Annotated in this window: 49 protein-coding genes and 2 pseudogenes (2 of these 51 cut by a window edge); 26 read left to right on the forward strand and 25 right to left on the reverse strand. The window is 64.7% G+C overall.

Annotation, left to right across the window (positions count from 1 at the left end; translation table 11 throughout):
* Positions 1–497, forward strand: partial view of a hypothetical protein gene (locus tag BRAD285_RS12770; RefSeq protein WP_035646904.1) — the 3' portion only. The gene continues 718 nt to the left of window position 1, outside the view; only the last 497 of its 1,215 coding nucleotides appear in the window; its start codon lies off the left edge, out of view; the stop codon is at positions 495–497.
* Complete coding sequence (locus BRAD285_RS12775; protein WP_006612637.1) at positions 497–2,470, forward strand: glycosyltransferase; 1,974 nt, start codon at positions 497–499, stop codon at positions 2,468–2,470. The genes BRAD285_RS12770 and BRAD285_RS12775 overlap by 1 nt, the downstream gene beginning before the upstream one ends.
* 307 nt (positions 2,471–2,777) lie before the next feature.
* Here BRAD285_RS12775 and BRAD285_RS12780 read toward each other — a convergent pair whose 3' ends face one another.
* A complete protein-coding gene (locus tag BRAD285_RS12780) occupies positions 2,778–3,245 on the reverse strand; it encodes a DUF1003 domain-containing protein (RefSeq protein ID WP_371507703.1) in 468 nt (155 codons plus the stop codon).
* Here BRAD285_RS12780 and BRAD285_RS12785 point away from each other — a divergent pair.
* Complete coding sequence (locus BRAD285_RS12785; RefSeq protein ID WP_371507743.1) at positions 3,132–4,784, forward strand: hypothetical protein; 1,653 nt, start codon at positions 3,132–3,134, stop codon at positions 4,782–4,784. The genes BRAD285_RS12780 and BRAD285_RS12785 overlap by 114 nt on opposite strands.
* Before the next feature lie 113 nt (positions 4,785–4,897).
* Here the strand turns inward: BRAD285_RS12785 and BRAD285_RS12790 are convergent, their stop codons facing one another.
* Positions 4,898–6,382, reverse strand: a complete 1,485-nt coding sequence (locus BRAD285_RS12790; protein ID WP_006612634.1) for a DHA2 family efflux MFS transporter permease subunit — start codon at positions 6,380–6,382, stop codon at positions 4,898–4,900.
* A gap of 136 nt (positions 6,383–6,518) precedes the next feature.
* Here BRAD285_RS12790 and BRAD285_RS12795 point away from each other — a divergent pair, with 136 nt between their 5' ends.
* The 7 genes from BRAD285_RS12795 (at position 6,519) to BRAD285_RS12825 (ending at position 15,136) form a co-directional block, all read left to right on the forward strand.
* Positions 6,519–6,767, forward strand: coding sequence for a hypothetical protein (locus BRAD285_RS12795; protein WP_006612633.1), 249 nt, complete (start codon positions 6,519–6,521; stop codon positions 6,765–6,767).
* Between the two features lie 254 nt (positions 6,768–7,021).
* Positions 7,022–8,509: an IMP dehydrogenase gene (gene guaB / locus BRAD285_RS12800; RefSeq protein ID WP_006612632.1), complete on the forward strand. Its 1,488-nt coding sequence runs from the start codon at positions 7,022–7,024 to the stop codon at positions 8,507–8,509.
* 152 nt (positions 8,510–8,661) lie between these two features.
* The gene (locus BRAD285_RS12805) at positions 8,662–9,684 is read left to right on the forward strand and encodes an NADP-dependent oxidoreductase (RefSeq protein WP_006612631.1); all 1,023 of its coding nucleotides are present in this window, start codon (positions 8,662–8,664) and stop codon (positions 9,682–9,684) included.
* A 147-nt stretch (positions 9,685–9,831) separates the two neighbouring features.
* The gene (locus BRAD285_RS12810; protein ID WP_006612630.1) at positions 9,832–10,164 is read left to right on the forward strand and encodes an MAPEG family protein; all 333 of its coding nucleotides are present in this window, start codon (positions 9,832–9,834) and stop codon (positions 10,162–10,164) included.
* A 13-nt stretch (positions 10,165–10,177) separates the two neighbouring features.
* Positions 10,178–11,479, forward strand: a complete 1,302-nt coding sequence (locus tag BRAD285_RS12815; protein ID WP_006612629.1) for an RsmB/NOP family class I SAM-dependent RNA methyltransferase — start codon at positions 10,178–10,180, stop codon at positions 11,477–11,479.
* Positions 11,480–11,982: 503 nt separating this feature from the next.
* Entirely contained in the window at positions 11,983–13,587 is a 1,605-nt protein-coding gene (gene guaA / locus BRAD285_RS12820) for a glutamine-hydrolyzing GMP synthase (RefSeq protein ID WP_006612628.1), read from the forward strand.
* Between the two features lie 292 nt (positions 13,588–13,879).
* On the forward strand, positions 13,880–15,136 hold the full coding sequence (locus tag BRAD285_RS12825) for a tyrosine-type recombinase/integrase (protein ID WP_035646902.1): 1,257 nt from the start codon (positions 13,880–13,882) through the stop codon (positions 15,134–15,136).
* Here the strand turns inward: BRAD285_RS12825 and BRAD285_RS12830 are convergent.
* From BRAD285_RS12830 to traA, 3 genes and pseudogenes are all read right to left on the reverse strand, one after another.
* The gene (locus BRAD285_RS12830; RefSeq protein WP_083846410.1) at positions 15,090–15,386 is read right to left on the reverse strand and encodes an AlpA family transcriptional regulator; all 297 of its coding nucleotides are present in this window, start codon (positions 15,384–15,386) and stop codon (positions 15,090–15,092) included. The genes BRAD285_RS12825 and BRAD285_RS12830 overlap by 47 nt on opposite strands.
* 144 nt (positions 15,387–15,530) lie before the next feature.
* Positions 15,531–15,796, reverse strand: a pseudogene (locus BRAD285_RS12835) (helix-turn-helix transcriptional regulator).
* A 74-nt stretch (positions 15,797–15,870) separates the two neighbouring features.
* Positions 15,871–18,882: a Ti-type conjugative transfer relaxase TraA gene (gene traA, locus BRAD285_RS12840; RefSeq protein ID WP_006612624.1), complete on the reverse strand. Its 3,012-nt coding sequence runs from the start codon at positions 18,880–18,882 to the stop codon at positions 15,871–15,873.
* Between the two features lie 171 nt (positions 18,883–19,053).
* Here traA and BRAD285_RS12845 point away from each other — a divergent pair.
* Positions 19,054–19,299, forward strand: a pseudogene (locus tag BRAD285_RS12845) (conjugal transfer protein TraD).
* A 683-nt stretch (positions 19,300–19,982) separates the two neighbouring features.
* On the opposite strand, the gene BRAD285_RS12850 reads toward BRAD285_RS12845, so the two are convergent.
* The 4 genes from BRAD285_RS12850 to BRAD285_RS12865 all read right to left on the reverse strand — a co-directional run bounded on the left by BRAD285_RS12850 (position 19,983) and on the right by BRAD285_RS12865 (position 24,349).
* Positions 19,983–20,717, reverse strand: a complete 735-nt coding sequence (locus BRAD285_RS12850) for a DUF4396 domain-containing protein (RefSeq protein WP_006612622.1) — start codon at positions 20,715–20,717, stop codon at positions 19,983–19,985.
* A gap of 19 nt (positions 20,718–20,736) precedes the next feature.
* Positions 20,737–22,191, reverse strand: a complete 1,455-nt coding sequence (locus BRAD285_RS12855) for an aldehyde dehydrogenase family protein (protein ID WP_050886887.1) — start codon at positions 22,189–22,191, stop codon at positions 20,737–20,739.
* A 73-nt stretch (positions 22,192–22,264) separates the two neighbouring features.
* Positions 22,265–23,143, reverse strand: a complete 879-nt coding sequence (locus tag BRAD285_RS12860) for an NADP-dependent oxidoreductase (protein ID WP_244422245.1) — start codon at positions 23,141–23,143, stop codon at positions 22,265–22,267.
* A gap of 273 nt (positions 23,144–23,416) precedes the next feature.
* Positions 23,417–24,349 (reverse strand): FUSC family protein, encoded by a 933-nt coding sequence (locus tag BRAD285_RS12865; RefSeq protein ID WP_244422243.1) that lies wholly within the window; start codon positions 24,347–24,349, stop codon positions 23,417–23,419.
* Positions 24,350–24,775: 426 nt separating this feature from the next.
* On the opposite strand from BRAD285_RS12865, the gene BRAD285_RS36680 reads away from it, so the two are divergent.
* The 5 genes from BRAD285_RS36680 to BRAD285_RS12890 all read left to right on the forward strand — a co-directional run bounded on the left by BRAD285_RS36680 (position 24,776) and on the right by BRAD285_RS12890 (position 30,055).
* A complete protein-coding gene (locus BRAD285_RS36680; RefSeq protein WP_083846409.1) occupies positions 24,776–24,931 on the forward strand; it encodes an alpha helical protein in 156 nt (51 codons plus the stop codon).
* Positions 24,888–25,469 carry a (2Fe-2S)-binding protein gene (locus BRAD285_RS12875; RefSeq protein WP_006612618.1) on the forward strand — a complete coding sequence of 194 codons (582 nt, stop codon included), beginning with the start codon at positions 24,888–24,890 and terminating at the stop codon, positions 25,467–25,469. The genes BRAD285_RS36680 and BRAD285_RS12875 overlap by 44 nt, the downstream gene beginning before the upstream one ends.
* Before the next feature lie 10 nt (positions 25,470–25,479).
* A complete protein-coding gene (locus BRAD285_RS12880) occupies positions 25,480–26,499 on the forward strand; it encodes a xanthine dehydrogenase family protein subunit M (RefSeq protein WP_006612617.1) in 1,020 nt (339 codons plus the stop codon).
* Complete coding sequence (locus tag BRAD285_RS12885) at positions 26,496–28,766, forward strand: xanthine dehydrogenase family protein molybdopterin-binding subunit (RefSeq protein WP_006612616.1); 2,271 nt, start codon at positions 26,496–26,498, stop codon at positions 28,764–28,766. The genes BRAD285_RS12880 and BRAD285_RS12885 overlap by 4 nt, the downstream gene beginning before the upstream one ends.
* Before the next feature lie 71 nt (positions 28,767–28,837).
* A complete protein-coding gene (locus tag BRAD285_RS12890; RefSeq protein ID WP_006612615.1) occupies positions 28,838–30,055 on the forward strand; it encodes a zinc-dependent alcohol dehydrogenase in 1,218 nt (405 codons plus the stop codon).
* Between the two features lie 94 nt (positions 30,056–30,149).
* On the opposite strand, the gene BRAD285_RS12895 is transcribed toward BRAD285_RS12890, so the two are convergent.
* Positions 30,150–31,028, reverse strand: a complete 879-nt coding sequence (locus tag BRAD285_RS12895) for a LysR family transcriptional regulator (RefSeq protein WP_371507570.1) — start codon at positions 31,026–31,028, stop codon at positions 30,150–30,152.
* A gap of 217 nt (positions 31,029–31,245) precedes the next feature.
* Here BRAD285_RS12895 and BRAD285_RS12900 point away from each other — a divergent pair, with 217 nt between their 5' ends.
* Genes BRAD285_RS12900 through BRAD285_RS12910 form a run of 3 tightly spaced genes read left to right on the forward strand, consistent with a single transcriptional unit; the run spans position 31,246 to position 33,341 of the window.
* Positions 31,246–31,866: a glutathione S-transferase family protein gene (locus BRAD285_RS12900; protein ID WP_006612613.1), complete on the forward strand. Its 621-nt coding sequence runs from the start codon at positions 31,246–31,248 to the stop codon at positions 31,864–31,866.
* Positions 31,867–31,901: 35 nt separating this feature from the next.
* Positions 31,902–32,576, forward strand: coding sequence for a peroxiredoxin-like family protein (locus tag BRAD285_RS12905; protein WP_006612612.1), 675 nt, complete (start codon positions 31,902–31,904; stop codon positions 32,574–32,576).
* A 48-nt stretch (positions 32,577–32,624) separates the two neighbouring features.
* Complete coding sequence (locus tag BRAD285_RS12910) at positions 32,625–33,341, forward strand: SDR family oxidoreductase (protein WP_006612611.1); 717 nt, start codon at positions 32,625–32,627, stop codon at positions 33,339–33,341.
* Between the two features lie 299 nt (positions 33,342–33,640).
* On the opposite strand, the gene BRAD285_RS12920 is transcribed toward BRAD285_RS12910, so the two are convergent.
* From BRAD285_RS12920 to BRAD285_RS12970, 10 genes are all read right to left on the reverse strand, one after another.
* On the reverse strand, positions 33,641–34,498 hold the full coding sequence (locus BRAD285_RS12920) for a cytochrome c oxidase assembly protein (RefSeq protein ID WP_244422241.1): 858 nt from the start codon (positions 34,496–34,498) through the stop codon (positions 33,641–33,643).
* A 92-nt stretch (positions 34,499–34,590) separates the two neighbouring features.
* Positions 34,591–35,031, reverse strand: a complete 441-nt coding sequence (locus tag BRAD285_RS12925; protein WP_006612609.1) for a hypothetical protein — start codon at positions 35,029–35,031, stop codon at positions 34,591–34,593.
* Positions 35,024–35,635, reverse strand: a complete 612-nt coding sequence (locus BRAD285_RS12930) for a cytochrome c oxidase subunit 3 (protein WP_035646899.1) — start codon at positions 35,633–35,635, stop codon at positions 35,024–35,026. Before BRAD285_RS12930 ends, BRAD285_RS12925 begins: the two co-directional genes overlap by 8 nt.
* Before the next feature lies 1 nt (position 35,636).
* Positions 35,637–37,574: a cbb3-type cytochrome c oxidase subunit I gene (locus BRAD285_RS12935; RefSeq protein ID WP_006612607.1), complete on the reverse strand. Its 1,938-nt coding sequence runs from the start codon at positions 37,572–37,574 to the stop codon at positions 35,637–35,639.
* A gap of 11 nt (positions 37,575–37,585) precedes the next feature.
* A complete protein-coding gene (gene coxB / locus BRAD285_RS12940; RefSeq protein WP_244422239.1) occupies positions 37,586–38,581 on the reverse strand; it encodes a cytochrome c oxidase subunit II in 996 nt (331 codons plus the stop codon).
* 77 nt (positions 38,582–38,658) lie between these two features.
* On the reverse strand, positions 38,659–39,264 hold the full coding sequence (locus BRAD285_RS12945) for a c-type cytochrome (RefSeq protein ID WP_006612605.1): 606 nt from the start codon (positions 39,262–39,264) through the stop codon (positions 38,659–38,661).
* A complete protein-coding gene (locus BRAD285_RS12950) occupies positions 39,264–40,100 on the reverse strand; it encodes a substrate-binding domain-containing protein (protein ID WP_035646897.1) in 837 nt (278 codons plus the stop codon). Before BRAD285_RS12950 ends, BRAD285_RS12945 begins: the two co-directional genes overlap by 1 nt.
* Positions 40,084–41,979: a PQQ-dependent dehydrogenase, methanol/ethanol family gene (locus tag BRAD285_RS12955; protein WP_006612603.1), complete on the reverse strand. Its 1,896-nt coding sequence runs from the start codon at positions 41,977–41,979 to the stop codon at positions 40,084–40,086. The genes BRAD285_RS12950 and BRAD285_RS12955 overlap by 17 nt, the downstream gene beginning before the upstream one ends.
* Positions 41,980–42,297: 318 nt before the next feature.
* The gene (locus tag BRAD285_RS12960) at positions 42,298–43,563 is read right to left on the reverse strand and encodes a sodium:proton antiporter (protein WP_035646895.1); all 1,266 of its coding nucleotides are present in this window, start codon (positions 43,561–43,563) and stop codon (positions 42,298–42,300) included.
* A 431-nt stretch (positions 43,564–43,994) separates the two neighbouring features.
* Entirely contained in the window at positions 43,995–46,016 is a 2,022-nt protein-coding gene (locus BRAD285_RS12970) for an adenylate/guanylate cyclase domain-containing protein (RefSeq protein ID WP_006612599.1), read from the reverse strand.
* A 390-nt stretch (positions 46,017–46,406) separates the two neighbouring features.
* Here BRAD285_RS12970 and BRAD285_RS12975 point away from each other — a divergent pair, with 390 nt between their 5' ends.
* The 4 genes from BRAD285_RS12975 to BRAD285_RS12990 are packed head-to-tail and all read left to right on the forward strand — an operon-like array spanning position 46,407 to position 48,926.
* Positions 46,407–46,712 (forward strand): DUF2282 domain-containing protein, encoded by a 306-nt coding sequence (locus tag BRAD285_RS12975; protein ID WP_006612598.1) that lies wholly within the window; start codon positions 46,407–46,409, stop codon positions 46,710–46,712.
* A gap of 33 nt (positions 46,713–46,745) precedes the next feature.
* Positions 46,746–47,651, forward strand: a complete 906-nt coding sequence (locus tag BRAD285_RS12980) for a DUF692 domain-containing protein (protein WP_172889766.1) — start codon at positions 46,746–46,748, stop codon at positions 47,649–47,651.
* Positions 47,641–48,423, forward strand: coding sequence for a DNA-binding domain-containing protein (locus tag BRAD285_RS12985; protein ID WP_006612596.1), 783 nt, complete (start codon positions 47,641–47,643; stop codon positions 48,421–48,423). Before BRAD285_RS12980 ends, BRAD285_RS12985 begins: the two co-directional genes overlap by 11 nt.
* Entirely contained in the window at positions 48,420–48,926 is a 507-nt protein-coding gene (locus tag BRAD285_RS12990; protein WP_006612595.1) for a DoxX family protein, read from the forward strand. Before BRAD285_RS12985 ends, BRAD285_RS12990 begins: the two co-directional genes overlap by 4 nt.
* A 95-nt stretch (positions 48,927–49,021) precedes the next feature.
* Here the strand turns inward: BRAD285_RS12990 and BRAD285_RS12995 are convergent, their stop codons facing one another.
* Positions 49,022–50,164, reverse strand: a complete 1,143-nt coding sequence (locus tag BRAD285_RS12995) for a patatin-like phospholipase family protein (protein WP_006612594.1) — start codon at positions 50,162–50,164, stop codon at positions 49,022–49,024.
* Between the two features lie 51 nt (positions 50,165–50,215).
* Positions 50,216–51,040: a 3-hydroxybutyrate dehydrogenase gene (locus BRAD285_RS13000; RefSeq protein WP_006612593.1), complete on the reverse strand. Its 825-nt coding sequence runs from the start codon at positions 51,038–51,040 to the stop codon at positions 50,216–50,218.
* Between the two features lie 214 nt (positions 51,041–51,254).
* Here BRAD285_RS13000 and BRAD285_RS13005 point away from each other — a divergent pair, with 214 nt between their 5' ends.
* The gene (locus BRAD285_RS13005; protein ID WP_006612592.1) at positions 51,255–52,142 is read left to right on the forward strand and encodes a LysR family transcriptional regulator; all 888 of its coding nucleotides are present in this window, start codon (positions 51,255–51,257) and stop codon (positions 52,140–52,142) included.
* Between the two features lie 9 nt (positions 52,143–52,151).
* On the opposite strand, the gene BRAD285_RS13010 is transcribed toward BRAD285_RS13005, so the two are convergent.
* Complete coding sequence (locus BRAD285_RS13010) at positions 52,152–52,859, reverse strand: peroxiredoxin-like family protein (protein WP_006612591.1); 708 nt, start codon at positions 52,857–52,859, stop codon at positions 52,152–52,154.
* 309 nt (positions 52,860–53,168) lie between these two features.
* On the opposite strand from BRAD285_RS13010, the gene BRAD285_RS13015 reads away from it, so the two are divergent.
* Positions 53,169–53,648, forward strand: coding sequence for a cupin domain-containing protein (locus BRAD285_RS13015; RefSeq protein ID WP_006612590.1), 480 nt, complete (start codon positions 53,169–53,171; stop codon positions 53,646–53,648).
* Between the two features lie 118 nt (positions 53,649–53,766).
* Positions 53,767–54,975, forward strand: a complete 1,209-nt coding sequence (locus BRAD285_RS13020) for an MFS transporter (RefSeq protein ID WP_006612589.1) — start codon at positions 53,767–53,769, stop codon at positions 54,973–54,975.
* A gap of 59 nt (positions 54,976–55,034) precedes the next feature.
* On the opposite strand, the gene BRAD285_RS13025 is transcribed toward BRAD285_RS13020, so the two are convergent.
* Positions 55,035–55,499 (reverse strand): alpha/beta fold hydrolase, encoded by a 465-nt coding sequence (locus BRAD285_RS13025; RefSeq protein ID WP_244422237.1) that lies wholly within the window; start codon positions 55,497–55,499, stop codon positions 55,035–55,037.
* A gap of 1,245 nt (positions 55,500–56,744) precedes the next feature.
* Positions 56,745–56,964 carry the final stretch of a YeeE/YedE family protein gene (locus tag BRAD285_RS13030; RefSeq protein WP_006614313.1) on the reverse strand. 866 nt of this gene lie beyond the right edge of the window, so the window shows 220 of its 1,086 coding nt (coding positions 867–1,086); the start codon falls outside the window, past its right edge — the gene reads right to left on this strand; it ends in the stop codon at positions 56,745–56,747.

Genomic DNA, 56,964 nt, shown 5'->3' on the forward strand with positions numbered 1-56,964 from the left:
GGCTGCTCGATCGCAGCTTCCGCGGCGATCACTTCCTGCTCGGCACCAAGCCGGACGGCAGCGACGCCGACAGCAATCTGCTGGCGCTCGATGTGCAGCTGTGGCCGTGGATGGCGGTGCCGGATGCGCCGGACTGGCGCAAGGCGCTCGGCTTTGCGCAAGCCCATCTCGCCGTCGACAATGGCTTCGACTTCAACGGCGACCGCGACGGCGTCTGGGTGGAGGGCACGGCGCAGGCTGCGCTGGCCTCTCGCATGGCCGGCGACGCCGCCGCCAGCCAGCGGCTGCTGGCGGGCCTGCGCGATGATCGCACGTCCTCGGGGCTCCTCAACGCGACGCGCAGCGCGCGCGTGAGCACTGGCCTCTCGATTGATCCGAGCGGGGCCGGCACGATCCCTGACTTCTTCTACTACAAGCGGCCGCATCTCGGCGCCACCGCCTGGGCCGTGCTCGCCGAGACCGGCTGGAACCCATTCACCGGCGCGAGGGTGCCCTGATGTTTCCATCCGCCAGCAATGCTCCGTCGGTGCTGTCCACCGATCTCGGCGTCCTGCTCGGGCTCCTCGTCATGGCCCGGCTGCTCGATCCCATCAGGCTGCGCGATCGGCTGCTGTTCGGCGCCACCGCCGCGTCGTTCCTGCTGATCTACACGCTGTGGCGCTGGAACGACACGCTGCCGAGCTTCGATCTGAGCTTGCAGGCGCTGTGGCCGCGGCTGTTCATCACGCTCGAGATCGTCGCGATCTCCTACACGCTGATGTCGATCCTGATCCTGTCCCGCAGCGTCGACCGTTCGGGACAGGCCGACGCCGCGCAGCGCGCGCTGGCCGAGCGCGGTGAGCAGCCGGCCGTCGACATCTTCATCTGCACCTATGACGAGCCGAAGGAAATCGTGGAGCGCTCGATCCTCGCCGCGCTCGCGCTCGACTACGCCAACAAGGCGGTCTGGGTGCTCGATGACACCCGCCGCGACTGGCTGCGCGCGTTCTGCGACGACGTCGGTGCGCGCCATCTGACACGGCCAGACAACAAGGGCGCCAAGGCCGGCAATCTCAACAACGCGCTCGCCGCGACCGCGAAGCTCTCCAACGCGCCGGTCATCCTGGTGCTCGACGCCGATTTCGCGCCGCGCCGCGACTTCCTGCAGCGCACGGTCGGCCTGTTGCTGTCCGAGCCGGACATCGCGGTCGTGCAGACCCCGCAGTTCTACTACAACCCCGATCCGATCCAGCACAATCTGCTGGCATCAGGCCATTGGGTCGACGACCAGCGCTTCTTCTTCGATGTGTTCCAGCCGGCCAAGGACGCCTGGGGCTGCGCCTTCTGCGTCGGCACCTCGTTCGTCGTGCGGCGCGAGCGGCTGGTGGAGATCGGCGGCTTCCCGCATGCGGCGATCTCCGAGGATCTCAACCTCACCTATACGCTGCTCAAGCGTGGCTTCCGCACCGTCTGGCTCAACGAGCCGCTCAGCTTCGGCCTCTCAGCCGAAGGCGTGCCGGAATACATCACCCAGCGCGCGCGCTGGTGCCTGGGGACTATCCAGGTCGCGCTGCTGCGTGACGGCCCGATGCGCAGCCGTGGCTACAGCTTCACGCAACGCTGGCACTTCCTGCACGGCGTGCTCAACTGGGCCTGCAAGCCGTTCATGGTGCTGCTGCTGATCGCGCCGCCGATCTACTGGTTCGCCGGTCTGCCGGCGTTCGAGGCCGACTACCTGTCGTTCCTGCGCTACGGCGTTCCCGCGCTGCTCGGCACCATCATCTACATGGCCTGGATCTCGCGGTCCAAGACGCTGCCGCTGTTCATGGAGGCGACCCATGCGGTGACGTGCTTTGCCGTCACCGCCACCCTGATCAGCGCGATGATCCGACCGTTCGGCCGTCCCTTCAAGGTGACGGACAAGGGCGGCGATCGCTCGCAGCCGCGGGTCCACGGCAAGCTCGCCGCGATCTTCGGCCTGATCGCCGCGAGCTCGGCCGCGGCCATCGTGTGGGCCTTCGTATCGCCGAACGCGGCGAGCGAGATCTCGTCGATCGATTACTTCAACCTGCTATGGGCCGGCATCGCGATGCTGATCGCCTTCATCGCATTCCTGGTCTGCTTCGAGCTGCCGCGGACGGAGGATCTGTTTCCGAGCGACGAGCCTGGATGGCTGGCCCATCAGGGGGAGGTGGTGCCGTGCCGCATCGAGGCGCTGTCGCTATCGTCGGCACGCGTCGCGGGCCTGCGCCGCGGCATGACGCGTCCGGGAAGCGCAATGCCGATTCATCTCGACGGTCTCGGCTGGGTCGAAGCCTCTGTCGAGACGGTCTCGAACAAGGCCATGCATTTGCGCCTCCAGCCGACCGAAGCGCAGCGACGTCAGCTCGTGGTCCGCCTGTTCAGCTCCTCCTGCGGCGTCATCACCGGCCGCGCCCGCCTGCGCGGCGCCCTCGCAGGCCTCGCGCGCCGCGGCTTCGTCGGGCGGTGATACGCGAGCGCGTAGCTCCGGCGAGCGAACCCGGGTTCTCCGACGCAGTCGCGTGACCCCTCACCAACTATCATCTTGGGACCCGCTGGCTATGGGTAAGCTGACGCGGTGCCTATGAATGTGCCCTCTCCCCTTGCGGGAGAGGGCATGTACGGCACGTCCACGCATACAGTTGGGTGAGGGGTATCTCTCCGCAGTCACTACTCGCGGAGGCATACCCTCACCATACCCCACAAGGGGAGAGGGCGCTGTATTGCACAGCGGCGATCGCTGCGATCAAAATGCAGCTTCAGCGAGGCCGCACTCGTCACCTCCGCGCTTCCTCGATCTTGTCGAGCACCTTCTCCGGTGCGATGTCCTTTGATGCGTCGCGCAGCTCGGGCTTGGCGTCGGGCTCGATGCCCATCTGCTTCGCCATCTGGTTCAGGAGCGTCACGACCTGCGTCAGTTCGTGCTCCGTCAGCAGGCTGATTTGCAGATCCAGGTCGGCGCGCTTGTCGGCTTCGCCGGCCATCCGGTTCTGCGAGATCAGCACGAAGGTCGACAGGAAGATCGCCTCGACCGAGGCGATCATCGCCAGCACCACGAAGCTCTCGTCCCAGGCCGGCACGCCCGGGATGAGGTGCAGATTGGCCATGATCCAGAAGCCGAACACGGCGAGGTGCAGATAGACGAAGGTCATCGACCCCGTGAACTGGGTGATCACGTCGGCGACCTTCTGCTGCGTGGTCGCTTCGCTCTGCTCACGTTTGCGGCGGTCCACAAGCGCCTGGATGTTGCGTTCGAGGGCGGGCGTGAGCCCCGGGCTCGGGGTGGGATGCGGTGCCAGCTCTTCGGTCATGAGATCAGAACGAAACCTTGCGGCCAAGTGTTCCATCGTTCGCCCGCAAACCGGCGCCACCCGCAGCTGTGGCCGCGAGGCCACGCAGGCCCAATCTTGGTTGGTCTCCATCATTTGGCGGAGGCGTCGGGCGTTCGCGATTGGCAAGCAGCAATCTCGCTATTTTTTCGATTGCAGATGGGAATGGCCATGAGCACCGCGCTTTGCCGTAACGTGTCGATCCTCAGCCTCATGCTTGCATCGGCGAGCGCGTCGGCTACCGAGGTCGAGGACCTCAATGCCCGGCTGACAAGGCTGGAACGCGAGAATGCAGCCATCCGGATGGAGAACGCGGCGCTGCGCGAGAACAAGCGGCTGCGCGACGAAAACGGCAGGCTGCGCTCGGCGCAAGATGCCGACCCGGTGCGATCCGCCACGCCCGGAGGCTTTGGCCGACCTGCCGCCGATCGAAGCGCGGCCTCCGCCTCGCCGCGCCTCGGACTGGAGAACAGGGATCCCTATCGCAGCTTTGCCTCGGCAGATGGTCCCGGCGTGTACAAGGCTCCGGCTCGGTTCGCCGGGGGCGTGCTGAAGATCTGGGGTGAGGGCGGCGCCATCTGGAGCGGTGGCGATCGGTTCTTTCAGGATGCGAGCACGCCGCTCGCCGGATTTTCCAACACGCCGGTGTCGTCGCCGCTCGATCTGACGCCCAAGGTTGGTTGGGAGGCCGCCACCGGCTTCGACTATCTGATCGCCGGCTCACCATGGCACGTCAGCGGCCAGCTCCGCTACGGGCAGAGCGGTCAGGCCAGCGCACAGATCCTGTCATCCGGACGGCTTGACCTCGGACAGGGCCGCGTCATCACTGCGTCCGACACGTTCGGCGCAACCTATCAGGAATCGCGTTGGCTGGCCGATGTCGCCATCGGGCGCGACGTGTTTGGATCGGGGCCGGCAGCGCTTCAGGTCAAGGGCGGACTGCGGCTGCTCGACTTCGAGACCCGTGCGACCAACTCCGATCTGCTGCGGCAGAATGCGAGCATTGTGAATTTGGGCAACGCGGTCTTCACCAACGTCGACGCTGTGCAGTTGAACGACGGCGAGACTCGCAACAGCTTTCTTGGAGCCGGCCCGCGTGTCGGCGTGGAAGGCTCGATTCCCTTCGCCGGCCGCTGGTCGCTGGACTATCTGAGCGACATTGCCGTGCTGTTCGGCGTTCAGCGCAACACTGTCAACAGCAGGTCCCAGGCATCCGCCAGCGTGCCCGGGCTGGCGCCACCCGGCAGCAGCAACACCTTCTCCACGGAGCGCAACACCGCGCTGTTCAATGCGGACCTGCAGTTCGGCCTGTCGTATTGGATCACCGAAAACGTGAAGCTCGGCGGAAGCTATCGGGTCGACGCCTTGATCAACACGCAGGATACGGCATTCACGCCGAACCGTTATACGCATGGGCCGCGATTGACCGTGACCGGACAATTCGATGCGCGGTGATGAGCCGTTGGCGTCTTGTAAGCCGAGAGCTCAGTTCTGAAGCGAAACCAGGCACGCGAGACGTCTTTCGCTCGCGTGCCGATGCATGACGACGTGCGTCGGCTGCGCAGCTATCACAGCTTCTGATCCCGCGCGTCGTGCGTGGTCTCGCTGGCCTGTTTCGTCGCGGCTTTCTCGGCGCCTTTCTCGGCGCCCTTGCGGCTCGCGATCGCGGCGACCTTGCGGCCCGAGATCTCGCTGCCGGCATCGTCGGGCATCTGCCAGAAGAAGAACGACGACAGCGCCGAGGTGATGGCGACGACGATGAAGGCCGGCGCGAAGGAGGTGGCGGTCAGCTCGCTCGCGCCATGCGCCCACATCGTGGTCTCGACCGAGAACGCGCCGACGGCGACGCCGGCGGAGATCGCGAGCTGCTGATTGACGCTGGTGAGCGTGGTGGCGCGGCTCATCTGCGCGGTCTCGACCTCGGCATAGGCCACCGTGTTGATCGCGGTGAACTGCAGCGAGCGGAAGAAGCCGCCGACGAACAGGATGATCACGATCAGCAACAGCGGCGTCGCCGGCGTGAACAGCGCGCAGGCGGCGAGGAAGACCGAGCTGACGACCGCGTTGACCGTCATCAGATGACGGAAGCCGAAGGTCTTGATCAGCCGCGCCGCCAGCGCCTTCATGCCCATCGCACCGGCCGAGGAGCCGAAGGTGACGAGGCCGGACTGGAACGGCGACAGGCCGAAGCCGAGCTGCATCAAGAGCGGCAGCAGGAAGGGCAGGGCGCCGATGCCGAGCCGGAACATGAAGCCGCCGACGATCGAGGCGCGCAAGGTCGGCAGCCGCAGCAGCGAGAAGTCGAGCACCGGCGAATTGGTACGCCAGGAATGGCGGACATACAGCGTCATCGAGATCGCGCCGATCGCGACCAGGCTGCCGACCACCGACCATGGCAGCAGATTGAGGCCGGCGACCGACAGGCCGAAGGCCAGTCCAGCCAGGCCAATGCCGGCGAGCACCATCCCATACAGATCGAACGGCTCGGGATTGTCGCTCTTGATCGGATCGATGAAGCGCAGCGCCATGATGATGCCGACGATGCCGATCGGGATGTTGATCAGGAAGATCCAGTGCCAGGAGAAATAGGTGGTGATGAAGCCGCCGACCGGCGGCCCGATCACAGGACCGATCAGCGCAGGGATCGTCACCCAGGCCATGGCGCCGACCAGCGCGCTCTTGTCGACGGAGCGCAGCAGCACGAGCCGGCCGACCGGCGTCATCATCGCGCCGCCCATGCCCTGCAGGATGCGCGCGAACACGAAATTCTCGACGGAGTTGGCGAGCGCGCAGCCGATCGAGCCGATCATGAACACCGCGACCGCGCTGGAGAACACCCGTCGCGCGCCGAAGCGGTCGGCGGTCCAGCCGCTCGCCGGGATGAACACCGCGAGCGACAGCAGGTAGGACGTGATCGCGAGCTTCAAGGTCAGCGGGCTGGTGCCGATATCCTTGGCGATGGCCGGCAGCGAGGTCGCGATGACCGTGGAGTCCATGTTCTCCATGAACAGCGCGGTGGCGACGATCAGCGGAATGATTCGTTGCTTGTTCATCGAATCCTGGGGGGAGCGAAGGGGGCAGGCCGGCGGCGCGGCTTTAACACCCTGCGACGAATGAGGCCATTGCGCAGCCAGCATGGCCCCCCAAATGCAACGCGACGCTGTCGCGTCGCTGATTGGAGATGTGCCGATGATCTACCTGCTCGCCGCTTTGGTGCCGCCGCTGGGTCTGCTGCTCAACGGGCAGCCGTTCGCGGCCATCTTCAACCTGCTGCTGTGTGTGGTGTGCCTGGTGCTCGGCCTGTTCTTCCACGTGCTGCTGCTGGTGCCTTCCGCCCACGCCTTGGTCGCCGTGCACATGCGGCGGGAGGACCGGCGCCACCGCGAGGTGGTCGACGCCATCCGCCGCTACGGTCCGCCGCCGGGCGCCTGGCGCTAGAGGCTGCGGAACTTCTGCCCCGAAATCGGGGTTTGGACGACGTTTTGTTGCGCATCAGGGGCCGATCCGGGCCGTCATTCGCATTCGCGAGAGGACGGCGGATCGGCTCTTTGATTCGTCACAGGCCCATGCTATCGACCCGCGTCAACCCCACCGATGGGCTCCGATTCGACGGCGAGGCATGGTCTCGACGGCGGCGCCGCTCATCCGTATTCCCATCGCGGCCGTATCATGCCGCAGACAAGGAGTTGACGATGGCGACCGTGCAGACACTTCGCGAAGCCTTCACCTTCGACGACGTGCTCTTGAAGCCGGGCCTCTCCGATGTGCTTCCCTCCGAGGTCGACATCCGCTCGCGCGTGACGCGCGAGATCCCGCTGAATATTCCGATCATGGCATCTGCCATGGATACCGTCACCGAAGCCAAGATGGCGATCGCCATGGCGCAGGCCGGCGGTGTCGGGGTGATCCACCGCAATTTCGATCCCGAGGGCCAGGCTGCGCAGGTGCGCCAGGTCAAGAAGTTCGAATCCGGCATGGTGGTGAACCCGCTGACCATCTCCCCGGACGCGACGCTGGCCGACGCGCTGGCGCTGATGAAGGATTACGGCTTCTCCGGCATTCCCGTGGTGACCGGCGGCGCCAAAGGCATCCCCGGCAAGCTGGTCGGCATCCTCACCAACCGCGACGTCCGCTTCGCCACCGATCCGCGGCAGAAGATCTCCGAGCTGATGACGCATGAGAACCTCGTCACCGTGCGCGAGGGCGTCGGCCAGGACGAGGCCAAGAAGATCCTGCACAAGCACCGCATCGAGAAGCTGCTCGTGGTCGACGATCAGTACCGCTGCGTCGGCCTGATCACCGTCAAGGACATGGAGAAGGCCGTCGCGCATCCGCTCGCCTGCAAGGACGCGCAGGGACGGCTCCGCGTCGCCGCCGCAACGACGGTGGGCGAGGGCGGCTTCGAGCGGACCGAGAAGCTGATCGAGGCCGGCGTCGACCTCGTCGTGGTCGACACCGCGCATGGCCATTCCTCACGCGTGCTGGAGGCGGTCAACCGCATCAAGCGCATCTCCAACGCGGTGCAGGTCATCGCCGGCAACATCGCCACCCGCGACGGCGCGCAGGCGCTGATCGACGCCGGCGCCGACGCCGTCAAGGTCGGCATCGGCCCGGGCTCGATCTGCACCACCCGCATCGTCGCCGGCGTCGGCGTGCCGCAGCTCACCGCGATCATGGATGCGGTCGAGGCGGCCAAGAAGGCCGACGTGCCGGTCATCGCCGACGGCGGCATCAAGTTCTCCGGCGACCTCGCCAAGGCGCTCGCCGCCGGCGCCGATGTCGCGATGGTTGGCTCGCTGCTCGCCGGCACCGACGAGACCCCCGGCGAAGTGTTCCTGTGGCAGGGCCGCTCCTACAAGGCCTATCGCGGCATGGGCTCGGTCGGCGCAATGGCCCGCGGCTCGGCCGACCGCTACTTCCAGCAGGACATCAAGGACACCTTGAAGCTCGTGCCCGAGGGCATCGAGGGCCAGGTGCCGTACAAGGGCCCGGTCGGCAACGTCATGCACCAGCTCGCCGGCGGCCTGCGCGCGGCGATGGGCTATGTCGGCGCCAAGACGCTGGAAGACTTCCACGCCAAGGCCGAGTTCGTCCGCATCACCGGCGCCGGCCTGCGCGAAAGCCACGTCCACGACGTGACCATCACGCGGGAAAGCCCGAACTATCCGGGCGGGGCGTAAGCTTTCCCCGCTCTCTCCGTCATTGCGAGCGAAGCGAAGCAATCCAGGGGCGGCGCACGCAGCCCTGGATTGCTTCGTCGCTTCGCTCCTCGCAATGACGGTGCCCTGGGGCACGTATAAGCTGTCACGACCAACAAAGAAGAGGAAACACCATGTCCCAAGCCAAGCGCATCGTGCTCGCCGCGCGTCCCGTCGGCGAGCCCAAGCCCAGCGATTTTCGCCTCGAGGATTACGCCGTGCCGACGCCCGGCGCCGGCGAGGTGCTGCTGCGCACGATCTGGCTGTCGCTCGATCCCTATATGCGCGGACGCATGAGCGACGGGCCGTCCTATGCCCAGCCGGTGCCGGTCGGCGGCGTGATGGAGGCGGGGACCGTGTGCGAGGTGGCGGCCTCGAACAATCCCGGCTTCAAGCCCGGCGACATCGTGCTGGCCCGCGCCGGCTGGCAGACTCATGCGATCTCCGACGGCAAGGGCCTGTCGAAGGTCGACCCGAGCCTGGCCCCGATCTCGACCGCCGTCGGCGTGCTCGGCATGCCCGGCATGACCGCCTATACCGGACTGCTCGACATCGGCCAGCCCAAGGCCGGCGAGACCGTCGTGGTCGCCGCCGCGTCCGGTGCGGTCGGCTCGGCTGTAGGCCAGATCGCCAAGATCAAGGGCGCGCGCGCCATCGGCATCGCCGGCGGCAAGGACAAATGCGACTACGTTCGATCCGAATTCGGCTTCGACGACTGCCTCGACCATCGCGATCCCGACCTCGCCGCCAAGCTGAAAGAGGCGTGCCCGAAGGGCATCGACGTCTATTTCGAGAACGTCGGCGGCCCGGTGTTCGAGGCGGTGTTCCCGCTGTTCAACGCCTTCGCCCGCATGCCCGTCTGCGGCCTGATCGCGCATTACAACGACACCCAGTCGGCGTCGCCGAAATGGGCTGGCGCGCTGATGCGCAACGTGCTGACCAAGCGGCTCCTGATCCGCGGCTTCATCGTCTCCGACTTCGCCTCCCGCCATGGCGACTTCCTCAAGGACATGTCGGCCTGGGTCCGCGACGGCAAGGTCAAGTACAAGGAGCACGTCACCGAGGGCCTGGAGAACGCGCCCGACGCGTTCATGGGCCTGCTCAAGGGCGCCAATTTCGGCAAGCAGCTGGTGCGGGTCGGGCCGGACAAAGCCTGAGGCCTGAGCCACACTTGATGTGAAAGTTCAGCGCGGCCGTAAAATCACGGGAACCACAGCCCCTTATCGGGAGTCCTGAGGGAACCGGTTCATCCAGGAGGGCCCGGCACCACGCCGGGCCTTCGTCATTCCAAAGGGGGATTTTCGATGTCGCTGCCCATGGTGCTGCTGCCCGTCTTCGTCGAGGTTGCGCTGACCTTTGCGCTGTTGTTCTGGAATAAGAGGCGCGGCCAAGCCACGGACGCCGCCGACGAATTCGGCCTGCCGACCTTGTTCTACGCCCTGATCGCGATTGCGCTGCCGCTGCGCCATGCCGATCTGGTCATCGTGCTGCTGTCCTGGGTGTTCGTCGTCACCCGCTTCGTCAATGCCGGCTTCGTCCGTGGGGCGGACAAGCGCGGGCTCGCCTGGACCGCCTCGGCCCTGGTGCTGCTGGCGATGTGGCTGTATTTCGCCCTGAAGATGCTTCTCCTGATCTAGAACGGAATACCTGATGACCCCCGCCGCCCGGCTGTCCGCCGCCATCGACATCATCGAGTCCATCGAAGCCCAGCGGGCGCCGGCGGCCAAGGCGCTGAAGGATTGGGGCACCAGCCACCGCTTCGCCGGCTCCGGCGACCGCGCCGCCATCGCAGGCCTCGTCTGGGACGTGCTCCGCCGCCGCGCCTCCAGCGCCTGGGTAATGGAGGACGACACCGCGCGGGCGCGGGTGCTCGGCATGCTCAAGCTCGAGCGCGGCCTGGATGTGCCGACCATCGCCGCGATGTGCGACGGCAGCCGCTTCGCCCCGCCGCCGCTGTCGCCGGCCGAGGAGAAGGCGCTGGCCTCGCGCACCACCGAAGGCGCGCCGCCGCCGGTCGCCGGCGACTATCCCGACTGGCTCGACCCGTGTCTTTCGGCGGTGTTCGGTGACGACCGCGTCGCCGAAGCCATGGCAATGGCCAGCCGCGCGCCGCTCGACCTCCGCGTCAACTCGCTGAAGGCCAAGCGCGAGAAGGTGCAGGCCTCGCTGAAGCATCTCGGCGCCCAGCCGACGCCCTGGTCGCCGCTCGGCCTGCGCATCACCCTCGGGGCTGACGCGCGCAATCCGGGCGTCCATGCCGAGGAGGACTTCATCAAGGGCGCCATCGAGGTCCAGGACGAGGGCTCGCAGCTCGCGGCTTTGTTCACCGCCGCCAAACCCGGCGAGCAGGTCATCGACCTCTGCGCCGGCGCCGGCGGCAAGACGCTGGCTTTGGCCGCGATGATGGGCGGCAAGGGCCGCCTGATCGCCACCGACGCCGACAAGCGCCAGCTCGCGCCCATCCACGAGCGGCTGTCCCGCGCCGGCGTCCACAACGCTGAGATCCGCGCGCCCAAAGGCGACGCCGACCCGCTTGCCGACATCAAGGCCTCGGCTGACCTTGTGGTGATCGACGCCCCGTGCACGGGCACCGGCACCTGGCGCCGCAACCCCGACGCCAAATGGCGCATGCGCCCCGGCGCTTTGGAGATCCGGTTGAAGGACCAGGCCGAGGTGCTCGACCGCGCCGCAGGCCTCGTCAAACCCGGCGGCCGCATCGCCTACATCACCTGCTCGGTGCTGCAGCCGGAAAACGGTGACCAGGTGCGGGCGTTCGTGGCGCGCCACCCCGAATTCACCATCCAGCCCCCCGACCAGACCGCCACCGTCCTCTGGGACAAGGCCGAAGCTTTCGCCGAGGCCGCCCTGCAGACCCCCGAAGGCTGGCTGATGACCCCCCGCCGGACGGGCACGGATGGGTTTTTCGTGTCGGTCTTGAAGAAGCAGGCCTAGCCCCGCCAAGACTGCCGTAGGGTGGGCAAAGGCGCTGCCGTGCCGTCTCCGTGCACGACACGGGTCATGGCGCCGTGCCCACCATCTCACCGCAGCGACCGCCGCCCAACGGTGGGCACGGCGCGCGCCAGCGTGCCCCAAACAACCGTCGTGCCCCGCGCCTTTGCCCACCCTACGCCCCCGCTTCCTCCGGAGCTGCCTATGACTGCGCCCTCTCCCCTTGCGGGAGAGGGCATGTAGGACGGTTCAGCAAGCTCGGTTGGGTGAGGGGTATGCTTCCACGCGCGTCGCTCGCCGAGAGAAACCCCTCACCTAACCGCATGCGCGGATCGGCCGTACATGCCCTCTCCCACCCTGGCGAAGCTTTGCTTCGCCTTGGGGGAGAGGGCACTGCATCGAACAGTGCGACGGCCTACCGCGCGTTCGCATCTCATTCCACACGCCGGTGCATGACATCAACCCAAAGGGTTGCGAGTCCCCCCGCAGCGGCGTAATTCCTTGCCATGACAGCCCCAGCCAACACCCCGACCGCCGCCGCCACCGACACCTCCGTGGCCGCGCTCCACGACAAGATCCTGATCGTCGATTTCGGCAGCCAGGTCACGCAGCTGATCGCGCGCCGGGTGCGCGAGGACGGCGTGTATTGCGAGATCGTGCCGTTCCAGAAGGCGGAGGCCGCCTTCCGGCAGATGAACCCGAAGGCCGTGATCCTATCCGGCGGCCCCGAATCCGTCCATGAGGCCGGCTCGCCGCGCGCCCCGCAGCTGATCTTCGAGTCCGGCGTCCCGGTGATGGGCATCTGCTACGGCCAGATGACGATGGCCGCCCAGCTCGGCGGCACCGTCGAGGGCGGCCACCACCGCGAGTTCGGCCGCGCCGACGTCGAGGTGAAAACCAACAGCCTGCTGTTCGACGGCGTCTGGCAGCCGGGCGAGCAGCACCAGGTGTGGATGAGCCATGGCGACCGCATCACCCAGATGCCGCCGGGCTTCTCGGTCGCCGGCGTCTCGCCGAACGCGCCCTTCGCCGTGATCCAGGATGAGACGCGCAAATATTACGGCCTGATGTTCCACCCCGAAGTGGTGCACACGCCCGACGGCGCCAAGCTGATCCGCAACTTCGTCCGCAACATCGCCGGCCTCGGCGGCGACTGGACCATGCACGCCTTCCGCGACGAGGAGATCAAGAAGATCCGCGCGCAGGTCGGCAAGGGCAAGGTGATCTGCGGCCTCTCCGGCGGCGTCGATTCCGCTGTTGCCGCCGTGCTGATCCACGAGGCGATCGGCGACCAGCTCACCTGTGTGTTCGTCGACCACGGCCTGCTCCGGCTCAACGAGGCCGAGACCGTCGTCGATCTCTTCAGGCACCACTACAACATCCCCCTGGTGCATGTGGACGCCTCGAAGCTGTTCCTCGGCGAGCTCGCAGGGGTCACCGACCCGGAAGCGAAGCGCAAGACCATCGGACGACTCTTCATCGACGTGTTCGAGGCGGAAGCAAAGAAGATCGGCGGCGCCGATTTCCTGGCGCAAGGCACGCTCTATCCCGACGTGATCGAGAGCGTCTCCTTCACCGGCGGCCCCTCGGTGACGATCAAGTCGCACCACAATGTCGGCGGCCTCCCGGCGCGTATGAATATGAAGCTGGTCGAGCCGTTGCGCGAATTGTTCAAGGACGAGGTCCGCGTGCTCGGCCGCGAGCTCGGCCTTCCCGACGTGTTCGTCGGCCGCCACCCGTTCCCGGGCCCCGGCCTCGCCATCCGCTGCCCCGGCGAGATCACGACAGACAAGCTCGACATCCTGCGCAAGGCCGACGCCATCTACATCGACGAGATCCGCAAAGCCGGCCTCTACGACACCATCTGGCAAGCCTTCGCCGTGCTGCTCCCCGTCAAGACCGTCGGCGTCATGGGCGACGGCCGCACCTACGACTACGTGGTGGGCCTGCGCGCCGTCACCTCGACGGACGGCATGACGGCGGACTTCTATCCATTCGATATGAAGTTTTTGGGGAACACGGCGACGCGCATCATCAACGAGGTGAAGGGCGTGAATAGGGTGGTGTACGACGTGACGAGCAAGCCGCCGGGGACGATTGAGTGGGAATAATTCGCGGCTAGCCAGAGCTAGCCGGATCTACTCAAATCTACGCTCTAACTGCCTGAAACGAAAAATAAAATTTGCCGGCACCTATCGCGGACTATCGGTGGACCAAGGTCTCCGGTGCCGGACTGTTTGACGGCATGGGCTACCTTATTCTCATCCCGTTTTGATCAATACCGTCAGCTCGAAATGAGCCCTGACGGTATTTTTTTTGGTCCAACCGATTGAAATAGCGTCGCTTTCCTTCAGATCCGCGGCCGAAAACGGCATGACGGTATCGAACCCAGAAGGCGGACAAATGCTGACCGATGCTGCGCTTAAGCACCTGAGACCAAAAGAGAAGTCCTACAAGGTGACGGATCGGGACGGCATGTACGTCCTCGTCAGTACGAAGGGCTCGATCTCCTTCCGGCTCGACTACCGTATGAACGGACGCAGGGAAACCATCACCTTCGGCAAATACGGTCCGGCCGACCTGTCGCTTGCGCGAGCAAGAGAGCTCTGCATCGACGCCAGGCGCGCCATCAAGGAGGGGCGGTCGCCAGCCATCGAGAAGCAGCGCGCCAAACGGCGCCTGATGGAAGCCAAGGCGTTCGGCGAGTTCGGTGAGAAGTGGCTTACGGCGGCTCCGATGGCGGACAGCACGCGGGCGATGCGTCGTTCAATCTTCGAGCGCGAGCTGTTGCCACCTTGGCGCAAGCGGCTTTTATCGGAAATCACGCCAGACGATTTGCGAAAGCACTGTGCGGCCATCGTTGAGCGGGGCGCGCCGGCAACTGCGATTCACGTCCGCGACATCGTCAAGCAGATCTACGGCTTTGCCATTCTGCACGGCGAGAAGGTCGCCAATCCTGCAGACGACGTTGGACCATCTTCGATCGCGCAGTTCGTCCCTCGCGATCGCTCGCTGTCGCCGTCAGAGATCCGCATCATGCTCAAGCAGCTGGAGCACGTTGCGACGCTCCCGACCATCCGGCTAGGCGTCAGGCTCTATCTTCTCTCCATGGTGCGGAAAAGCGAATTGCAGGATGCGACGTGGGACGAGGTCGACTTCGAGAATGCCGTTTGGACCATCCCAAAGGAGCGGATGAAGCGGTCGAAGGCGCACAACGTGTACCTCTCGCGACAAATGCTCGATATCTTCATCGCGCTTAAGACCTGCGCCGGCAATTCGCGATATGTGTTTCCGTCCCGGTATGATGCCGACAGCACGATGTCACGGGCGACCTTCAATCGCGTCACCACCGCGGTCGTCGAGCGCGCTCGGACAGAGGGGCTGCCGCTCGAACATTTCACGGTCCACGACCTCAGGCGGACAGCGTCGACGCTGCTCAATGAGCTTGGGTTCAACAGCGATTGGATCGAGAAGTGCCTGGCGCACGAGGATGGTCGTTCGTCACGTGGGGTCTACAACAAGGCGGAGTACGAGCTGCAGCGCCGGCATATGATGCAGGAGTGGTCGAACATCATCGACGCATGGGTCGGAGGTCAAAAGTACTCGCCAACCCTCAGTCCGCCTTCGATGCCGATCTTCGAGCCCGATCCTGCCCTTTGACGGGACGGTTTCGTCGCAGTTTTACGTCTGGATGCGGAGCGCGGGTGAGGGGCGCGCTCCGGCGCTGCAGAAGCCAAGCTTCCACTTCGCTCAGGTCCCACACGACGCAGCGAGGAGAGAGGGCGAAGCGTCGCGGAAATTCGCCGCGCTGCTCCATCTCGTAGATGGTGCTGTCGGCGAGAGGGACCATTTCGCGGAGCTGATGCCGCCGGATTGTTCGTCTTAGTACCGTGCCTTCCTGGTGAGCCATGAGCGATCCCCCTGTCTGCCAAACGCAGCAACTGAATTCGATTCAACTCGAATGAACAGCGATACCTTTATCGGTGCAGCAATCGGAAGTGCCTGCCAACGAATGAAAGCAATCGGCTGCTCTAGCGGGTTCGAGGCGGAAGAATCACCGGACTTTATCGAACTCGGCCATTGGACGGCATCCGATCGGATCTGCGATCCATCGGTTGATTTCGGATTCATGCAATAGGCCGCGTTGGTGCTGACCTTGAGCCGGGCCGGGAACGTGCCCTCGGCGATCTCGCGGTATATCGTCGACCGGGACAGCCCGGTCCTAGCCAGGACGCTCTTTATCCGGATAATGCGGTCTGGTTCGCGTCTGGTCTCGCTGCCTCTTGCTGGCTGTTCCTGACGCCTACTGAGAGTAGACAGGCCAACAGTTGCAGGTGGACAAGAGGATCTAGCGCGTCGCCAAGCGAGCGCAGAGGCGGCGGCAAACAGGTGAGTCACAATCCGAGCCCTCGGCCTCGACCGATGTCGATGCCATGAGCGAAGGCCAATTGCTGGCCGAGCCGGCGGCCCGATTCGAACGGGATGCCAAGGTCGTTCTTGCGGCTCGCAAGGATAGATTCCAGTTGCGGATCGCGTTCGAGGCTTTTGGCCATGTCGCCCATTGCAGAGCGTGTGGTTCTGTAGCCGGCCATGTCGCCAGCCTGGTACTGGCGCCGGCTGGCCTGATCGAGCTTCTGCCAGCGTTCCACGAAACGGTCGGCGCGGCGGCTCGGATACATGCGCAGTTCGCTTTCCAGCTGGAGCGCGCGCACAGCCCGGCTGACCTGACCACCGGCCGCCTCACGAGCGAGCTCCGGGTTTCTCCTGTAGGCGGCTTCGGCGTCGTGCGAGCCAAAGGGCCGCACGTCCTCGAAAGCTCGGCGGGCCTCCTGCAGCTCCTTCATTTGCGCAGGGTTGGCTGCGTCACCCATCTCCTGCGCCGTGAAGATGGCGTCCACAGCGCGGGCATGGCGCACGAGCGCTCGGGTGCGCAACCGGCGTATGTCCTTTTCCGGGTCCGCCGCGACCTTGCGTTCCGGCCTGCCGATATCGCGCCCGGTGGCTGCCCTACCGCTGCTTTCCCGTTCCGGCGTGTCCCGCCCTGGCCGCCGTCCGTCATCCGCTCCGAGAGTATCTGCAGGTGAGCGCAGGCCGTCGAGCATGTCGCGCAGCTTCTCGGGCACGAGATTGCGCACAATCTCGGCCACGCGCTCGCCGAACGTGATCCCGCGCCGCTCGGCGTAGCTCTGGACCGGATCGGCAAGATCGTAATCCGAGGCCATGTCTTTGACGCGGTCGCGCGACAGGACGCGGCTGAGCCGGTCCGCATTGGCAAAATCATCGCGACCATAATGCATGTCCACCCCGTCGCGGTGCCGCGAAAGCGCGACATAGCTGCTGTGGGCATCCAAGCCGGGCGTCGCCAGGACATGGACGCGGTCGACCGTCATGCCCTGCGCCTTGTGGATCGTCGCGGCATAGCCATGGTCGAGCCGGTTGTAATCCTTCAGATCGAAGCGCACGGACCGGCCATCGTCGGTCTGCACGGTCATGGATTGCGCGCTGACCTGCTCGATCGTCCCGAGCGTGCCGTTCTTAACGCCAAGCCCGCGCTCGTTCTGCAGGAACATGATGCGGTCGCCGCTGGCAAATGTTCTCGCGCCGCGCTCGACTGTCACATGCACCTCGTTGCCGAGATCACCCGCAGCCCGCATCCGTTCGCGTGCCGCTTCGTTCAGGATGCGGACCTCGCCGTTCGTGTGGGTCAGGATGATCCGGCTCCGATCCGGTGACGCCTGCCGCTCGCGATCCCAGCGCTCGATCAGATCGCCGCGCGCCTGCTCGCGGGTCTCGCCTTCATGCACCATGCCGTGGGAGCGGTAGGTCTCGAGCGCATGGCTCACTTTGCCGGTCGCCAGATCGCGCGTGGCGCCGCGCTGCCAGTCTTCCCGCTGACGGCGCACGTCACCGATTTCGGCGCCGCCGTGACGCTCATGGATGGAGCGGAAGGCAGCACCCGCTTCGATCGCCTGCAGTTGTTGCGGATCGCCGACGAGCACCACCTTGGCACCGGCTTCGGCCGCATGCGACAGCACGCGCTCGAGCTGGCGCGTGCCGACCATTCCTGCCTCGTCGATGACAAGTACATCGCGCGAATTGAGCAGATCACGGCCCTGTTCCCAGCCATGCTCCAGGCTGGCGATCGTGCGCGACACAATGCCCGATCCGCTTCCGAGATTTTCTGCGGCAATGCCGGACAGCGCCACGCCCCGGACCTCGAAGCCGGCCGCTTCCCACGCCTCCCGCGCCACTCCCAGCATGGCGCTCTTTCCCGTCCCGGCATGGCCGACCACGACGCCGAGATCGCGTCCATCCGTAACGTGCGCAAGCGCCTCGGCCTGCTCGGACGACAGCACCAAGCCACGCGCTTGCGCACCCACCAAAGCGGCTTGGCGGTCGAGATCGCGCACCTCATGGCGCGACCGATCCGCCATCCGTTCAGCGGCCCGATGCAGGCGCTGTTCCGTCCCGATCATTCCGCGGGTGGTGAACCGATCCTCGCCGCGCCCATCCTTGCCGAGCTCGACCAGATCGGGCGCTCTCTGCATCGCACCCATGACCTCGTTGAACTGGTCGAGCCCGTCGCTGTGCCGGTGCGCGAACTTTGCCAGGTCGCGGCGGGTGAAGGTCGATTGCTGCTGGGTGATGGCGTCCAGTCCAAGCGACGGATCGGCGATGATCCGCGCGCCGTTGTTCCGCGCGATCTCGCGGTGCATCTCGGCCCGATCGGCCTCAGACCCTTCGCTCGCAATGCCCCGACCTTCAATCCGCTTCGCCGGCGCGCCGATCTGGCTTTGCGGCTCCAGCGCAATGCCTTGAGCTTCCAGGCTGCGATGATCGATCCGCGCGTCGATGTCGAGCTCGGCCAGCCGCTCGTTGGCGAGCGCGGCCCAACGTTCGCGCCAGCGCTCGACCATCTCTGTCCGGTTCCAGCCCCGGACCTTTTTGCCAAAGCCGTTCTCGTCGACCGCGCGCATCGTGAGCATCACATGGACATGGGGCTTCGGCATGCCGTCGTCGGCCCTGTCCCAATGCAGATTGAGATCAGCAACCATGCCCACATCGACGAACTCGCTCTGAACGAAGTCCCGAGCCAGGGCGATGCCCTGCGCCTCGCTCAGCTCGCGCGGAAGGGCAAACTCGACCTCGCGGGCCAGCTGCGCGTCCTTGCGGACCTCGGACGCTTCGACATCGTTCCAGAGCCGCTCGCGGTCGCTCCAGGCCTCCGGCGCATTCTCCGGCAGCATCACCTCGGAATGGACGACGCCGCGCTTGCCGGAAAAATCCTGATCACGGCCGAGCCGTTCATCGCGCAGCCGCGAGCCGGAGCGGTAGGCGGCTGAAGCCACCGCGCTGCTCCCGGCCTTCCGGCCAATGACCTTGACGTGAAGATGATAGATCGCCATCGCGATCCAATCACTGGCACAGCGAAGCGTACGTCGGAACGACGTATAAGCGCGCCCTCCCTCGAAAAAATCTCCGGAGGGACTACGGCATCTCAGGCCGTCCTGATGACCTTACAGCATTATGCTGGGCCCTCGATTATCATTTCTCCATCGACACTCACGGAGGCGACGATGCGCAAATCAAGGGACTTCGACGCGACCTACAGGCCCTCGAACAGAAGGCACGCGAGCTGAAACCCGCAAGGTACGCCAGCTCAGCGAATTGGTGATCGCAACGGGGGCTGACGCGCTCAGCGCCGATGAACTGGCTGGCGTACTGATCGTGTTAGCCGAGACGAAGGAGGCCGGAAAGAGGAGGCATGGGCCAAACGCGGGGCCGCGTCTTTTCAAAGTCAGTCGCACCGAAATGCGCTCTAACGAACAGTTCGAAAAATCGCGCGAATTTGAGGGATCAGAACAAACCTTTCCACGGAGCGCTGAAGAGATACACGCCGCGCTTCGGATCGCCGACGGCTTCAATATCGACCAGATGGTTTCGAAGTAAAGGCTTTGCGAGCGAGCGTCATTAAACAACAGACGAGCTCCGCGTGTGAAGATGACTACCGACTGGCCTCTCCTGTCACATTCAATAGCGCCATCAAGCGCGACAACGCCCTTGACTACTGGAGATTCGAGATGATCTGCTCACAACGGTTGACGCCCGGCAGAATATGGCCGGACGCATGTTGAAGTCGCTGCTAGCCGTTGCTCGATCTGATTAAAGTAGGCCAGCACTGGGGCCGAGAACGAACTGTGCTCGTCAATCAAATCAACCGTAGTCGCCATCTGGCGCTTTCTTACTGCTGCCGCTGACAAGTCCGATGTGTTCGTGTCGACTTGCGGCCGTGAAACGGCTGGTCGCTTTTTCATGATCGTCGAGGGACCGGATCCGTCAGAGCTTGTCGTTGGCGAAGATGAGCGTGGCGGACCAGATGCTGGTCGGCCGCTCGCGCGAGCCGTCCGCCCGGCGGGTACCGGATCGGATCGTGTCCGCAACCGTACACATTCCGTGGGAGCGATCAGCGTGGGAAACGTTGCGCCGCCGACAGCAGCACGCGTCGCTACATCTTCTCCTTCAAGCCCCGTTTGAGAAGCCACCAGTTGGCCGGATACGACGTGGCGAAGCCGAACAGCATGGCGATCTGCATCATGAACCAGAATTCGACGGTGTCGACCTCCAGCCGGGCACCGAGCACGTGCCGGAAGATGTAGAAATTGGCGAATGCCATGAAGCCGTACATGCCGATCTGCCAGGACGCGATCGAGATCGTGTCGGCCTTGGCGGCTGCGATGAGCCCCTCTCTGAGCGACAGGCCCCGCATCGGCGCGATCGTGAAGTACTGGAAGAGGATTCCGAAGCCGTAGGCGAGCAGGAAGTCGAGGATCCAGACGGCGAACATCTTTTCCGAGAACAGGCTTTTCCAGCCGAACGCGACGGCCACGGCGGGAACGCCGAAGGCGAGCCATTCGGCAATGATGTCCCCGAGGGTGCATCCGCTGCCGCAGTGAAGGGAGCCGTTGGCGACCATGATCGGGAATGGAGTCTGCCGCGTGTTCGGCGGCTTCTCGCCCTGCGCTTTGGCGCGATGGATCTTTTTCTGGGTCGCGAGCCGCCCATAAGCGAAATATTGCCAGACGACCCAGACACTTCCGAACAATGCGGTCACCGGCCAGACCACATCCATGATCCACATCTGCTGCGGATGGCGAACCACATCGATCGCGATGATCAGGGCGCATACGACCCCCAGGACCAGAAAGACGAGAGAGAGAATGTGCAGCCAATCCGGAATCAAGGGACGCGTCCGCCTGCTGTCATTGACCGGCGCTATCTGACGGGTAGGTGCGCGGCAGATGCTGCACGGTGATCCACTGATCTGTCGTGAAGGCCGCGACGGCCCATTTGCCGCCAAAGCGGCCAATGCCCGAATTCTTGACGCCGCCGAACGGATTGTTCGGCAGATCGAGGACAGGCTGGTCGTTGACGTGAGCCATACCCGCTTCCATCCGCTGGCCGAAGCGTGCACCACGTGCGAGATCGCGGGTGAACACACATGCGCTCAGGCCCTGGGTGGTCGCATTGGCGGTCCGCAAGGCATCCTCCTCATCGCGCACGCGGATGAGCGGTGCGACGGGTCCGAAGATCTCGTTGGTGGCGATCTCCATGTCGTTGGTGACGTCGGCGAAGACGTGCGGCTGGATCACGAGACCCTCCGGCTCGCCGCCCACGAGCTCGCGGGCGCCGCCGGCGCGGGCCGAGGAGATCAGCTTGTTGATCGCCTCGAATTGACGGCGGTTGACGATCGGACCGATCATCGTGTCGGGCTGCTGTGGATCTCCGACCTTGAGATGGCGGACCGCCGCAGCAAATCGCTCCGCGAACTCATCGTAGACGGCGTCGACCACGATGAAGCGGTTGGTGATCATGCAGATCTGCCCCTGGTGAAGAAACTTGCCGAACACGGCAGCCCGCACGGCCAGATCGAGATCTGCGTCCTCGAGCACCACGAACGGGCCGTTGCCGCCAAGCTCCAGTTCGACGCGCTTGATGATGTCCGCGTCCGCCATCGCCATCCTCGCGATACCGCGGCCGACGCTTGTGGAGCCGGTGAACGAGATCACGCGAGCGGCGGGGTTCTTGACCAGAGCGGAGCCGATCCGTCCGCCCGAGCCGACCACGACGCTCAGCAGACCTACCGGCAGGCCGGCCTCCTCGTAGATCTTGGCGAGCAGGGTCCCGCCGCTGACCGGCGTGTCGCTGGCCGGCTTGAGAACCACGGCATTACCAACGGCCAGGGCCGGAGCTACGCTGCGATTGGAAAGCTGCAGCGGCCAATTCCACGGGCTGATCACGCCGACCACCCCGGCCGGCTTGCGGTAGACGCGGCATTCCTTGCCGGGAATGTCGGCGGGCAGGATCGCCCCCTCCACCATGTAAGGCATCGATGCCGCAGCGAGCATCACGGCCTGCGCAGCCTGCCATTCCAGGTTCGCCTTCAGCCGGGTCGAGCCCGCCTCACGGATCAGCCAGCCAACGATCTCTTCGCGGCGTTTGACCATGACATCCGCCGCGCGCTGCATGACCGCAGCGCGTTCGGAGGGCAATGCGGCGGCCCAATCGCGTTGAGCCGTGACGGCGGCGGAGTAGGCGGCCTGCACGTCGGATTCGTCAGCTTCAACGATCTCCAGCAGTGTGTCGCCCGTGAACGGATCCTTGTCTGCAATTCGATCCGTACCGCTCCCGGCGCGCCACGTGCCGCCGATGAGCATGCGATCCAGTCCATCATGATTGAATGGCAAGGGGGAGTCCTCCGGCACGGATCTGTCGCGCGTGTCACTGACGTCAATGAGCTCTCTTGCCGGCAACCTGCAGCACCACCTTGCCGTGCACGTGGTCGTGCTCCATGTGCTCGTGCGCCTTGCCGACGTCCTGCAGGGGAAAGGTCGAGTCGATCACGACGGTCACCTTGCCGGTCTCGATCAGGCGCGCGATCTCCGCGAGTTGCGCTCCGCTCGGCTCGGCCATGTAGTTGGTGGCGCGCACGCCGCGGCGTTCGGCTTCGTCCTGATCAGGCTTCTGCAATGTGGAAATCAGGGCGCCACCGCGCTTCAGCACGGTCCAGGACCGGTCCTGGGTGTCGCCACCGATCAGATCGAATACCAGGTCGATGTCCTGAACAGCGTCCTCGAATTGTTCATTCCTGTAGTCGATCGCCTTGTCCGCCCCGAGCTTGCGGACGAACTCGACGTCCACGTCCGAGACGGTGGTCGCAACCCACGCACCGGCATTCTTGGCGAATTGGATCGCGAAATGTCCGACGCCGCCCGATCCACCATGGATCAATACTCTCTGCCCGGCCTTGAGGTGGCCGTGATCGAACAAGCCCTGCCACGCCGTCAAAGCGGCGAGAGGGACGGCAGCGGCCTTGACGAAGTCGATGCCGTCAGGCGTCTTCGCCGCGTCAGCCTCATGGACGCGCACGAACTCCGCGTAGCCGCCGACCTCGCGATCGAGCATGGCATACACGGCATCGCTGGTGCGAAACCGCGTGACGGTATCGCCGACACGCTCGACCAATCCGGCAACATCGCGTCGGAGGACTTTCGGCAATTGTTCCTGTTTGACTGCCGGATAGCCGCCGGAACGGGTCTTGTAGTCGACCGGGTTGACGCTCGCTGCCCGCACGCGAACGAGCACGTCGCCTTCGCCGGGCTGGGGCATTGGCATATCGTCCAACACCAGTTCGGAAGGGCCGCCGAACGAGTGGATACTGACCGCGTGCATGATTGTGATTCCTTGGACGAGGCGATGAGCTTCCGTCGGGCCTAATGAGCCGGAAAGACGGCCGTTCCAAACGATCGAAGATCGGGGGCCCTGCTCGCAACTCTTCTGAATAACCTCGCGGGCAGACCGCTGCAGGTCGCGAGGTGCGAGAGAGAAGACAATGAGGATGGACGTACGGGAGCGTACCGATTGCGGGACGCGGAGCAGCAGTCATTTCTGCTGACTGGGCTCGATTGAAGAATCCGGACCAGCCAGATACCTGCAACCCACGGCCAACGCGGCGCCTATCGCGGTGGCGATGGTGCGTCGCCGGGCCGCATCCGGTTCGGGTAATCCGGTCAGCGCGATCAGGAAAACGACAGTGGACGTGATCGCGAACGAAAAGGCAGCGTAATTGACACGCTGCACGGCATATGTTGCCCACGCCAGCGCGATGACACAACTAACCAGGATAATGCCGTCCGGCCTGACGATCACTGCGAAGAGCGTCGCGGAGATCGCTCCCAGGAAGGTTCCGGCAATGCGTTGAGCGGTGCGAACCAGAGTGTCGCGCCGCTTGGGTTGCAGAATGATGAGGGCCGTCATCGGCACCCAATATCCGTTGCCCAAACCGAGATGGCGCTCGATCAGGATCGCCGCGCTGACCGTCCCGCCCGCAATGGCGGCATAGCGCAGCCCAGCTTGTCCGCTGATCACGCGTCGGAAGAGCTGGACCAGCCAGCCGAGCCTCGAGCTTGGCGGTGTGGCCTCTGCTCGAGGGACGTCACTGGCTGCGCCGAACGGGTGCCAATGCCAGGCAACGACGATGACAAGGGTCTGCAAAGCTGCACCGGCAAAGACCAACGAGCCTCGCATCAGCGCGGCCGGGAGCTCGGGTGGACCGCGGGCGGCAAGCAGAAATGCGATCGACCACTGCAGGGTCAACCACCACGGCGCTTGGCCATACTGCGTAGCGAAGCCGCAAATCGCTGCGATGCCGCCGCCGACGAGAGCACTTCCAAGCAGGCTGTCGGACAGGATTGCGCCAAGGAAGCCGCACACGCCCATGCCGAAACCGGCCAGGATCATGGGAGCAGAGCGCAGGTGGGATAGTCGCTGATGAGCGCCAAATCCGGTCGGAAACGCTCCCATCGTCGCGGCCATTCCGCACTGCGGGGATCCTGAGAAAAGTGCGACGAGAAGACAGGCGGCGACGGCGATCGTTGACACGTTGGCAGCTGCGAGCTGGACAGCCGACCATCTGAATTCAAAGGCGGTGCTCAGCAGTGACTTTCGCTGTTCCACTGCGCGGGGTGTCAAAGGGGGGCGCGGCGACCAATGCTGTCGCAGACGTCCATTGCGATGAGTCGCATTATTCCAGTCATTGTTGCGGAATCCACCTTCATGCTGGATTGCCAAGCACGGGGGCACTGGATCGCTCGGGTGCGGAGCAATCCGGCCTTGCGGGCAAACCTGTTCGTCGCATCGTCGTTCCTGGGCATGCGCCAATCCTGCGCCGTTGGATAGAAACCCTCACGACGTTTTGTCGTTGGTCGTCAAATCTGGACAGGCGGTGCGAGGAGGCGCGGCATGGCTGCTCATGCTGGAGAGACGGCAGAAGAGACCGGCGATTTCCGCTGCGAACGTTGTCACCAAACGACCCTCGTGACGAAGGGGCACAAAATCCCGAAGTGCTCCCACTGTGGTCATGCGACGTTCGACACACGGCGCAATGAGCCTCGATGAGTTCGCGCAAAACAATGCGCGACGGCGATCGTCATTCCACTTCTACGAGGAGCATTCCGTGAGATTGTCGCTGGTCATCAATGGTCATCCTTACGAATTGTCCTGTGATCCGCGCACCACGCTGCTCGACACGCTACGCGAAGCTCTCGGATTGACCGGTACCAAGAAGGGCTGTGACCTCGGTCAGTGCGGCGCCTGCACGGTGCTGGTGGGCGGCCGGCGCGTGCTGTCCTGTCTGATGCTGACGGCGACTGTCGACGAGGAGGTCACAACGATCGAAGGTCTTTCAAAGGAAGGCGAGCCGCTGCATCCGCTGCAGCAGGCGTTCTGGGACCATGACGCCTTCCAATGCGGCTATTGCACCCCGGGTCAGATTTTGAGCGCGATCGGCTGCATCGCCGAGGGCCACGCAGGATCGGCCGAGGACATCCGCGACTACATGAGTGGCAATCTCTGTCGTTGCGCCGCCTATCCGAGGATCGTGGAAGCTATCCAGTCCGTCGTGTCGGCTCGCGCCGACGACGCGATCTCAAGCTGAGGCCTCTCTGATGCGCCCTTTCGAGCTCCAGACGGCAGGCAATCCTTCGGATGCCATTCGAAAGAGTCAGGACGCGAGCCGCGCGCAGTCGGGCGCGCGCTATTTGGCGGGTGGAACCAACCTTCTTGACCTGATGAAGCTGGAGGTTCTGACACCACGAATGCTCGTCAGCCTCAAGCAGCTGCGAAGCGATCTCGGCGCGATAGAGAGTGATGAAGATGGACTGCGTCTGGGCGCGATGGTGCGCATGGCGGAGGCCGCCGATCACCCGATCATCCGCCGCGATTACCCGGTGATCGCGGACGCGCTGCGGCTGGCCGCGAGCGCTCAGCTGCGCAACATGGCGTCGCTCGGTGGCAACGTTCTGCAGCGGACCCGCTGCCAATATTATCGGGACACGAGCTGGCGGGCCTGCAACAAGCGTGAACCGGGTTCGGGATGCCAGGCGATCACAGGCGTCAATCGCCGGCTCGCGGTGCTCGGGGTCAGCGAGCATTGCATCGCAAACTACCCGGGTGACTTCGCGATTGCATTGGTGATGCTCGGTGCTGAACTGGACATTCTCGATTCGGCCGCCGCGCCGCGGACCATTGCGTTCGAGGATTTGCATCGCAGCCCTGGCGACACGCCGCACTTGGAGATCAACCTGCAACCGGCGGATCTGATCACGTCGATCCGCATTCCTGCCGGACCCTGGACCCGCCGATCGCGCTACGTGAAGGTGCGAGACCGCGCCTCCTATGATTTCGCCTTGGCGTCTGCAGCCGTGGCACTCGATCTGGCCGCCGATGGTCGCGTCCGCTCGGCCCGGATCGGGCTTGGCGGGCTCGTCGCCAGGCCGTGGCGCGCCGTCGAGGCCGAAACCGTGCTGAATGGACGCGTGCTGGACGAGAGCGCTGCCCAGCAGGCTGCCGAGGCGGCCTTTGCCGGCGCCGTCGTCCACAGCGACACCGGTTTCAAGCCGGAGCTCGGCCGCCGCACGCTCGTGCGTGCATTGCTGGAGACAGCCCAGCTGGAGGTGAGCGCATGAGCGGTCCTGAACAGATCCCAACTGGACCGCTTGGTACGGCCACGCGCCGGATCGACGGCCGCGCCAAAGTCACGGGGCATGCGCGATACCCATCGGACGAGCCTCTTCACAACGCGGCCTATGCCCACCTTGTGACGAGCCGGATCGCGCGCGGCCATATCGTGCGCTTTCACCTGGAGGAGGCGCGCGGCCTCGCTGGTGTGCTCGACATTTTGACCTTCGAGAACATCGGGCACGAAGCCAAGCCGCCCAAGATGATGACGGGCGGCGGCACGACGACGACGCTGCAGGACAACCGGATCTGGCACGACGGGCAGATCATCGCGGTTGTCGTCGCCAACAGCTTCGAGATCGCCCGTGAGGCCGCAGGCAGGATCCGTGTCGATTACGACGAGGAGTCGCCGAGCCCGACCTTCGACAGTCCTGGCGTCGAGGCGCATATTCGAGAGGCCGGGGAGCACAAGGACTATGACGTCGGCGATGTGGACGCCGCGCTCGCCAGGGCTGAGGTCGTCGTCGACGAGTGGTACGAAACGCCGACCCAGCACCACAACGCGATCGAGCTGTTCACGACCACATGCGCGTGGGACAACGGCCAGCTCACGATCTGGGAGCCGAGCCAGTTCGTCTACGGGCTCCGCGGCAACGTGGCCCAGCAGATCGGCGTCGCGCCCGAGCAGATCCGGGTCATTTCGAAGTTCATCGGTGGCGCGTTCGGCTCGAAGGGAGGGGCGACGGCCCGCACGGCATGGATCGCGATCGCCGCGCGACGGATCAACCGCCCCGTGAAGCTGGTCGCGACCCGCGGCCAGGGTTTTACGATCGCAACCTACCGTGCCGAAACCCGTCACCACCTCCAACTCGCCGCCACTAAGAATGGCATCCTTGACGCGGTCAGGCATGAGGGCTGGGAGGTCACCAGCCGGCCGAGCAACTACAACGTTTCCGGTAACGAGACGACCGCGCGGATGTATGCTTCGCCGAACGTGAAGACGAAGGTCAACGTCGTTCACGCCGACCGCAACACGCCCGGCTTCATGCGCGCTCCACCAGAGACGCCCTACATGTTCCCGTTGGAATGCGCCATGGATGAGCTGGCCCATCGCATCGGGTGCGATCCGATCGAACTCAGGAGGCGCAACGAGCCGGAGCGGGACCCCGTCACCGGCCTGCCATTCTCGAGTCGGCACTTGTTGCGCTGCTTTGACGAGGCGTCCGAGCGCTTTGGCTGGGCGAAGCGCGAGGCGAAGCCGCGCTCTATGGCGGACGGCGACTGGCTGGTCGGCTGGGGCTGCGCCAGCGCGGCTTATCCAGCGAACATCGCTGCGACCGCCGCTCGCGTCATGTTGCGGCCAAACGGGCAGGCCAGGGTCGAGATTGCCGCGCATGACATCGGCACCGGCGCCTATACGGTCGCGGCGATCATTGCCGCTGACAAGCTCGGGTTGGACGTCGGGGATGTGCAGGTCGACCTCGGCGACACGAGATTGCCACCGGCTTCGCTTGCGGCTGGCTCCAGCCATACGGCGACGATTTCGCATGCGATCGGCAAGGCGTGTGACGAGCTGAGCGAGCGGATCATCCGGGCTGCGACAACCACCAATAGCGGGATGTTCGCGGGGGCTGATCCGCGCGCCCTCCGCTTGCAGCAGGGCAGGCTGGTCGGACCAGGCGGGGCGAGCGAACAGCTGTCGGACGCCTTGAAGCGGCTAAGCCCCGGCGCGCTCGAGGCTTATGCCGAGAACATCCCCACCGGTCTCAAACCCGAGGCACTCGCTCAGCTCTACAGCGGCCAGCCTCCAATGTCGCGCGGCCATAGCCGCCAGGATGTCACCGCCTATGCGTTCGGCGCGCAATTCGTGGAGGTGCGCGTCCATCGTCGCACCTGTGAGATCCGCGTGCCGCGGATGGTCGGCGCCTTCGCCTGTGGGACCATCGTCAATCCGTTGACGGCCTACAGCCAGTTCATGGGCGGCATGATCTGGGGCCTCGGGGCCGCACTGGAGGAGAAGACGGAGATCGATCCCGTCGCCGCGCGCTACGTCAACAACAACATTGCCGAGTATCTCATCCCGGTGAATGCCGATGTGTGCAAGGTCGATGTGCTGATGCTGCCTGAAAGCGATGACGACGTGAATCCGCTCGGAATCAAAGGCATTGGCGAGATCGGGATCGTTGGCATGAATGCGGCGATTGCCAACGCTGTGTTTCACGCCACTGGCCGGCGTGTTCGCCGGCTGCCGATCCGCATCGAAGATCTGCTGTAGCGTGGCGCATAGGAACGGCGCCCTCGAACTCCCGTTGCCCGGGGAATGTCTCGGGCACACGGAGAGCTGGCATGAAGGCGGTAGTCTATCACGACAAGGGCGACATCCGGCTCGAGGAAGTCACCGATCCCACGATCGAGCAGCCGACCGATGCCATCGTCCGGCTCACGGCCTCGGCCATCTGCGGCACCGATCTCCACTTCGTCCGCGGCTCGTTTTCCGGCATGGAGCCCGGTACGATCCTCGGCCACGAGGGTGTCGGGATCGTCGAGCAGGTCGGACCCATGGTCCGCAACTTCCGGCCGGGCGACCGTGTCGTCATCGGCTCGACCATCGCCTGCGGCAGCTGCTCTTACTGTCGCGCCGGCTATTTCGCGCAATGCGACAACGCCAATCCGCATGGCAAACGGGCCGGGACGGCCTTCTTTGGCGGCCCGGGACCGACCGGACCCTGGAACGGACTACAGGCCGAGAAGGCGCGGATTCCCTACGCTCACATCGGCATGGTCAAGATTCCCGAGAATGTCACCGACGATCAGGCGATCCTCGTGTCCGACATCTTCCCAACCGGCTATTTCGGTGCCGATCTCGCAGATATCCATGAAGGCTCGACGGTCGCCGTATTTGGTTGCGGCCCGGTCGGGCAATTCGTGATCGCCAGCGCGCGGCTGATGGGCGCGGGCCGCATCATTGCCGTCGACCACCATCCCGATCGGCTCGAGATGGCGCAGCAGCAAGGCGCCGAGATCGTGAATTTCGACAACGAAGATCCGGTCCAGACGATCGTCGAGATGACAGGAGGCATCGGGGTGGATCGCGCGATCGATGCCGTCGGCGTCGACGCCGAACATGCTCACCATGATGCGGGGACGGTCCAGGAAGACCTCGAGACGGCGCTCGACTCCGCCGCGCATGCCGTGGAGCCGAAATCTGCCGAGACGCATGCGCATGCGTACAAGCCGGGCGATGCGCCCGGCCAGGCGTTGGACTGGGCGGTGCAGGCGCTCGCCAAGGCCGGGACGCTCTCGATCATCGGTGTCTATCCGCCGACGCAGCGCGAGTTCCCGATCGGCGAGGCGATGAACAAGAACCTCACGATCAAGATGGGCAACTGCAATCATCGCAAATACATTCCGCATCTGCTCGACCTGATTGCCTCGGGTGCGATCGATCCGCTCAAGATCCTGACCAGGACCGAGCCGATGGGATCGGTGATCTCAGCCTACGAAGCGTTCGATGCGCGTCAGCCTGGATGGCTCAAGGTCGAGCTGAAGCCGGTTGCGGCGTAGCGGCCCGAGTCGCGTTGGTCTGCCTTGTGACAGCGGCATGATCGAGTGAACGCTCGGGGCGCGCTTCTTCTCGGGCGGACAGTCGGCAGAGGCTCTATGCCGGGCCGGTGTCGCTGTTGGCGAGTGCGCTTTCGACAAAGCTTGCAAATGCGCGCGCCTTGGCACTGGCCATGCGGCCCGCGGGGAAGACGGCCCAGAGATCCAGCGGCGGCAACATCCAGTCCGCCAAGACGCGACGCACGGCGCCGCTGGCAAGCTCGGGGCTGAACATCCAGTCTGACGCGATGGTGAGGCCCATGTCGGCGAGCACAGCCGCCCGCAGCCCCTCCGCAGCGCTGACCCTGATACGCCCATGGACGGACACCGACGCTTCGGCGCCGTCACGGGTGAATGACCAGACATTGGGAAGTTGGCTGTAGATCACCGCCTCATGCTCCGCGAGATCCGCGGGACTGTGCGGCTCGTCGGCGCGCGCGAGGTAGGCCGGCGTGGCCAGCACCGAACGTCCGCCAGTCGCCAGCTTGCGTGCGATCGCCGAGGAATCGGCCAGCGCGCCCATGCGCAGCGAGACATCGATCCCTTCGGCCACCAGGTCGATGACGCGATCATCGAGTGTCACATCGATTTCGAGCTCGGGATGACGGTCCAGAAAGCGCGGCAGCAGCGGCACGATGTGCAGGCGTGCGAACGTCGTGGCAGCGGACACGCGCAGGCAGCCGGAAAGTCCCGCGCCCGCCCCGCGTGCTGCAATCTCGGCCTCGTCGGCTTCCTGGATGGCCGCCTTCGCCCCTTCATAGAAGCGTTGCCCGGCTTCTGTCGGGGTCAGCCCGTGCGTTGAGCGGATCAGCAGGCTCACCTGCAGCCGGTCTTCGAGCTGGGCGATGGTCTTGGACACGGCAGGCTGGCCGACATTGAGGTGACGGGCGGCGGCCGAAAAGGAGCCGGTTTCGACCACGCGCACGAATGTCGACATCGCTTGATACCTGTCCACCGTCATTCCTCCTGGGAATAACCGTTATCGCTCACGGCCCGCTGCCCTGTCGAGCGGAACAGGCGCATCAAGTCTCCAGACCTTCGGACTGGCCGAAGGCGGTCCAGGTAAGAGACCGAACGAATTGGCTGACGCGGACCGCGACTGAGGTCCTTCGGTCTTGGGCATCGGCCGCAGCCGCACATGAGGGGACGAGATCATGCTGGACGTCTATGCCTTCGCCACGCCGAACAGTGTCAAGGTGCCGGTCGCGCTGGAAGAGCTGGGGCTCGACTATTCGCTGCACGGCGTGAACATCCGCAAAGGCGAACAGAAGGCGCAGGGTTTCATCGCGCTGAACGCAAACGCCAAGGTGCCGGTGCTGGTCGACGGGAATTTCGTCCTGACCGAGTCCGCCGCCATTTTGGTGTATCTCGCCGAGAAGACCGGCCGCCTGTTGCCGGCCTCGGGAGAGGGGAGGGCGCGCGTTTTCGAGCAACTGTTCTTCCACGCTTCGGGCTTGAGCCCGGCGTTCGGCCAATCGGGCTTCTTTCAGCGTCTCGCGGGCGAGCCGCAGCCGATCGCGATCGAGCGCTTCTCCAACGAAGCAAGACGTACAGTTTTGATCCTCGACGGCGTTCTGGCTAAGCAGCCCTTCACCGCCGGCCACGAGTTCACGATTGCCGATATCGCTCATTTTGGCTGGCTGTGGCGACGCGAGTTCGCTGGCGTCGATCTCGAGCAGGCCCCCAACGTCGCGCGTTGGTACGGCGAAGTCGAGGGCCGGCCAGCTGTCCAGCGCGCGGTCGCGCGCGTGAACGCGCTCATTCCTGCTGCCTGACGCTTCCTTTCACCCCTGATCCACGGAGACAGATCATGACGCTTCAGTCCAAGCTCGATGCCTTCAAGGCCGATTTCGAAGCGGGCAAACCACCCTATCAAGTGCCGCAGGCCGTCATCGAGACGATGCACCGCGCCACGGCCGAACTGATCGCGAGCGGTGCGGCGACGCACGCCCTCAAGGCAGGCGACCATGCGCCGGCGTTTGCGCTGAAAGACCCGGACGGCCAGGTCGTATCGTCCTCGGACCTGCTCGCCAAGGGCCCGCTGGTCGTGAGCTTCTATCGTGGCGTCTGGTGCCCCTATTGCAACATGGAGCTGCAGGCGCTCCAGGCAGCGCTGCCGGACTTCGAGAAGCTCGGCGCGAGCCTGGTCGCGATCTCGCCGCAGACTGCGGCCAACAGCCGAAAGTCGGTGCGCCAGAATGGGCTCGGCTTTCCGATCCTGTCGGACACCCACAACGATGTGGCCGCCGCCTTCGGACTTCGCTTCGCGCTGCCCGACTATCTCGTTGACCTCTACAAGAGCCTCAAGAACGATCTGCCGGCCTTCAATGGCGACCCGAGCTGGACGCTGCCCATGCCGGCCCGTTACGTCATCGCACCGGACGGCCTGATCCTCTACGCCGAGGTGAACCCGGACTACACCCGTCGTCCCGAGCCCGAGGACATGCTGCCCGCGCTTCGCCGCGCAGCCGCGGCGGCCGTTTGATCTGCATCTCCGCCTCCCTGCCGACGAAGCTAATTTGCGAGGATCTCAATGTCTCGTACCTTCCTGATCACCGGTGCCAGCAAGGGCATCGGCCGTGCACTCGCCGATCGTCTGACTCGGGGCGGGCATCGCGTCGTCGGTCTTGCGCGCGGAGCGGCAGAAGACTTTCCAGGCACGCTGGTGTCGGTCGACCTCGCCGACACGGGCGCGACCGACGCAGCGCTCCGTGAGCTCACGGCTCGTTTCCGCTTCGACGGGGTCGTCAACAATGTCGGCCTCGTTCGGCCGCAACGGCTCGGGACCGTCGAGCTGCCGGTCCTGGACGAGGTGATGCGGGTCAACCTGCATCCGGCGCTGCAGACGGTGCAGGCTCTCCTCCCGGGGATGATGGAGCGTGGCTGGGGCAGGGTGGTCAACGTCTCCAGTCTCACCGTGCTCGGCTCGGTCGAACGCACAGCTTACGCCGCGGCCAAGGCCGCCCTGGTGAGCTTCAGCCGCAGCTGGGCGCTCGAGCTTGCGACCACGGGCATCACCGTCAACGCGGTCTCGCCCGGGCCGACCGAGACGGAGCTGTTCCGCACCAACAACCCGCCGGGCAGCGAAGGCGAGCGCCGCTATCTCTCCGGCGTCCCGATGCGTCGCTTCGGGCAGCCGGACGAGATCGCCGCGGCGATCGCGTTCCTGCTGTCCGACGGAGCCGCATTCATCACCGGCCAGACGATCCACGTCGACGGCGGGGCTTCGATTGGGAAAGCCGCGTTCTAGTACTTGGAGGGACGCATCAGCATGGCGGCATCGGTCGTGGGATGAGCGTCGGTGCGGGCGGGCGCGCCGGTCGTGCTCGGCGCTGGATCGAGAGGCAGGTCAGTCCCGCGGCCATCAAAATCGGGCCGGTCCCTATCGGCACGAATGTCACGAGTGCAAGACCGTTGGCCCAAACGAGCGACCAGCCCAGCGCGAACAGCGCCTGTCCGACAAAGAGCGCATGTTGCTGCGTGAACCCGCAGTTTCGAAGCCGTCGCCTCGCGCGTGCTGCGATCTGGCGTAGCTCGCTCATGGTGCCGTCACCTCGATGTCAGACGTTGCACTGCAGCCGCGCGGCGCGCCGACCGGGACGCGCGCGTCTCGGCCTCGTTGAGCCAGCCAAGGAAGACCAGCGCTGCCGCAAGCACGTAGGAACTCCCGGCTGGGATCCACATGATGAGCCCGGCGAGCTGCTGGTCCTGCATCAGGTTGAGACCCCATTTCATCACGCCCTCGGCATGGACGGGATAGAGCGGCCGTGGCGCGAATATCATCAGTGCGCCAGGCAGGCCGCTCAGCACCGCAGTTGCCACGATCAGCAGCAACGCCGGACCATGGGCCAGCCGCCGCGCATGGCCCGGCGCGGGCAACACCACTGACCAGAACATCAGCGCACTGATAAAGAAACTGAGATGCTCGAGGATGTGGATGGCGTCGTTCTGGAGTGCCCATCGATAAGGACCGGGGGCGTGCCAGAACACGAAGCCGGCGTTGAACAGGATGAACACCAGCAGTGGATGCATCAAAGCGTCGGAGGCAAGGCCGAGTCGGGCGCCATGCCAGAACCGCACGATGCGCTTGCGGCCCGGTGCCGGGACGCCGCGCAGGAAAATGCCGAGGCAGTCGCTCGCGATCAGGAGCGGAGGTGCAGCCAGCATCAGCAGCAGATGCTGTACCATGTGCGCCGAGAACAGGTCCTCGCTCATCGTGTCGAGCGGCGAGTCCAGGGCGATCAGAAGGACGAGCATCCCAGCCGTGAAGGCCAGCGTTCGCCGGATCGAGATCAGCTCGGTCCGGTTCTCGCGGACGGCCCGGCTCACGCCGAACGCGTACAAGCCGGTCGCCAGCGCCAGTGGGACGATCGTCGGCGCCTCGAGCGGCCAGCCGTGGCCGAACACGGCCTCAGCGGAGCCCGGCGCGGGCACGATGCCGTGGGCTGCGGCTGCGCCAGGGAGGGTGAGCACGGCATATGGCAGCCGACGGGTTACGCTCAGCTGCATGATCTGAGGATCCAGAGGCTCGCCGAGTCGGAGGCGACGGTGATGAAGAACAGGCCGCTGGTCAGCAGCCCCCAGACCGCGAGGAAGCGCGTGCGCCCTTCGCCGGCCTCGATCATGTGTGAGCGATTCTCCGCCATCTCCTCTCGGCTCGCCCGCCACGCGCTGTAGGCGATGAGGCCGGAGGCAGCCGACAGCGCCAGGCTGACGACATCGATCGCGATCAGCCCGGTCCAAAGCAGGCCGGGGCTGACCGGTGATTTCGGCACGTCGATCGGATAACAATTATGGCTCGCAAGTGCGTAGTTCGAGATGAGGTGCAACGACCAGCCGATAGGCGGCGCAAACAATGCGAACAGGAGCCAGCCAAGGCCGAAGCGATGGCGGTGGGGTGCGGGATGTCCCTGATGGACGGCGGTTTCGACGTCAGCCATGGCTCAGGCCCAGATATGGCGTGATGTAGAGGCTGAAGAACACGGTCAGCCACACGGCATCGACGAAGTGCCAGTAGATCGCGCCGATCGAGATCGGCGCTTCCCGGCCTGGCCCGAAATAGCCGAGCATCGACCAGATGGTGAGCGGAAGCAGCATCAGCAGGCCGAGCACGACATGGCCCATGTGGAAGCCGGTGATGACGAAGAACAGCGAGCCATAGGGGCCGGAATTGAACGAGAAGGATTTGGCCTTCCATTCCAGCACCTGGATGGCCACGAAGATGACGCCGAGCACGAATCCGGTTCCGAGGCCCAAAGCCTGCTTCAGGCGCGAGCCCTGCCGACCGCCGCGCTCGCCATACCAGACCGCCACGCTGCTGATCAGCAGGATCGCAGTGTTGGGCCCGGCGAGTTTGAAGCTCGGCATCTCCGCCGGCCACATCTCGCCGCGCGGCTGGATCGTGAAGTAGAAGTAGCAGAACAGCAGGTAGGCGAATAGCGAGGCTTCCGTGACGATGCCGGCGATCATGCCCCACCAGCCGGCGGTTCGAGGCGTGAGACTGCCGATCGGAAGCTCAGTGCGTGGGATGGCGACGATGGTCATCTCACAGTCTCCGCTCGGCAAGCTGCGCGCGCGGCCACAGCCAGATCAGCTGGACCAGGAGACCGAGCAGGAAGGAGGCGATCACCAGCCACCACAGCTTTACGATCAGGCCGGCGAACATCGTCGTGAGCGCCAGGGCCAGTAGCAGCGGCATCAGTGAATCCTCGGGCATGCGCAGGATCGCCTCCGGCTGGCCGTCGAGCGTCGAGGTCGCCAGCGCCTCCTTGCCGTGGTCGAGCGGCGGGCCTTTGCCGAGATCAGAGTGAAACGGCGACTCTTGCAGCCTCGTCTCCCACAGCGGTTCGCGGGTCGCGAGCGTCGGCAGGACGACGTAATTGTAAGGCGGCGGCGGGGACGGCGTGGTCCATTCCAACGTTGCCGCATCCCACGGATTAGGACCGGCGTCCTGGCCGCGGCGCAGGCTGCGCACGATGTTGATGAGGAACAGCAGGAAGCCAAAGGCGAACACGTAGGCACCGATTGTGGTGATCAGGTTCAGCCAGTCCAGGCCCATGCCCTCCGGGAAGGTGTAGATCCGCCGGGGCATGCCGAGCAGTCCGGAGATGTGCATCGGGAAAAAACCGACATTGAAGCCGATGAACATGAACCAGAAGTTCCAGCGCCCGAGCCGCTCGTCGAGCAGCTTGCCGGAGACCTTGGGAAACCAGAAATAGCTCGCGCCCATCACCGCAAACAGATTCCAGCCGATCAGCACGTAGTGGATGTGGGCGACGACGAAATAGGTGTCGGTGAGCTGCCAGTCGACCGGCACCGAGCCGGTCATGAAGCCGGAAACGCCGCCGATCACGAAGACGACGATGAAGCCAGCGAAGAAGTGGAAGGCGGTGTTGAGGGTCGGCTGTCCGGTCCAGATCGTGGCGAGCCAGGAAAAGGCCGAGACCGCGCTCGGAATGACGATGATGATCGACACGGCGCTGAAGAAGCCGAGCGCGAGCCCCGGCAGGCCGGTCGCGAACATATGGTGCAGCCAGACGCCGAAGCCGAGCACCATGGTGAGCACGGTGGCCAACGCCACCGCGGTGTAGCCGACCAGCGGCCGTCGGCACAGCACCGGCAGCGCGTCCGAGACCATGCTGATGGCCGGCAAGACGATCACGTAGACCCACGGGTGGCCCCACATCCAGAACAGATGCTGCCACAGCAGCGGCTGTCCGGTCGGCTGCTGGTAGAAATGCGTGCCGAATTGGCGGTCCAAGTACAACAGGAAGAACGCCAGCGTGACGCTCGGCATCGCAAAGAGATTGCCGACCGAGATCGTGAGCGTGCCCCAGCTCAGGATCGGCATCCGATTGATCGACATGCCGGGTGCGCGCATGTGCAGGATGGTGACGACGAAGTTCAGCGAGCCCAAGGTGGTGGAGATACCGAGCAGGATGTTGGACAGCGCATAGAAATCGATATTGAGCCCGGGATTGAACGTCTTGGACGCGTAGGGCACGTAGTTGAACCAGCCGTCGTTCGGCGCCGCGCCGAGCGCAAAGCCGACATAGAGGTAGATGCCCGACAGCACGAACAGCCAATAGGTGAAGGCGTTGAGTCTCGGCATCGCCATGTCACGGGTGCCGATGACCAGCGGCTGCAGATAGACGCTGAAGCCGGTCAGGATCGGGAAGGCGTACCACAGGATCATGGTGGCGCCGTGCATCGTGAACAGCTCGTTGTACTGCTCGGGTGTCAGCAGGGTCAGATTTGGCTGGGCGAGCTGAATACGAAAGATGAGCGCCTCGATGCCGCCGACGATCAGGAAGATGAAGGCGGTCACGATGTAGCGCAGCCCGATCTCCTTGTGATCGACCGAGGAAAGCCAGCCGATCACGCCGGGCTTGGTCTCCCAGAGGCGGTGCAGCTTCTCGGCCAGAGGCGAGGCATAGTCGCGCACCGCAAGTCGGGGTACGCGATCATATTCCGCGGCGGTCATCGGCGGCTCCCCTATTTCAGCGTCTCGACATATTGCCGGATCAGCGTGAGCTGTTCGCCCGACAGCGCCAGCCGCGGCATCTTGTTGCCGGGCTTGATGTGCTGCGGATCGGCGATCCAGGCGGCGAGATTGCCGGTGTTGTTGGGCAAGGTGTCGGCCGCGATGGCGCGTCGGCTCATGACATGCGTGAGGTCGGGGCCGAGAATGCCGCCGGTAGCGGTGCCCCGCACGGTGTGGCAGATACCGCAGCGTGTCGTGAACAGACCTTCGCCGGTCTGCGGATTCGGCGCGTTGGTCGCATGCGCCGGCTGCAGTTGCTGCTGCCGCCATTGCGCGTAGGCCTCGGGTGGCGAGGCGATCACGTCGAACGCCATATGCGCGTGCTGCTGGCCGCAATATTCGCCGCATTGGCCGCGATAGACGCCTTCGCGATCGGCCTGCAGCCAGGTCTGGTTCTCCTGGCCGGGAATGACATCGGTCTTGCCGGCGAGCTTCGGTACCCAGAACGAATGGATCACGTCAGGCCCGCGCAGCTTGACCTCCACGACCTGGCCAACGGGGATATGGATCTCGTTCGCTGTGGTGAATTCCTCCGAGGGCGTGTCGGAGAGGTAGCGCACCTCCCACCACCATTGATGCGCCGTGATCTGCAACCGAACTGAGGCGGGGCCCGGCTGCGGACCGGTGTGCGCCAGCGTCGCGAAGGTCCAGACCGTGGTGAACACCAGCACGACAGTGGAGATGCCCACGCCGATGGTGATCCATGAGGCGCCGCCATGGGGCCGCTCCACCGCAGCCTGCCCCGGGAGTTGCGGCTGCGGCGCGCCGCGACGGCGGAAAATGCCGCCGAGCAGCAGGGCGCTGACGATGACAATTACCAGGATCGAGACCGTGGTCGAGAACCACAGCAAATGGGATATCGATTGCGCGCGCGATCCGTGGGTCCACCAATAGTCCAGCGGCGTTTCGGCGTGCGCCGCCACGGGGGCCAGGGTGGCGCATGCCATTATGACGAGCCGGACGCCGCCCGAGAAGCCGCGGTGCGCGCCTGCGCAGGCCTGACGCGTATGGTGGCCGATGTCCCTCAAGGCTTCTGGCCTTGCTTGAACGCCGTGGTGGTCGCCCAAGGATCGGGCGTCAGCCCCTTTTCGGCCGGGACCTGCTCGATGGCCGGCGACAATGGCGTGGCCGAGAAGGTGCGGCCCCATTGGGTCGTCGGCTCGTTGCTGATCTGGCCGATATAGCTGACCAGGTCCCAGATCATGGAGTCGGGAAGCGTCGCGCCCCAGGCCGGCATCCCATTGGGACGGCCCTGATAGATCGAGAGATAGATGTTCGCGGGGCTGGACCCGTAAATGAAGATCTTGTTGCTCAGCGCCGGTCCCATGCCGCCGCCGCCATTGGGCGCGTGGCAGCCGACGCAATTCATGCTGATGAAGGCGGTCATGCCGCGCGTGGCGGATTGCGGATCGCCTGCGGCGGGATTCTTCAGCGCGGGAGCGGCCGAGAGGTTGCCCGGAGAGAGATGGCTCACCGGCGTCTGCATCAGCGTAGTTGCCCGGCCGCCGGCGATCTCCGCCCCGACGCCGGGGCCGGGTGCATCCGTCGGGGGCGCCGCCGCGGCCTGGGGCAGCTGCAAGCCGATCGCGGTGATCAGGACGGCGACTGAGAGTCCGGAGGCAAGGCGCATCAATGTCCTCCCGAGACTGTCTGCACTGGGTCCACCAACGGCACGCCATAGCTCGTCAGCAGCGCGGTGATCGCGGCCTTGTTGCCGTCGATGAACGCGTTGAGCCGGTCGCGCAGTGCGTCGTCGCCCTTCCTGACGCCCATGGCGATGGCGAAGCGGAAGCGCAGCGGCGCGAAGCGGCCGTCGTCGTCGATCGGCGTGATCGCGAGCGGCACGGACGATTGCTTCGCGAAATAGCCCGCAAGCGGTCCCCAGGCTGCGGCGACATCGATGCCGCCACTGGTCACGGCGTCGATCAACCGCGCCGGCGGGTTGGGCTCCCGGTAGTCTCCATAGATCGGATACCCCCTGACGTTGTCGATGATCCCTTCCTGGCCCAGCGCATGTGCCGGGGGCGGGTTGTTGCCGTCGTCGCCGATCAGGTGCACGCCGATCGTGAGCGTACGCAGCCGTGGATCTTCCAACGAGGCGAGTTCGAGATGACGGTCGGCGCGCGAAACGAAGACATAGGTCGAGCGGTAGTAAGGCCTGGTCGTCTCGACCAGATCGTAGTGCGCGGGAACGCCCATGACGATGTCGCACAATCCGGCCTTGAGGGTCTTCCTGACGAAGCCGCGTCGCTGCGCCCACCAGGTGTAGGTCACGCTCCAGCCGAGCGTCTTGGCCACCATCTGCGCGAGTTTGTTCTCAAAACCCTCGCCGGCCTGGTTCGAGAATGGCAGGTTGTTGGGATCGGCGCAGACGCGCAGCGACGGCGCATACACCGGCTCCTCTGCATGAGCGGGGATGGCGATGCCGAGCAGCGCGAGCAGGGCGATATCAGCGAGCCGGCGCATCGGTCTTCTCCTGATCCGTTCCACCGGCAGGCTGCGTGGTCTGTGTCGGTGCTTGCTGATTGGCGTGCTGCGTGGCGTTGCCGAGCTTGAACACCAGGAGCTCGCTGCCGCCAGCCGTATAGAACGGCAGATCCTGCGTCGCGCCAGTGAAGCCGAGTGCGCCGTTGCGCACGCGCGGATCGACCTCGGCATTGGCGACGACGCCGGGCCAGCCGCCGACGCCGGAAAGGATCGCGACATATTGCTGGCCGTCGCTGCCGCGATAGGTCACCGGCTGACCGATGAAGCCGGAGCCGGCGCGGAATTGCCAGAGCACCTCGCCGGTTTTTGCGTTCACGGCTTTGAACATCCGGTCCATGGTGGCGTAGAAGGTGACGTCGCCGGCGGTCACCAACGTGCCGGCCCACACCGGCAGTTTCTCGTGAATCTCCCACACCTTCTTGCGGGCGACGGGATCCCAGGCCATGAACTCGCCGCGATAGCCGCCGGGGCCAGCGAACATGTCGACGTCGGCTCCGACGAAAGGCGTGCCGGCGATGTAGCCGACCTCGCTCGCCCTGAAATTCATGCACAGATGCTGGTGCGGCACGTAGAGCAGTTTTGTCCGCGGTGACCATGCGGTGGGCTGCCAGTCCTTGGCGCCAGGAGCGGTCGGGCAGATGTTCTCGATATTTTTGCCAAGGACCGGCGTCTTCTCCTCGTTCGGGATGATGCGGCCGGTCTTGAGGTCGACGCCCTTGTAGGCGTTGATGAACTCATAGGCGTCGGCCGATATCACCTCGCCGGTGGTGCGGTCCATCACATACATGTAGCCGTTGCGGCCGGGATGGATCAACGCCTTCCGCGTCTTGCCGCCGATGTCGAGATCGACCAGCACGTTCTCGTTGATCTCGTCATGATCGAACAGATCATGCGGATTGACCTGATAGGCCCATTTGGCCTGTCCGGTATCGACGTCGCGGCCGAAGATCGTCGAGCTCCAGAGATTGTCGCCCTTGCGCTGGTTCGCGTTCCACGGCGACGGATTGGCCGTGCCGAAGAAGATCATGTTGAGCGCGGGATCGAACGACACCCAGCCCCACATCGTGCCGCCGCCGGTGCGCCAGCGGTCTGCCGGCCAGCTGGTGACGCCGAGATCCTTGCCTTTGAAGCTGTCGTAGAACGGCTTGAAGTCGTCGCCGATCAGGACGTCCTTGTCAGGTCCGGTTGCATAGGCGCGCCAGGCGATCGCGCCGGTGTTCTCGTCCAGCGCGGTGACCCAGCCGCGAACGCCGAGCTCGCCGCCGCTGTTGCCGACGATCACCTTGCCCTTCGCAACAATGGGCGCCATCGTGATGGTCTCGCCCTTGTTGATCTCGCCGAGCTTGGTGTGCCAGATCTCCTTGCCGGTGTTGGCATCGATTGCGACGGTGTTGTCGTCGAGGGTGTTGAGGAAGACCTTGCCGTTGTCGAAGGCGAGGCCGCGATTGACGACGTCGCAGCAGGCGACGCCCTTCGCGGCGGGTTCAGGCCTTGGCGCGTAGGACCATTTCAACTCGCCCGTCGTCGCATCGATTGCGAACACGCGGTTGGGATAAGGACCGTCATAGGGGCCGACGACATACATCGTGTTGTCGATGACGATTGGCGCAGCCTCCTGGCCGCGGTCGACCCCGACCGAAAACGTCCAGGCGAGCTGCAGCTGTCCGGCATTGCTGGTGTTGATCTGGTCGAGTGGACTATAGCGGGTGTTGGCGTAGTCCCGTGCCGGCATCGGCCATTGCGCCGGATCCTGCATGCGGTGTTCGAGGTCGCTCTGCTGGGCGACGACCGCCGGGAGCCATGTCGCGAGGCCGAAGATCACCGCAATTTTTGCGGTACGAAACACGGGAGCTAACATAGGTTACCGGTCTCCGTGTACGCCTCATCGGCGCGCCGCGACGTACAAACAATGCGAACGAAGACCGTTCCTAAAAATCGCAGGCAGACGTCTCAATTGATGCAGAAGGCTTGCTGGTCTGCCGCGATGGATATGATATCTACGAACCGTCTGCCTGAGTACCTCAGTCGCTGATTGCGCCAACTTGGTTTGGCGACATACTGCTCCACGATCAGCAAGGCGAGCGAGCTGATGCTGCGAATGATCTGAAAACAGCAGAACGCAAAGGTCTCGGCACGATCGAGAATGCTGCGCTCGAAGAGGGCAGGGTAGAATTTCTTAGCGGGTCGCCCGGGCCGGCAGAGATAACGTTCGCCTGGCAACGAGACCGAGCGTAGATCCCTGAACGATGACGCTGAACACGACGACTGCATAGGTCGCGGCGAGAATCGGCGCCTTGGCCGGGTCTTCCGGTAGCGACAGCGCCAGGGCCACGGAGATGCCGCCGCGCACGCCGGCCCAGGTCAGGAACGGGATGTTGTGGGCCGAGACGAGCTTGGTGCGGGCAAGGAACAGGAGCGGAAGGCTGACTGCGATCAGCCGGCCGAGCAGCACGAGGGGAATGGCCGTCGCGGCGCCCAGCAATGCAAGCGCGCCAAAGCGCAGCAGAAGGACCTCGAGACCGATCAACAGGAAGAGTACGGAATTCAGGATCTCGTCAATCAGCGTCCAAAGTCCGAACAGATAGCGCTGGGTCTGCTCGCTCATGGCATATCGCGGGCCACGATCTCCAATCAGCAATCCGGCTGCGACCACGGCAAGCGGCGCGCTGCAATGAAGCCGCAGGGCAGCCGCATACACGGAGGTGACGAGCGCCAGAGACACCAGAACCTCGATCGCGTAATCGTCGATCGCATGCATGGCCCGGTAGGCGATGTAGCCGCCGGCAAGACCCAGGAGAATGCCGCCACCCGCTTCGAGCAGCAGCATCTCGCCGATATCGACGGGACCGACATCTCCGCTGCCCGTGGCGTAGCGGAGCAGGATGGTGAACAGAACGATGCCGACGCCGTCGTTGAACAGCGATTCTCCCTGCATCTCGATCTCGAGGTCCGGCGGAACGCTGATGTTCTTGAGCGTGCTCATAACCGCCACCGGATCAGTAGGGCTGATCAGGGCGCCAAACACCAGGCACCAGGCGAGCGAGATCGGCAGGCCGATGGCCGTGCAAGCCCCGTAGAAGCCGAAACCGACCACCAAGGTCGAGATGCCCGTGCCAAACAGCGCAAGCGTGAGAACCGGGATCGCCCGGCGTTTGAGCTTTTGCAGATCGACATGCAGGGAGCCGGCGAATAGCAGAAAGCCCAGCATCCCGTTCATCACGACCGAGGTGAAGTCGATCTGCAGCAGCGCATTCGTCAATGGTGCGAACAGGTGGTGGGATGGCGATGCCACATCGATTGCCACCAGAATGCCGGAGACCACGACGCTCATGAGGAGGAGGCCGATCGAATGTGGCAACGGGCTGTATTTCTGATTCAGCCAGCCGAACAGTGCCGAGAGCGCCAGCAGGATTGCGCTCACGTCTAGAAGGGAAAACGCCAACTCACTCTCGCTCCTCTGGGGTGGCGCCGCGATGCGCGGCTGCTCTGACGAACGACGGCAGACCAGGACGGAGCGCAATCTGCCGCGCCTGATGGCGAACCGACCGCGCTATCTTCTCACGCAAAGCCCGCGCGAGATGGTTCGTTCCACTCTCAGGGACGTCGGACATCGCGAAGGCCGAGCCGCAGGTTCGGACGGCTTACCGGGATCTGCTGCAGGCGATAATCGGCTCTACGAGCGGTCCCGTGCACGAGCGGCGTGGTGCTGGCCCGGACGATCCCCGACGCGGCGCTTGCCGCCGAGGTCCGCGAGGCCGCGTTCAGGACGGCGCTCGGGATGCTGTCGCTCGACGCGGAGATCGCCTGCTGAAGCTTGGAGCAGCGGCACACGTTGTTATTGGCCCGTAGAATAGAAATCTTATGAGACCGTGCTCACTTCGAGGTCAGCGTCGCGACCGGTTGCCAGGTGCGGTCGGCAGCATCGGCCAACATGCGCTTGCTGCGCTCCAGCATCAGGGCTGCCGGTCCGTCGTGAGGGCGGTCGAGCAGCACACGCGCAAAGCCGGCGGCAGCGTCGGGAAAGTTCCTGTGCCTGTAGCAGGCCAACGCACGTTCATAGTCGTCGATCCAGGATGGACGTGGTCCGGTTGCGGCACCGGCCACGTGCGTGATCAATTCGTAGACCGCCAGTCCCTGTTCGCGGCCATACACGCCGATGCGGTCGACCTCGCGAACGATGATCGAGGAGCCGGCGTTTCGCGCCGTCGCTTCTCCGATCAGCACCGTCGTGCCATAGGCCTTGTTGGCGCCCTCCAGCCGGCTGGCGACGTTCACGGCATCGCCGATCACCGTGTAGTTCAGCCGCAGCTCGGAGCCGATATTGCCGACCAGCATGCGTCCGGTGTTGATCCCGATCCGGATTCTCAGCTTTTGTCCGAGATCGTCGACGAGATCGGCCTCGTCGATGGCGCGCTGACAGGCGAGCGCGGCGAGGCAGCAGCGCAATGCGTGGTCCGCCTGGGGCTGTGGTGCGCCCCAGAAGGCCATCACGGCGTCGCCGATGAATTTGTCGATCGTTCCGCCATGCGCGACGACGACTTCGGAGACCAGGTCGAGGTAGCGCGACAGCAGCCCGACGATGCCGTCGCCCATGCGCTCCGACAGGCCGGTGAAACCGGCGATGTCGATGAACATCACGGTGAGCTCCTGCAGCGTTCCGCCGGGCTTCGCCTCGACGCCCTGGCGCAGCAGTCCGCGGACCAGATCGGTCGGAATGAACTTGCGGAATGCGGAGAGGCCCGAAGCCATCTCGGCGATGGCCCCGGACAGGCTGCCGATCTCGCGCAGCCGCGATGGATGGCGGCGCACCGATTCCAGCGCGAAGGCCTCGACGTGACGCAACTCGCCGACGACGCGCGCGAGCGGGACGGCGATCATCGAGCGCACCAGGATCGCCGAAGCGAGTGCGGCCAGCGCAGCCCCTGCCACGAGCATGACGATCAGCCGGTGCAGGGTGGCCTGCACGGGACCGAGAAACTCGGCCTCGGGGATCACCGTCACGAGGCGCCAGCCCGGGAACGGCAGCGGCGTCACCGTGGTCTCGTAGGCATCGGCGACATCGGTGAGGCGGCTGCGCCAAGCCTCGTCCATCTTCTGGTCGATCGCCATTGCGACCGCCCGCTGCGCAACTGGCAACAGCGCCGGCTGCTCGCCCCTTGCCGGATTAATTTCGTCGGCGTTGGCGTCGGGCGACGCCACCAGCGCGCCGCTGCCGTCGAAGATGAAGGCAGCACCGGTGCGACCGACCTCGAGTTGGGCCAGGAAGCGCGACAGCCGCGTATACTCGATGATGATCGCGAGCACGCCCTGCCGTTCCTGGTAGACATCGATGGGGCCAGCGAACGCAATCGCCGCGCTCGCTCCCGTCGGATGCTCGGCCATTTTGAACCAGTCCGGCCCGTCGGCTGCGATTGCAGCTTTGTACCAGGCCTGATCCGTGACGCGAAAGCCGGTCGGTACGAACCGCCGGCTGGCGAACTCGATGTCACCGGGCACGACGTCATATTCGTCGATGCGGCGCTCGCCCGCATGATCGGTCAGCGAGATCTCCATCATCTCGAGCCGGCGATCTCCGAGCTTGTGGGCAGCGAAGAACGAGCCGTCCGGCCAGCCGAAGGCGGCCCAGGAAATGGTCGGATGCGACTGCAGCTGCGAGAGGAAGACGAACTCGCGCTTATCTGCCTCGCGGGTCTCCAGCACGTTCTGCAGAAACAAGGTGCGGATCGCGGTGTGCGCAGCGTGCGCCTGGTCGACGATGGATGCGACCTCCTTGCGGACGGCAGCGACGATCTGGTCGTTGATGGTCGATGCCAGCTGACGGCTGGAGGCATCGGCCGTCCGCCACCAGACGAGGCTGGATGTGACCGCAGTCAGAAGGATGGCAGCCAGCACCATCGCCGAGACCACCACGCGAATACTGACGGTAATGCCGTACGAGGCGGAGCTCGCGTTCCGATGTTGCGCGTGTGGGATCACCATCTGCTTCCCTTGGCCGCCTCCCATGCCTGATCGTCTTACGTGCAGGCGGCTGTGATGGTTACGTTCAGTGTCGCAGGCCGCCGACGGAGAGGCCAATGCCGAAGGGCTAATGCCGTCATAGCCGCTGGGCATTGGCATTCGCGCGGCAGGACGAGGCTAATTCCCCTCGGCGCAGCATGATTTGCGCGCAGGACGACTGTCTCACGGATCTGTGATCACGATCGCTGCTAACGGCGATCCTCATCGATCCGAAGGAGACAGTGCGAATTCGCCGGTGTGGGCGAAGCAAACCGAGAGGAGAATCGAATGTCGACCAAGACCACCATCACCTCGCTCGCGCTCGCGGGAGCCGTCTCCACCGCGCTCGCCACGCTCGCCGCCGCCGGCCCCCTCACCAAGGCCGAGGTCGACGCCGCCGTCGCCGCCAAGAAGGAGAAATGCTTCGGCGTCGCCCTGAAGGGCCAGAACGACTGCGCCGCCGGCCCCGGCACGACCTGCCAGGGGACGTCCACGACCGACTACCAGGGTAACGCCTGGAAGTTCGTGGCCGGCGGTACCTGCGCCAATATCGAGCTGCCGAACGGCAAGAAAGGATCGCTCAAGCCGATCTGAGCCGGTGGACAACGGGAGGCGAGGGGGGAAGTGATGAAGGATCTGATCTCGTTGCGGGCTCCAGAGCCCATGCCCCTTCGCTTCCCTCCACCTGTCGGGGGTGTGGCAGGTACCTGCTTCAAGCATGAGCATCTCCCGGCCATTCTCGCGGAGCCGCCGCAGCGCGGCTTCTTCGAGGTTCACGCCGAGAACTACATGGGCGCCGGTGGTCCGCCGCATCGCGCGCTGGAGCGTATCCGGCGCGACCATGCGCTGTCGCTGCACGGCGTCTGCATGTCGATCGGGGGCCCGGCGCCTGTCGATCGCGACCATCTCGCCCGGTTTCGGGCCCTCGTTGCACGCTACCAGCCGACGCTGGTGTCCGAACATCTGGCCTGGTCCACCCACGCCATCAGCTTCTTCAACGACCTGCTGCCGCTCCCCTATACCTCGGCCACGCTGGCGCGGGTCTGCGAGCATATCGACGAAGTCCAGGAGGCGATCCGGCGGCCGATCATGTTGGAGAATCCGGCGACCTACGTCACCTTCCGCAATTCCACGATCAGCGAAACCGATTTCCTCCGCAGCGTCGCGCAGCGGACCGGCTGCGGGCTGCTGCTCGACGTCAACAACGTCTTCGTCTCGGCGACTAATCACGGCTTCGCGGCGCGGGACTATCTGAACGACTTCCCGCTGGAGCGGGTTGGCGAGATCCACTTGGCGGGGCATGCCGAGCAGTGCGGCGAGGACGGCGATGTGCTGCTGATCGACAGCCATGACGGACCGGTGGCGGATGCGGTCTGGAAGCTGTTCGAGATTTTGATCGCCCGTTGCGGACCGCTGCCGACGCTGGTCGAGTGGGACAGCAAGATTCCGGAATGGCACGTCTTGAAGGCGGAGGCGACCGCAGCTCAGCGCATTCTCGATCGAGCGGCCGAGAGGGCGCGCCATGCAGCCTGACGAGCCCACCAACTTCGCAGCTTCGTTTGCCGCAGGCCTGCTCGCGCCGGGCGCGGCAGTCCCGGTGGAAGTCGCCGGACCGGGCGGTAGACCGGCGGGCCGCCGTTACGACGTCTACCGCAACAACATCACGGTGAGCCTCGTCAACGCGCTCGCCGCGATCTATCCGGCGGTGCAGCGGATCACGGGCGAGGAGTTCTTTCGGGAGATGGCGCGCAGTCATCTGCGGCAAACGCCGCCGACGTCCCCGCTGCTGTTTGCGTATGGCCACGGCTTTGCGGAGTTCATTGCGGCTTATCCTCATGCCGCGGAGCTGCCGTGGCTCGCCGACGTCGCGCGCATCGAGCGGGCGTGGCTGGACGCCTACCACGCCGCCGACGCCGCGTCCTTGGCGCCCGCAGCCCTGTCGACGATCCCGCCTGAGCGGCTCGCGGAAGCCGTGTTCATTCCGCATCCCTCCACCCGTCTCGTCCGCTCGCGCTTTGCGGCCGTCACGATCTTTGCCGCGAACCGGACCGACCAGCCGACAGGGCGCATCGATGCGTCGGCTGCCGAGGACGCGCTCGTCGTCCGCCCGGAGTTCGACGTCGAGGTGCGGCGGCTGCCGCCCGGCGGCGCGCTTTTCGTCGCTAGCCTCATCGAAGGCCAGCCGCTCGGCGAAGCGGCCGCGAGCGCTCTGGACGCCGAACCGCAGTTCGACATCGCCACCAACATCGCCGGCCTGATCGAGTCCGGCGCCTTCACCTCAGTCACGTCGGGACCCGCCCAATGAGTGCAGAGCAGCGCATCGCAGCCAGTTCGAATCTTCCACCGCTCGGCGCGCTCGCCGACAAAGCGAGCCAGATCGTGCAGATGATCGCGCCGCCATCGCTGGCGCAACTGGCGCTGCGAGTCGCGCTTGCCGTGCCGTTCTGGCGATCCGGGATCCTGAAGTGGGATGGCTTCCTCAAGCTGAGCGACACCGCGGTGACGCTGTTCAGCGACGAGTTCATGCTGCATCTGCCCGGCGGCCCGTATCATTTTCCGGCCGCCGGCGTCATGGCCTTCATGTCCGGCTGCGGCGAGGTCACGTTTCCGATGCTGCTGGTGCTCGGTCTGGGCACGCGGTTCGCGGCACTTGGTCTGTTGTTCATGACCGCGATCGTCGAGCTCACCGTGCCCGATGGCTGGCCGCTGCATATCACCTGGGCGGCGATGGCGCTGGCGCTGATCGCGCATGGCGGCGGACGTGTGTCGCTCGATCACCTCATCTGCGCCTGGCGAAGCCGGACCTGATAGCGCGGCGTCTCAAGATGAGAGCTGCGCCTCGAAGCCAATTCCGAGCGGGCATGGCTTTGCTCGTTGCCTTCTCGAGGGCTTGCGGCGGATTTTCACTCCGCCGCGATCGGCATCTCAACCATGTGTTCGTGCAGGATCACGCCAGAGAGCGCATCGAACTCGCCGACCCATGGCTTCCGCTGCAGCACGGATCGCGTATGCGCGTAGCCTGCATCCCAGCGCTGCATGATGCCGGACGGGCTGAAGTCGATGTCCTTGGTATGGGTCTCATGGTCGAGCTGCGGCGCAAGCAGACGCACCACGTGCATCCGCGTCGAACAGCCATAGCTGACGAGCTCCCGGACGGCCGGATCGTTGCGTTCGTTCTCCGGCAGGCGCGCCGCCAGCTCATTGATGACTTGGCGGAGCCGATGAGCCTGCTGCTGGCGCGCGATCTGGCTGACGATCCGGCTGGAGTATTGCACGTCCTTGTGGCGGTTCAGCACCTCGGCCATCGTCGTCGGCTCCGCACCCAGCGGATTCCACAGGTGGACGGCGAAGATCAGAGAATTACGACGCGGCTTGTCATCGAAGACCGCTTCAGTCGGTGTGTTAGAGAGAATGCCGCCGTCCCAGTACAGCTCACCGTCGATGCGAACCGCCGGGAAGGCCGGGGGCAGCGCCCCCGAGGCCATGACGTGTTTGACCGTCAGCTTGCCGTCGCGGCTGTCGAAATAGCGCATCTGGCTGGTTCGCACATGCGCAGCGCCGACGGTGAGTCGAGGTGCGCAGCGGTTGAGCAGATCAAAGTCGACCAGCGCGTTCAGCATCTCTTCCAGCGGCGTCGTCGAGTAGAAGCCGGCATTGTCGGGCCCGAGCGGATAGGAATAGCCGGCATGGGCAAACGGGTTCGGACGAAAGAATCCGGGGATCCCGTTGGTGATCGTCGACCAATAAGTGAGGCGCTCGTTGAATCCAGGGAAGGCTGTGCGCAGGGTCCAGACCGGATTCTGCTCCATCCGCTTCCAGAACTGCCGCAGCCGCGGTAGCCGCTGGTCCGCTGTGTTGCCGGCGATCAGGCTGGCATTGATGGCGCCGATCGAGGTGCCGATGATCCAGTCCGGCTCGATCCCGGCTTCATGCAGCGCCTGATAGACGCCGGCCTGGTAGGACCCAAGCGCGCCGCCGCCCTGCAGCACCAGCACGATCTGTCCCGGTTTGTCATCACTTGCCTTTGCGGTCTCCATGGCCTTCATGTGCAGCTCCCTCGCTTGTTTGTTGGTGGTCCTGGCGCACACTCAGAAACGTCAATGCGCGGTCCAGCCGCCGTCCACCGGCAGCGCGATCCCGGTGATCGAGGCCGCAGCCGCGCTCGACAGGAACACGGCCAGCGCGCCGATTTCCTCGGAGGTCGCGAAGCGCTTGTTCGGCTGCTGCGCCAGCAACACGTCGCGGATCACCTGGTCGCGCGAGATGCCGTGGGCCTTGGCCTGGCCTTCGATCTGCGCCTCGACCAGCGGCGTATAGACATAGCCGGGGCAGATCGCATTGCAGGTGATGCCGGCCTCAGCCGCTTCCAGGGCCGTCACTTTGGTCAGGCCGACCATGCCGTGCTTCGCCGCGACATAGGCGGCCTTGAACGGCGAAGCGACCAGCCCGTGAGCCGAGGCGATGTTGATGATCCGGCCGAAGCCGTTCTGGCGCATTGCGGGCAGTGCGAGACGCGTGGTGTGAAACGCCGACGACAGGTTGATCGCGAGGATCTGGTCCCATTTCTGAGGCGGGAATTGTTCGAGCGGCGCGACATGCTGGATGCCGGCGTTGTTGACGAGGATGTCGAGCCTGCCGGATTGAGCGATGGTGGTGGCGATCATCTCTGCGATGGAGTCCGGGCTCGTCATGTCGGCCGCGGAGTAGGTTGCCCTCACGCCGCATGCGGTCGCGATCTGCTCCCGCGTCGCTTCAATCTCGTTTGCGTCGCCAAAGCCGTTCAGCACGATGTCGGCACCGGCCTCGGCCAGCGCGCGTGCGATGCCGAGCCCGATGCCGCTGGTCGAGCCGGTGACCAGCGCCACCTTGCCGGCAAGGGCATGAGTGGTAACCCGTGACGGCGTTTGAACGGTAACGTTCATGGCGGATCCCTCGTAATTGTCTTGTCCTTGGGAGTGTCTTGGCGAGCGGACGCCTTGGGGTGTCCGATGTCGCTCACAGTTCTGAGGGACTGGCAGGTGAGATGGAAATACTGCATGGCTTCCGAAACGATAGGCCGGCGCTATTGCAGCCCGGATGTCCTTCAGCCCGGTTTTTGCTATTCAGTCACGACACACAGGAGCAGGGAGGCGATCGATGGAAATGCACCAGGTCCGCTATTTCCTCGCCGTCGCACGGTTGCTCAATTTCACCAGGGCGGCAGAGGAGTGCAACGTCACGCAGCCTTCGCTGACGCGTGCGATCAAACAGCTCGAGGCGGAGCTCGGCGGTGACCTGTTACGGCGTGAACGCCCATCGGCCCAGCTGACCGAGCTCGGCCAGCGCATGCATCCGCTGCTGCAACAGTGCTATGACGCCGCACTCGGCGCCCGGTCGCTGGCGTCCTCGTTCAAAAGCGGCGAGGTCGGGGCGCTACGGATCGCGCTCACGCATTCGATCGACCTGGCGTTGCTGATCCCGCACCTCGAACAGATCAAGCGGCAGTTCAACCGGCTGGAGTTTCGTTTCCTGCGCGGCAGCAGCGGCGAGGTCGCGGAGTATCTGAAGAAGGGCGACGCCGAACTCGGCATTGCCGCGGAGATCAATGCGAGCTGGGATCGGCTCGATGTGTGGCCGCTGTTCACCGAGGACTTCGAGCTGGTCGTGCGCAAGGACCATCATCTTGCCGGCCGCGGCACGGTCGAGATCGACGATCTCAGAACCGAACAGTTGTTGAGCAGAACCTATTGCGAGCATCGCGGCCGGATTTCCGCGAGCCTGCGCGAGCGCGGGATCGACATCGACCGCGGTCACGAGATCTGCTCGGAGCGCGACTTGATCGAGCTGGTCCAGGCCGACATCGGGGTCGCCATGATTCCGCACACGTCGCCGGTGCCGGACACGCTGAAGCGCACCGCTATCACAGGGCTCGACGCACGACGCACCGTCAATCTCTATGGCGTTGCCGGCCGCCAGCGCACGGCAGTGGCCTCAGCCGTGATGCGGATGCTTCGCGGCGCCGACTGGCGGAGCATCGCCGGCTAAGGCGAGAGCTCAGGTCGCGCGTCTCAGCGCCTCGATCAGATCCTCCACGTCCATCCGCCTGCGGAAATCCGGATCGACGAAACGCGACGAGACCACGCCGTCGCGGCCGACCACGAACACGGCGGGGATCGGCAGCATCCAGCCATCGTTGCCGTGAAATCTCGCCATGTGCTGATACGACAGCAGCTGCTGGATCTCCTGACCAAGCCAGAAGGCGAGGTTCAGCGACAGCGCATAGCCGTTGTCGAGATCGGTGAGCACTGGAAAGCTCGCGCCGCAATCGGCCTTGAACTGGCCGGTATACTCCTGTGTTTCCGGCATGATCGCCACCAGCTGCGCGCCCATCGCGTCGATCCGCGGCCCGGCCTGGATCACGGCGCGGGCGTTGAGCCGGCAATATGGGCACCAGTGGCCGCGAAAGAACATCACCGCGACGGGACCCCTCGCGAGAAGTGACGAGAGCGCGACGAGACGCCCGCACTCGTCGGGCAGGATGAAAGCCGGCATCTCCTCGCCGGGACGGGGCGCATTGAGCCCCCCGCCGTTGTCTCCCAACCGCTCGACCAGCCGATCGACCGCCGCCGCATAGGCCGGAAAGATCTCCCGGCCGGCGTCCGCATAGGCGCGCAGCTGCTCGTTCAGCGGGCCATCCATCTCGCGGCAGCGCTGGAAGGCGAGCTTCAGCCGTTCGGCATCGTCAGAGGAGAGAGCGGTCATCATCGGCTCCGAGAAGAGCTGCAGAATAGGGCGGCTGCGCCGTTCCTGAAAGGGCGGTCGACGCGCAAGCTGGGGCAAACGACACCTCACCGTCGCCGGTGGCGAAATGGAAATGCCGATCCCCAATCGGTTCCATAGCCGCTGCCAATCGCGCTCGGACCGCGTTGTCGCGCGCGTCCGTCGCAGGTCCTGGCATGGATAGCTCCGCGCTATCGTTTCGAAAGACCTTTGGCATTTCAGAACATCCCAGCTCTTCGACCACAATGCCGTCACTGCCTCTCATGCCACCATCACCTTAGGAGAGTCCCGATGTTCCAGAAGTCCCGCCAATCTCCCGCATTGCTACTCGGCCTCGCCGTCTTCGGTGCGGCCGCGCTGACGCAGCCGTCCTTCGCCGGCGAATGTCCAGCCGACAAGATGAAGCCGAATGCGCGCTCCATGGTCGACTACAAGCCGGTCGGCGTCACCGACGTGACGCTGGGCTCGATCGATCTCGAGAAGCAGCCCGCCAACATCAAGGACCGCGAGCTGCGCTTCCGCAAGCTGACGATCGAGCCCGGCGGGATCGTGCCGTGGCACAGCCATGACGACCGACCGGCACTGATCTTCGTGCAGCAGGGCGAGATCGTGGAATACGCCTCCAATTGCGTCGACCCGATCGTGCACAAGGCCGGCGACATCCGCCCCGAAGTTCATGGCACGTCGCATTGGTGGAAGAATCTCGGCAAGGAGACCGTCATCCTCTATGTCGGCGACGTCCGCCGCGATCCGCACGATCACAACATGTAGTGACCGGACCGCAACGAGCTCCTCTGGTCAAACACCTCGTTGCGCGATGTGACGTCCCTGGCACCGCCCCCTGTTCGGGGGCGTCACATCTTCCCGTTTCCTGGCAGGAGCCGCTCCCATGATGATGGACATGTCCTCCGCACCGATGCGGCCGGCTGCAATCGCGACTGTCGGACATGCTCCGAGCGCGATACGCCGCGCGGTGGTCATCGGTGCGACTGCCTTTCTCACCGTGGTCGATCTCTTTGCGACCCAGGCGATCCTGCCGGCGCTGACCCGCCATTATGGCGTGACGCCCGCGGCGATGGGCTTCGCCGCCAACGCCTGTACGATCGGCATGGCGATCGCGAGTCTCGTCATCGGTATCTTCAGCCCGCGGATCAATCGTCGCTTCGGCATTCTGCTCAGTCTCGTCTCGCTGGCCGTGCCGACCAGCCTGCTGGCGGTGGCTCCCGGTCTGATGACATTCACCGCGCTCCGCGTCATGCAGGGCCTGTGCATGGCATCGGCGTTCGCGCTGACGCTGGCTCATCTGGGTGAGCAATGCAGCACCGCCGATGCCGGCAGCGCCTTTGCGGCCTACATCACCGGCAATGTCGCGAGCAATCTCGTCGGGCGCCTGATCGCGGCGGCGGCGGTCGATGGCCTCGGTCTCGCCTGGAACTTCCTGCTGTTCGCCGCGCTCAACCTGGTTGGCGCGATGCTGGTGTATGCGACGATCCACAGCGTTGCACCGATCGTCGAGGGCATGCATGGCGACGGTCCTTGGAAGGCGCTGGCTGCCCATTGGCGGAATGTCCGCCTGCGCGCGGCCTTCGGCATCGGCTTCTGTATTCTGTTTGCGTTCATCGGCACCTTTACTTTCGTCAATTTCGTACTTGTGCAACCGCCGCTCTCGCTCGGAATGATGTCGCTCGGCATCGTCTATTTCGTGTTCGCACCCTCGGTGGTCACGACGCTGCTGGCGGGACCCGTTGCGAGCCGGATCGGCACCCGCGTCACGCTCTGGGCGGCTCTGGCATTGGCCGCGGCTGGCCTGCCGCTGTTGCTCACGGCGCACCTAGCGTTCGTGCTGGGCGGCATGGTGCTGGTGGCCGTCGGAACCTTCTTCGCGCAGGCCGCGGTCACCGGCTTCGTCGGACGCGCTGCGAGCGAGAATCGCGGCATCGCCAGCGGCAGCTATCTGGCCTGCTATTTCTTCGGTGGGCTCGCTGGCAGCGCGCTGCTCGGCCAGCTCTTCGACCGGCACGGCTGGACCGCATGTGTTGTCGGAATAGCGCTAGCGCTCGGCGTGGCCGCAGCGCTAGCGTCTTGGCTCAAGGAGTAACCGACTTCCGTCAAGCCGCTCGGATCTCGGGAAAGCGAGCACAGGTTGGCGGAATGACTTCAGCCGGCGAAGCTCTTTTTGATTTCGGCAGCGACGGTGGCGGCGTTCTCGTCGAGCACGAAATGGCCGGCGTCGAGCCAGACGAGACGGGCGTCGGGCAGGTCGGCGAGGTAGGCCTCGGCGCCGGCGGGGACGAAAAACGGATCGTTCTTGCCCCACACGATCAACGTCTTCGGGCGATGGGTGGGGAAGGCCTGATGCCAGCTGTCGTAGAGCGCGACGTTGGTCTTGTAGTCCTCCAGCAAGTTCAGATGTGCCCGATCGTGGCCGGCGCGGTCGAGCAGCGCCTGATCGTGCGTCCAATTGTCGGGACTGACGGTTTCGACATTGCGGGCGCCGACCTGATACTGGTACTGGCTCGTTTCGGCGGACAGCAGCTCGCGGGCGGCGGCCTCGCTGGCGGCATCGCGCTTCTCCCATAGCGGCAGGAAGATCTGCGCCGGCATCTCGCCCACACCTGCCATATAGGCATCGGCGCCGCGGCGGTCGGAGCGGGCTTTCGCTGATGATAAGCGCGATAGCCTAGAAATCGATAGTCTTAGAGGCAAAGGTTTGGATGAACTCGATCTCAAGATAAATCAATCGATTGAGGAAGTTGCCGAGGCACGACGTATATTTTTGTTCAAAGAGACCTTCTGGGTTCTGTCAAGAGATAAGTTCTATCATTTTCGATTTGGGAGCAATGATGCTTTGATTGCGCCAATCCAGTCGCGGATTTCATTTGTCGCACCGCCGGCTCGCGTCTTGTCGGCCGTGGGGGGGCCTGCAGGGCTAATTGTTGAGTCCGACGATGATGTCTATTTCTTGCACAGGTATAGGTGGCAAAAGTTGATTTCAGAACCTGTTCATTCTGTTAGAAGCTACCTGAGTTCAAAGCGCTATAGGAAGCTTGTGACTGCAGTAGCTTCGGACAGAGTCGAGCTCGCGGCCCATTTGTAGTCAAGATCAATTGAATGACGGTGACGCGGCGCTTGTCACCATGAGCGGGTGCTCCGTACCCTGAGCTGCAGGTGGACTATGAGCCGCGGGCTCTTGGAGAGGATAGATGCTGCGCCTCGGCACTGCTTCGTTGTTGCTCAGAGACTGGATGATCATCTGCCCGACGGGCAATCCTCGCATGCCCCGCATGCGCCAACTGCCCGTCGTGCCAGTTTGTCGTGCACGTCTCTCTTGCCACGTCGGGCAAATCACCTGCACATTTCCGCGCATCCCGGCTCGCTGAAGAGGGACGTTTCGCGATCGTCATGAAGCGTCGAGCCGGAGAGGCGACGGGCGCGTTGCTCCGCAGCCGGGTGTCACAGCCCGCGCCGACGAACGGAGCGAGGCGACGGCGAAATGGTGTGGTCCTGGTCTCCCGACGCTGAGACCAAGCCGGTGGTCATGATGATCCGCTGGTGACGGGGGCAAGACAGCCGGTCCCCGGGGAGAGCTCCTATTAGTCGCAAAACCGTCGCGCAGGGAAGGCCGGATATTGGGCTGAACCTGTGGTTCTGCCGCGTGCTTGTTTGCTGCACGCGGACCGCGGGTGTCAGCCGATACCCGGTCTTCCCTGCGCCTCTTCTTCCGTAGGAGAGGTTCATTTGAGGACACAACTCGGGCGCAGATCGCCGCGAGATCGCGAAGCCATGCCTGGTGTCAAAACCGTGGAGAAGGGGCGCATTACGATGTCATGCCGTGACCCGCAGGGGCGGCCGGCCGGCGCCCGGACCTCAATGGCTCATCCGGAACAGGTTGCGCACGGCGGGGCGCCATTCGCCCGTCATGGTGTATTCGAGCCCAAGGCGCGCACCGCAGGCGATCGCCAGCATGGTCAGCGGCGCCGACAGCGCCAGCGTCGAGAAGGCCGACAAGCCCTGGCCGATGGTGCAACCCATCGAGAGGATGCCGCCGGTGCCCATCAGGAGCGCGCCGGTCATGTGACGCTTCAGC

This window comes from Bradyrhizobium sp. ORS 285 (genome assembly GCF_900176205.1).
Taxonomy (GTDB): Bacteria; Pseudomonadota; Alphaproteobacteria; order Rhizobiales; family Xanthobacteraceae; genus Bradyrhizobium.

Coding starts and splice junctions, on each gene's coding strand:
- BRAD285_RS12775 (WP_006612637.1), top strand. CDS start 497: ATGTTTCCATCCGCCAGCAATGCTCCGTCGGTGCTGTCCACCGATCTC.
- BRAD285_RS12790 (WP_006612634.1), bottom strand. CDS start 6,382: ATGAACAAGCAACGAATCATTCCGCTGATCGTCGCCACCGCGCTGTTC.
- BRAD285_RS12795 (WP_006612633.1), top strand. CDS start 6,519: ATGATCTACCTGCTCGCCGCTTTGGTGCCGCCGCTGGGTCTGCTGCTC.
- guaB (WP_006612632.1), top strand. CDS start 7,022: ATGGCGACCGTGCAGACACTTCGCGAAGCCTTCACCTTCGACGACGTG.
- BRAD285_RS12805 (WP_006612631.1), top strand. CDS start 8,662: ATGTCCCAAGCCAAGCGCATCGTGCTCGCCGCGCGTCCCGTCGGCGAG.
- BRAD285_RS12810 (WP_006612630.1), top strand. CDS start 9,832: ATGTCGCTGCCCATGGTGCTGCTGCCCGTCTTCGTCGAGGTTGCGCTG.
- BRAD285_RS12815 (WP_006612629.1), top strand. CDS start 10,178: ATGACCCCCGCCGCCCGGCTGTCCGCCGCCATCGACATCATCGAGTCC.
- guaA (WP_006612628.1), top strand. CDS start 11,983: ATGACAGCCCCAGCCAACACCCCGACCGCCGCCGCCACCGACACCTCC.
- BRAD285_RS12825 (WP_035646902.1), top strand. CDS start 13,880: ATGCTGACCGATGCTGCGCTTAAGCACCTGAGACCAAAAGAGAAGTCC.
- BRAD285_RS12830 (WP_083846410.1), bottom strand. CDS start 15,386: ATGGCTCACCAGGAAGGCACGGTACTAAGACGAACAATCCGGCGGCAT.
- traA (WP_006612624.1), bottom strand. CDS start 18,882: ATGGCGATCTATCATCTTCACGTCAAGGTCATTGGCCGGAAGGCCGGG.
- BRAD285_RS12855 (WP_050886887.1), bottom strand. CDS start 22,191: ATGCTCATCGGCGGCACGTGGCGCGCCGGGAGCGGTACGGATCGAATT.
- BRAD285_RS12860 (WP_244422245.1), bottom strand. CDS start 23,143: ATGCCCCAGCCCGGCGAAGGCGACGTGCTCGTTCGCGTGCGGGCAGCG.
- BRAD285_RS12865 (WP_244422243.1), bottom strand. CDS start 24,349: ATGGCCGCGACGATGGGAGCGTTTCCGACCGGATTTGGCGCTCATCAG.
- BRAD285_RS36680 (WP_083846409.1), top strand. CDS start 24,776: ATGGCTGCTCATGCTGGAGAGACGGCAGAAGAGACCGGCGATTTCCGC.
- BRAD285_RS12880 (WP_006612617.1), top strand. CDS start 25,480: ATGCGCCCTTTCGAGCTCCAGACGGCAGGCAATCCTTCGGATGCCATT.
- BRAD285_RS12885 (WP_006612616.1), top strand. CDS start 26,496: ATGAGCGGTCCTGAACAGATCCCAACTGGACCGCTTGGTACGGCCACG.
- BRAD285_RS12890 (WP_006612615.1), top strand. CDS start 28,838: ATGAAGGCGGTAGTCTATCACGACAAGGGCGACATCCGGCTCGAGGAA.
- BRAD285_RS12895 (WP_371507570.1), bottom strand. CDS start 31,028: ATGTCGACATTCGTGCGCGTGGTCGAAACCGGCTCCTTTTCGGCCGCC.
- BRAD285_RS12900 (WP_006612613.1), top strand. CDS start 31,246: ATGCTGGACGTCTATGCCTTCGCCACGCCGAACAGTGTCAAGGTGCCG.
- BRAD285_RS12905 (WP_006612612.1), top strand. CDS start 31,902: ATGACGCTTCAGTCCAAGCTCGATGCCTTCAAGGCCGATTTCGAAGCG.
- BRAD285_RS12910 (WP_006612611.1), top strand. CDS start 32,625: ATGTCTCGTACCTTCCTGATCACCGGTGCCAGCAAGGGCATCGGCCGT.
- BRAD285_RS12925 (WP_006612609.1), bottom strand. CDS start 35,031: ATGGCTGACGTCGAAACCGCCGTCCATCAGGGACATCCCGCACCCCAC.
- BRAD285_RS12930 (WP_035646899.1), bottom strand. CDS start 35,635: ATGACCATCGTCGCCATCCCACGCACTGAGCTTCCGATCGGCAGTCTC.
- BRAD285_RS12935 (WP_006612607.1), bottom strand. CDS start 37,574: ATGACCGCCGCGGAATATGATCGCGTACCCCGACTTGCGGTGCGCGAC.
- coxB (WP_244422239.1), bottom strand. CDS start 38,581: ATGGCATGCGCCACCCTGGCCCCCGTGGCGGCGCACGCCGAAACGCCG.
- BRAD285_RS12945 (WP_006612605.1), bottom strand. CDS start 39,264: ATGCGCCTTGCCTCCGGACTCTCAGTCGCCGTCCTGATCACCGCGATC.
- BRAD285_RS12950 (WP_035646897.1), bottom strand. CDS start 40,100: ATGCGCCGGCTCGCTGATATCGCCCTGCTCGCGCTGCTCGGCATCGCC.
- BRAD285_RS12955 (WP_006612603.1), bottom strand. CDS start 41,979: ATGTTAGCTCCCGTGTTTCGTACCGCAAAAATTGCGGTGATCTTCGGC.
- BRAD285_RS12970 (WP_006612599.1), bottom strand. CDS start 46,016: ATGGTGCTGGCTGCCATCCTTCTGACTGCGGTCACATCCAGCCTCGTC.
- BRAD285_RS12975 (WP_006612598.1), top strand. CDS start 46,407: ATGTCGACCAAGACCACCATCACCTCGCTCGCGCTCGCGGGAGCCGTC.
- BRAD285_RS12980 (WP_172889766.1), top strand. CDS start 46,746: ATGAAGGATCTGATCTCGTTGCGGGCTCCAGAGCCCATGCCCCTTCGC.
- BRAD285_RS12985 (WP_006612596.1), top strand. CDS start 47,641: ATGCAGCCTGACGAGCCCACCAACTTCGCAGCTTCGTTTGCCGCAGGC.
- BRAD285_RS12990 (WP_006612595.1), top strand. CDS start 48,420: ATGAGTGCAGAGCAGCGCATCGCAGCCAGTTCGAATCTTCCACCGCTC.
- BRAD285_RS12995 (WP_006612594.1), bottom strand. CDS start 50,164: ATGAAGGCCATGGAGACCGCAAAGGCAAGTGATGACAAACCGGGACAG.
- BRAD285_RS13000 (WP_006612593.1), bottom strand. CDS start 51,040: ATGAACGTTACCGTTCAAACGCCGTCACGGGTTACCACTCATGCCCTT.
- BRAD285_RS13005 (WP_006612592.1), top strand. CDS start 51,255: ATGGAAATGCACCAGGTCCGCTATTTCCTCGCCGTCGCACGGTTGCTC.
- BRAD285_RS13010 (WP_006612591.1), bottom strand. CDS start 52,859: ATGACCGCTCTCTCCTCTGACGATGCCGAACGGCTGAAGCTCGCCTTC.
- BRAD285_RS13015 (WP_006612590.1), top strand. CDS start 53,169: ATGTTCCAGAAGTCCCGCCAATCTCCCGCATTGCTACTCGGCCTCGCC.
- BRAD285_RS13020 (WP_006612589.1), top strand. CDS start 53,767: ATGATGATGGACATGTCCTCCGCACCGATGCGGCCGGCTGCAATCGCG.
- BRAD285_RS13025 (WP_244422237.1), bottom strand. CDS start 55,499: ATGGCAGGTGTGGGCGAGATGCCGGCGCAGATCTTCCTGCCGCTATGG.